Genomic DNA, 56,331 nt, shown 5'->3' on the forward strand with positions numbered 1-56,331 from the left:
AGCGGTGGGATTCGAACCCACGGTGGAGTTCCCCCCACGCTGGTTTTCAAGACCAGAGCCTTAAACCACTCGGCCACACTTCCGTTCGGGCGGGCTTAGCGGGTTCGCGGCGATTCTGAAAGGGCGGGGCAATGGGGCTCACGAAGGGTTTTCCGCCGAGGCGCAGCCTTGCCCTTCCCTGCGGCGCGGGGCTTCTGTATCATGGCGCAAATCAATCGGGTCGCCTTGTTTCCGAAACCGGGCAGGCCTTCAGAAGCGCGCCAGCAGAACGCGCGATATAGGACGTTGAGCATGGCAGGCACGGCACTCGCGCGGGTTCTACTTGTGGTATCGGCAACCGCCCTTCTGGCGGGATGTCAGGGCGAAGGCAGCCCCTTCGGCAAGACGGCGGGTCCGGGCGATGCGGCGCCAGAGGCTGCGGCAGCGCTGGATGCGCCGGCCGGTGCCGAAGGCGAAGTGGCCCCGGATGCCGCGGCCAGGCCGGTGAAAGGGGCCGCGAAATCGGTCAAGCTTGTCGACCGCGATGTCGAGGCGCCCGAGGTGTTTTCCGTCACCGACATGGCCCTTTGGGATGGCCGGCCCTCGCTGGGGGGGGTCTGGGTTGCCTCGCCCGATGCCGTGGACCCCGAGCGGGTGATCCTGCGCAACGCCGAGAATGGCAAGTTCGTCATCGGCGCGCTGTTCCGGCGCGAGCGCGACAACCCCGGCCCGGCCTTGCAGATCTCGTCCGACGCCGCCGCGGCCCTTGGCCTGCTGGCGGGCCAGCCCGGCAAGATCGGCGTCACGGCCCTGCGCCGCGAAGAGGCGCCGGTGACGGCGCCCGACGCCTCCAAACCGCTGCTGGATGCGGCCGAGACCGTCGAGACCGAAGCGACTGATCCGACAGCGCCGGGGGTTGAGGCCGCCCTGCCCGCCGCCGGGGAGGCCGCTGCGGCGCCGACGCCCCCCAAGTCCAAGGGGTTCAGCCTGTTCAAGAAAAAGCCCAAGGTGACGGGCGGTCCGGTGGCCCCGGTGGTGACGTCGCAGCCGCTTGACGCGGGCGCGGCCACGACGGCCCCCACGGCAACCGCTCCGGCATCACCGGCCCCTGCCGCCGCGGCGCCGGCGGCGAAAGCGCCGGCTGCAGCCGGGCTGATCCAGATCGGCATCTTCTCGGTCGAGGCCAATGCCAAGCGCGCGGTTGACACGCTGGCCAAGGCGGGCGTTGCCGCCACGGTCCGCGCCGAGACATCGCAGGGCAAGGCCTTCTGGTCGGTCACCGCCGCCGGCGGGTCGGAGGCGCTGGCCAAGGTGAAGGCGGCCGGGTTTGCCGATGCCTACATGCTGAAACGTGGCTGACCCGACAGGAGGCTCCATGCTGTATTCTTCCCTCCGCTCCTCGCTTTGCGGCGCGCTTGCGGCCAGCCTTCTGGCCCTGCCGGCCTTTGGCTTTGACACCGCGGCCCGCTCGGCCTGGGTCTATGACATGACGACCCACACGGTCCTGATGGACAAGGATGGCAATGTGCCGGTGCCGCCGGCCTCGATGTCGAAGCTGATGACCATCAACATGCTGTTCGAGGCGCTGCGCGATGGGCGGGTGACGCTGGACACCACCTTTTCGGTCTCGTCGCGGGCCACTGAAATGACCGCGCGCGGCGGCTCGACGATGTATCTGCAAGAGGGCGACCGGCCAACCGTGGAAGACCTGTTGCACGGTATGATCGTGAATTCCGGCAATGACGCCTGCATCGTGGTGGCCGAGGGCCTCGCCGGCAGCGAAGAGGCCTTTGCCGCCCAGATGACCGAACGCGCCCGCATTCTGGGGATGGAGCAGTCCAATTTCGCCAATTCCAGCGGCTGGCCCGATCCGACCCACAAGATGAGCATGAAGGATCTGGGCATCCTGGCCCGGCGCCTGATCGAGGAATTTCCGGAGTATTATCCGCTCTTTGCCCAGACCTCGTACAACTACAAGGACCGCGCGCCGGCGAATGCCAACAACCGCAACCCGCTTCTGAAGCTGGGCATCGGCGCGGACGGGCTGAAGACCGGTCACACCGCCGAGGCGGGTTATGGGCTGGTGGGCAGCGTCAAGCAAGGCGAGCGGCGGATCATCTTTGCCTTTGCCGGCACCGAAAGCGACAAGGCGCGCGCCGAGGAGGCAGAGCGCATCACCTCCTGGGCATTCCGGCAATTCGCCCTGAAGACCACGACCAAGGCCGGCACCCGGCTGGCCGAGGCGCCGGTACATCTGGGCGAGGCCGAAACGGTCGGGCTGGTGCCGGCCGAAGACATCCGGCTGCTGGTGCCCGCCGTCGCCCATGGCACGCTCAAGGGCGAGGTGGTCTATCAAGGCCCGGTGGAAGCGCCGATTGCCAAGGGCACGGTGCTGGCGGAGCTGGTGATCGACGTGCCGGAACTTGGCCCGCAGCGCGTGCCGCTGGTGGCGGAAGCCGATGTGGCCAAGGGCGGCTTCATGGTGCGGATGAAGGCGGCGGCGCAGGTGTTGCAAGCCCGCTATTTCGGCAGCGAAGCACCCGCAAGCTGATGGGAAACGGCGCGTTCCTGTCCTTTGAAGGCATTGACGGATCGGGGAAATCTACCCAAGCCCGGCTCTTGGCCGCCGCGCTGCGGGCAACGGGCCGCGCAGTGACGCTGACGCGCGAGCCGGGCGGCAGTCCGGGCGCCGAGGAGATCCGCCGTCTGGTGCTGGAGGGCGACCCCGACCGCTGGTCGCCCGAGACCGAGCTTTTGCTGTTCACCGCCGCGCGCCGCGACCATCTGGAAAAGACCATCCGGCCCGCCGTGGCGCGCGGTGAAGTCGTCATCACCGACCGGTTTGCCGATTCAACTCGGATGTATCAGGGTCTGACGCGCGGCAATCTTGCCGCCGCGGTCGACCAGTTGCACACGCTGATGATCGGGGTGGAACCCGACCTGACCTTCCTGATCGACATCCCGCCCGAGGCCGGGCTGGCGCGGGCCACTGCGCGGGCCGGCAAGGAAATGCGGTTCGAGGATATGGGTCTGGAGGTGCAGCGCCGCGTCCGGGACGGGTTTCTGGCACTGGCCGCGCAGGCCCCTGCCCGTTTCCGGGTGATCGACGGCAATCGCCCCGAGGCCGAGGTCGCGGCCGAAGTGCAGGCCGTGGCGACGGGCTGGCTTGCCGGACGATGAGCGCGCCCGACATCCCCGAACCCGATGTCATCGAGGGCGCGCCGCATCCGCGCGCCACGCAGACCCTGCTGGGGCAATCCGGGGCCGAGGCGACCTTCCTGCAGGCTTTCAACGCGGGCCGGCTGCACCATGGCTGGCTGATCTCGGGTCCGCGCGGCGTCGGCAAGGCGACGCTGGCCTGGCGGCTGGCGCGGTTCCTGCTGGCCGCGCCCGAGGATGACGGCGGCATGTTCGCCCCGCCGCCGCCCGAGACGCTGGGGATTGCCGCCGACCATCCGGTCGCCCGCCGCATCGCCGCCCTGTCGGAACCGCGGCTGTTCCTGCTGCGCCGGGCCTGGGATGAAAAGAAGGCCAAGCTGCAGGACGTGATCTCGGTCGACGAGGTGCGGAAGATGAAAAGCTTCTTCACCCTCTCGGCGGCCGATGGCGGGCGGCGGGTGGCGATCATCGACGCGGTGGACGAGATGAACCCGGCGGCGGCCAATGCGCTGCTGAAGCTGCTGGAAGAGCCGCCGAAAGCGGTGACGATGTTTCTGGTCAGCCACCAGCCGGCGCGGCTCTTGCCGACCATCCGCTCGCGCTGCCGCGAGCTGCGGCTGGGGCCGTTATCGGCGGAAACCCTGTCGGACGCGCTGACCATGGCCGGAGGCGAGGTGGAGCCCGAAAACCGCGCGGCGCTTGCCGAACTCGCGGGCGGCTCGGTGGGCGAGGCGTTTCGCATGACCAACCTCGAAGGGCTGTCCCTCTATGCCCGGATCGTGAAGCTGATGGCCAGCCTGCCCCGGCTGGACCGGGTGCAGGCGCTGGCGCTGGCAGAGGCAGGCGCCGGGCGCGGGGCCGAGGCGCAGTTCGACCTCATCGTCTCGCTGCTTGATCTGTTCCTCGCCCGGCTGGCCCGCGCCGGTACTGTCGGGCACTGCCCGCCCGAGGCCGCCCCGGGCGAGGCGGCGCTGATCACACGCCTCTCCCCCCACCCCATCGCCGCGCGCGGCTGGGCCGATCTGGCGCAAAGCCTTGGCATCCGGGCGCGGCGGGCAAGGGCGGTGAACCTTGACCCTGCCGCGCTTCTCATGGATATGCTTCTGAAGATCGACGAGACGGCGGCGGCCCTGTCTCGATCGTCCTGAAGCTGTTCTCTTGCGGCCCCCGCCCGGGGGTTTCACACCCCCGGACCCCCGTGGGATATTTGGGAACAGATGAAGCGGAAAGGCCCCGGAGTTTGAACGTGACGCCGCCAGAGCTTGTCGACAGCCACTGCCATCTGGATTTCGCCGATTTCGACGGCGAGGTGGACGCCATCATCGCCCGGGCCGCCGCGGCGGGTGTGCGGCGGATGGTGACGATCTGCACCAGGTTGCCGAACGAACCGAAGGTGCGGGCGATTGCCGAAGCGCATCCGGGCGTGTTCTATGCCGTCGGCCTGCATCCGATGAGCGTTGCCGAGGCCGCGCCGGTCACGGTTGCGGAGCTGGTGGCGTTCGCCCGGCATCCGAAGATGGTGGGGATTGGCGAGACCGGGCTGGATTACCACTACACGCCCGACAGCGCCGAGGTGCAAAAGCAGTCCTTGCGGGTGCATATCGAGGCGGCGCAGGAGACGCAGTTGCCGCTCATCATCCATGCCCGCGCGGCGGATGCCGACATGGAGCGCCTTCTGGCCGAGGGTATGGCGGCGAAGCCCTATCCTTGCGTGATGCATTGCTTTTCGTCAGGCGCGCGGCTGGCCGAGGCGGCGCTGGAGATGGGGTTCTACCTGTCGATGTCGGGCATTGCGACCTTTCCGAAATCGGGCGAATTGCGCGAGATCTTTGCCCGTGCGCCGCTGGCCCGCATTCTGGTGGAAACCGACAGCCCCTATCTGGCCCCCGTGCCGCATCGCGGGCGGCGCAACGAACCGGCCTACACCGCCTTCACCGCGCGCACCGGGGCGCAGGTCTTCGGCGTGAGCGAGGCCGAATTTGCCGCCGCCACCACCGCAAACTTCGATCGGCTGTTCCGCAAGGCCGCCCTTGCGGCCAAGGCGGCGTAAGATGGCGACGCTGCGCTTCACCATCCTGGGCTGCGGCTCGTCGGGGGGGGTGCCGCGGATTGGCGGCGACTGGGGGGATTGCGACCCCACGAACCCGAAGAACCGCCGCCGCCGCTGCTCGATGCTGGTGGAGCGGGTGCAGGGCGAAGCCGTGACGCGGGTGCTGATCGACACCTCGCCCGACATGCGCGACCAGCTTCTCGATGCCGGGGTCGGCGCGCTGGACGCGGTGGTCTACACCCATTCCCATGCCGACCATGTGCACGGGCTGGACGACCTGCGCCAGATCGTCTTCAACCTGCGCCATCGCCTGCCGGTCTGGGCCGACGGGCCAACGCAGGAGGCGCTATTGTCGCGCTTTGCCTATGCCTTCGTGCAGCCCGCGGGCAGCCCCTACCCGCCGATCCTGGACCTGCGCACCATCGGCAAGGCGTTCGAGGTAACGGGCGCAGGCGGGGCGATTGCGTTCCAGCCGTTCGAAGTCGATCACGGCTCCATGGCGGCGCTTGGGTTCCGCATCGGCGGGCTGGCCTATCTGCCCGATGTGGTGGCAATCCCCGAGCCGGCCTGGGCGCATCTGGCGGGTCTTGACTGCTGGATCGTCGACGCGCTGCGGCGCAAGCCGCATCCAACCCATGCCCATCTTGCGATGACGCTGGACTGGATCGGCCGGGCGCGGCCGGGCCGCGCAGTCATCACCAACATGCATCTCGACATGGATTACGCCACGCTCGAGGCCGAACTGCCGCCGCATATCCGCCCGGCCTATGACGGCATGGTCATCACCTTCGACAACCTGCCGTGAGCAAGCCCCGATGAGCGCGCTGATCGACGTGATCCTGCCGGTCTTCGTGGTGATCGGCTTTGGCTGGCTGGCCGCCTGGCGCAGGCTGTTTTCCGACAGCGCGGTCGACGGGGTGATGCGCTTTGCCCAGAGCTTCGCCCTGCCGGTCCTGTTGTTCAAAAACGTCGCGGCGCTGGATCTAAGCGCGGCCTTTGCGCCGGGGCTCTTGCTGTCGTTCTACATCGGCGCCTTCACCTGCTTTGGCCTTGGCTATTTTGGCGCGCGGGCCGTCTTTGGCCGCCCGATGACCGATGCCGTCTCCATCGCCTTTGCCTGCACTTTCTCGAACTCGCTGCTCCTTGGCGTGCCGATCACCGAGCGCGCCTATGGCCCCGAGGCGCTGGCGGGAAATTTCGCCATTATCGGCATCCATGCGCCGCTGATCTACACCTTCGGCATCGTGATGATGGAATGGGCGCGGTCGCGGGCCAATCCCGAGCGGACCCATGCCGACCTTGCCAAGCAGGTGCTGCGCGGCGTGTTCACCCAGCCGCTGGTGCTGGGGCTTGCGGCGGGCTTCGTGGTGAACCTGAGCGGCGTGCCGCAGCCGCGCGTGCTGGAGGCGGCGGTGGAGATGATGGCGCGGGCGGCACTGCCGGCGGCGCTGTTCGGGTTGGGCGGCGTCCTGTGGCGCTATCGGCCCGAGGGCGACAAGGGGCTGATCGCCATGGTGACGCTCTGCTCGCTGGTGCTGCACCCGGCCATTGCCTATGGGCTGGCGCGGTTCGGCTTTGGCCTTGGCGTGGACGGGCTGCGGTCAGTCACCATCACGGCGGCGATGGCGCCGGGGGTCAACGCCTATATGTTCGCGCATATGTACGGGGTGGGCAAACGGGTGAACGCCAGCGCGGTGCTGGTGGCGACGGGGCTGTCGATCCTGACGACTTGGGGCTGGCTGCACATCCTGCCGTGAGGATCGCCCGACGAGCGCCGCAGGCGACGAGGAGGCTCAGCGGAACCCCTTGGCGTGGAAGATGAAGCCGAGGAAGTTCAACAGAACCTGCGCCGCGAGGATCTGGGTCGACTGGCTCGGGTCGTAATCCGGCGCCACCTCGACAAGGTCCATCCCCACGACCTCATGGTTGCGGGCGACATGCTGCAAAAGCTCCAGCACTTCGTAATAGAGGAAGCCGCCATGGCTGGGCGTGCCGGTGCCCGGCGCGATCGAGGGGCAGAAGCCGTCAATGTCGAGCGTCAGGTAGACCCGCGCGCCCTTGGGGATGCGCGCGGCCACCGCCTCGGCGCCCAAGGCGCGGAACTGGCGGACCGAAAGGATATCGTCGCCCATCTTGCGGGCGGCGTCATAGCCGTCCTTGGCGGTGGAGGACACGTTGCGGATGCCGAGCGCCGTGATGCCCTTGACGTACTCCTTCTCCGCCGCCCGGCGCATGGGCGAGCCGTGGCCAACCCGCACGCCATGGCGTTCGTCGACGAAATCCAGGTGGGCGTCGATCTGCAGGATGTGAATATCGCCCTGGCCAGCGAAGGCCTCGATGCAGGGGATGTTCACCGAATGGTCGCCGCCGATCACCACCGGCAGGGCGCCGGCCTTCAGGATCGCCTCTACCCCCTTGCGGATATTGGCGTGGCTTTTCACGGTGTCGGTGTGGATGATGTCGGCGTCGCCGATATCGACGATGCGCACCGATTGCGGCAGGTAGGTGCAGTCGTCCTCGTGGTCATAGGCCCCGGCATGGCCGAAGCTGAACAGCGTCGAGGCCTCGCGCACCGAGCGGGGGCCAAAGCGGGCCCCGGCGCGGAACTGGGTGCCGAAATCGAACGGCGCCCCCAAGACCGCCACTTCGGCGTCGATCTTCGACCAGTCCTCGACATAGGGCCGCTTGCCGAAGGTCGAGATCCCGACGAAGGGCAGGTTCAGCCGCCCGCTTTCATAGCCGCCAGCCATATCCCTGCCCCTTCGATCAGCGCGGCGTCACGCCGCGCAGGCGTTCGGACCGGCGGCGCAAGAGTTCGACCGAGGTCAGGAGCAGGATCGAGATGATCACGAGGATCGTTGCGACGGCGAGGATCGCCGGCGAGATCGCCTCGCGGATGCCGTTGAACATCTGGCGCGGGATGGTCTGCTGGTCGGGGCCGGCGATGAACAGGACCGCCACCACTTCGTCAAACGAGGTGACGAAGGCGAAAAGCGCGCCCGAGATGATGCCCGGCAGAATGAGCGGCATGACCACCTTGAAGAAGGTCGTGCGCGGGTTGGCGCCCAGCGAATGCGCCGCGCGGATCAGCGACTGGTCAAAGCCCGACAGCGTCGCCGTCACGGTGATGATGACGAAGGGAATGCCCAAGACCGCGTGGGCGACGATGACGCCCAGATGCGAGTTCACCAGACAGCCCTTTTCCGACAGGAACACCCCGATCACCGCGCCGAAAACCGTCGTCGGATCGACACAGGCCTGAGCGTAGAAGAAACTCATGCCGACGGCGATGATGATGATCGGCACGATCATCGGGCTGATGAGCAGCGCCATGATCAGACGGCGATAGGGCATTTCCGGGCGGCTGAGACCAAGCGCCGCGATGGTGCCGAGGACGGTGGCCAGAATGGTCGCCCAAAGCCCGACCCAGAACGAGTTCTTCGCCGCCTGCACCCAGGTTGCCCGGTGCCAGACTTCGGACCACCAGGCGCTGTCACGCACGCCGTCGGGGGTCGAATGCCCCAGCGTCAGCAGCGTGTCATACCAGCGCAGGCTGAAGCCTTCCGGATCAAGCGTCAGCATCTTCTCGGTGAAGGTGAAGTAGGGCTCGACGTTGAACGACAGCGGAATGACCACCAGGATCGGGGCGATCAGGAAGATGAAGATCAGCGCGCAGATCACCAGATAGGTGTAATACCAGGTGCGCTCCAGCGGCGAGGCGTAGGTCGGAAGTGCCATGATATGTCTCCTCAGCCCAGTTTCAGCCGGTCGATGCCGATCAGACGGTCATAGAGCCAGTACAAGAGCAGGATGGCGGCCAGAAGCATCGCGGCCAGAGCGGCGGCCAGCGACCAGTTCGATTTCGTCATGTGGAAGCTGATGAGGTTCGAGATCAGCTGGCCATCGGCGCCGCCGACAAGGGCGGGGGTGATGTAGTAGCCGACCGCCAGAATGAACACCAGCAGCGAGCCGGCGGCGATCCCCGGCAGGGTTTGCGGCAGATAGACCCGGCGGAAGGTGGTCCACGAGGTTGCCCCGAGCGAGCGGGCGGCGCGGGCATAGCTGGGCGGAATGACCCGCATGACCGAATAAAGCGGCAGGATCATGAAGGGCAACAGCACATGGGTCATGGCGACGATGGTGCCGGTCATGTTGTACATGGCCGCGATCCGGTTGTCGTCGCCGACCACGCCAAGCCAGACCAGAAGATCGTTCAGGATGCCCTGCTCCTGCAAGAGCGCGATCCAGCTAGTCGTGCGCACCAGAAGCGAGGTCCAGAACGGCAGCAGGACAAGGATCATCAGCAACGAGGAGCGCGACATCGGCAGCACCGCCAGCAGATGCGCGACCGGGAAGGCCAGCAAGAGGCAGATCACGGTGATGATGCCGGAAACCAGGAAGGTCTTGAAGAACAGGTAGAGATAGATGCGGTCCTTGTCGCCGCCCCGCTCCCAGCCGTTGTCGCCAAGCTTGTTGTCGGTGCCGACCTTGTAGAATTCGGTGGTGAATTTCGACGAGGCCGCCTCCATGCCGCGCCACAGCGCCGGACGCGCCCATTCGGCATCGACGGCGAGCAGGGCTTCCTTGTAAGGGGCCTGAAGGTCCTTGGCGGCGCGGGCGCCAGCCTTGAACAGGCTGATCGTGCCCGGCACGGTATAGTTGATACGCGTGCCTGAAAGGCCGGTCAGCTTTTCGGTCTGCATGAAGGTCAGATCCTTCACCAGCGCCGCATAGGCCTCTTCGGGCGGGTTTGCGTAATCGAAACCGGGGTTTGCCTCGAACCACTCCACCAGGGCGGGGGCGGATCTGGCAAAGCCGTCATGTTCGACCGAACGCTTCAGCATGTAGCCGATCGGAATGAGGAAGGTCAGCAGCACGAACAGCAGAAGCGGCAGAACCAGCAGGAAGGCGCGGCGTTTGGCGCGCGATTGCGCAATGGCAAGCGCTTCTTTCAGCGGGCGGCCATCTGCGGTGGTCAACAATTCGGTGGAAGCTTCAGCCATGGCCGTTCCCTCATCACTTGGGGGTCGGGCGCGAAGTTGCCTCCGCGCCCGGTTTGTCTTGCCGTGGCAAGGGCCAGTCCGGCCCCTGCCGCTTTGTCCGGATTACTGGCTCAGCCAGGCCTGGAAGCGCTCGTTCAGTTCTGCGTCGTGGTCGACCCAGAAGTCGGACGAGGTCAGGAGCGAGTTGGCCATGTTCGCCGGGTTGGTCGGCGAGTGCGGAGCCATGTCGGTCTTGCCATCCTTGTAGATGATGGGCTCGATGTTCGACGACTTGCGCGGCGCACCGTAGGAGATGTTCGACGCCTGAGCGCGCAGACCTTCGGTCGAGGTGGCGTAGGAGATGAAGTCCATCGCCAGGTCCTTGTTCGGGGCGCCCTTCGGAACGACATAGAGTTCGCTCTCGTAGATCTGGCCATCCCAGACGATCTGGAAGGGCTTGCCCTCGCCGACCGCGGCACCGAAGATACGGCCGTTGTAGGCGGTGGTCATCGCCACTTCGCCGTCAGCCAGCAGCTGCGGAGCCTGAGCGCCGGCTTCCCACCAGACGACTTCCGACTTGATGGTGTCGAGCTTGGCAAAGGCGCGGTCCACGCCCTCGGGGGTGCCAAGGGTGGCATAGACGTCGGCCGGAGCCACGCCGTCACCCAGCAGCGCCAGTTCCAGAACGGCTTTCGCGCCCTTGCGCAGGCCGCGCTTGCCCGGGAACTTGGTCAGGTCGAAGAAGTCGGCGACGGTCTTCGGGCCTTCCGGGAACTTGGTGGTGTCATAGGCAAAGACGTTCGCCCAGATGTCGGTCGCAACGCCGCACTCGGTGATCGCGCCGGGGAAGAAGTCGTCCACAGCGGCGGTGCCATCGGCGCCGGGCTTGACGGTGGCCGGGTCGATCGGCTCCAGCACGCCTTCGTCGCACAGACGCACGGCGTCGGCATATTCGACGGAAGCCACGTCAACGGTGACGTTGCCGGCTTCGACCATGGCCTTGAGTGCCGGAGCGGGGTTGTCGCTGTCGACCATGACGGCGGCGTTGCCGGTGGCGGCAGCCCAGGGCTTCACATGGGCTTCGGTCTGGGCTTCGCCATAGGCGCCGCCCCAGGACATCACGGTGACGTCAGCGTTTGCCGCGAAGGCAAGGCTGGTCAGCGCGGTGGTCAAAACGAGAAGTTTCTTCATTCTTTGCTCCCAGTTGGTCTTCAGTTGAAATTTTCCGCCCCTCTGCAGAACGGGCGGCGGCCTTTTTTGGCCTTACATCGGATCAAGCGCGCGGGCGTCCTGCGGATGCCAGCCCACCTTGATCTTCTGTCCGGGGTCGAGGCGGGTCTGCCCCAGCGTGTTGCGCATCTTCATGACAAAGCCATCGGCCCCGGCCACGCGCAGGACCACGCGCAGGATGTCGCCCATGTAGATGATCTCGCGCACTTCGGCGTCGATCATATGGGCGCCCTCGGGCATCATCTCGGCCTTGAACTCCACCCGTTCCGGGCGGATCGACACCAGCGTCTTGCCGCCCTTTTCCTTGGCGTTGACGGCAGTTGCGTCAATCAGCTCGCCGGTGGCCAGACGCACCAGCGCCTTGTCGCCGGTCAGCTCCTCGATCACGCCGGGCAGCTTGTTGTTCTCGCCGATGAACTGGGCGACGAAGCTGTTTTCCGGACGCTCGTAAAGATCGGCGGGCGGGGCAAGCTGCTGGATGCGGCCGTCGTTGAACACCGCAACCCGGTCCGACATGGTCAGCGCTTCGCCCTGGTCATGGGTCACATAGACCACGGTGATGCCAAGCGTTTCATGCAGGTGCTTGATCTCGAACTGCATGTGTTCACGCAGCTGCTTGTCAAGCGCGCCAAGCGGTTCATCCATGAGAACCAGCTTGGGATCGAACACCAGCGCGCGGGCCAGGGCGATACGCTGCTGCTGGCCACCCGAAAGCTGGGCCGGGCGGCGATTGATGAAATTGCCCATCTGCACCATGTCGAGGGCGCGCTTGACCTTGGTCTCGCGCTCGTCCTTGCCCATGCCGCGGACTTCCAGCGGGAAGGCAAGGTTCTCGCCCACCGTCATATGCGGAAACAGCGCATAGTTCTGGAACACCATGCCGATGCCGCGCTTGTGCGGCGGCACCTGGTTGATCGGCTTGCCGTCAAGGCGGATCTCGCCATGCGTGGCGGTTTCAAACCCCGCCAGCATCATGAGGCAGGTTGTCTTCCCCGAGCCGGACGGACCAAGCATCGTAAGGAACTCGCCCTTGCCGATCGAAAGGTTCAGGTCCTTTACGACGAGGCTGACCCCGTCATAGCTTTTCTGAACATGCTCAAATGCGACGAAAGCGTCGTTCTGGCTGGTCATCCCAGTCAATCTCCCCGTCTGTCCGGCAGCTGCCCTGCGCTTGTCTTGCTTCGACTTAAGCCAATGCAGGTGTCGTTTGCAATCAACTATTCGTCGCCTTTCAGCATGCACGTCGATTGCGGGATGATCGGGCATTTTACGCCCCATTTGTCGCGCAGAACGGCATATGAAAAACCCAAGCGCAGGAGAATCGACTGTAGCCTTGTCATTTTCAGCCACCGGAAACTCTGCTTCCTGACGGGAATTGACCGGTCGGAAAAAAACGATTCCCTGACGCAAACGGCATGCGCCGCGGTCAGACCGGCCAAGCCCGTGGTGAAGCGAAGGGCAGAAGTCGCTGCACGCAGGGGCCGCATGGACCGTCTGATCGCCGGACAGGGGGGCGGTGCCGATCCCGCCTTGCCGCTTCCGCAGGCGGCGGCGGGCCGGCACGGGTTGGCGCAATGCAGACAGGCCGCGGCAAGCGCGGCAACTTTACGTCGAATTTTCAGGAGTTTGGCTGACCCGAAGGCGAAGGATCAAACCCGAGGCCGATTGGTGCGGATGAAAAGACTCGAACTTTCACTCCGGTTAAGGAACAGCGACCTCAACGCTGCGCGTCTACCAATTCCGCCACATCCGCACTGATCTGGCCTCGGGTGAAGCGGTGTTTAGCTGCAAGGGTCGGGGATGAAAAGGGGGATTCTGCAACTTCTTGCCGCGCCCGCGTTGCATTCCGCTGTCGCGCGCGGCATCTCTGGCGGGCGCAGGCCGGGAGGGTGGCATGGATCAGGTGGAATGGACGACACTGCCGGGCCTGTCGGATTATGCCGAGACCCTTGCAGCCATGGAGGCGCGCGTCGCCGCCATCCAGCACGGCCAGGCGCCCGAGGCGGTCTGGCTGCTGGAACACCCGCCGCTCTACACCGCTGGCACCTCGGCCAAGCCCGCCGACCTGGTGCAGCCGGACCGGTTCCCGGTGCATCCGGTCGGCCGCGGCGGGCAATACACCTATCACGGGCCGGGCCAGCGGGTCGTCTATGTCATGCTGGATGTCAGCCGCCGCGAAAAGGATGTGCGCTGTTTCGTGCGACATCTGGAGAACTGGGTGATCGCGGCTCTGGCCGAGTTCAACGTGCGCGGCGAGATTCGGCCCGGCCGCGTCGGCGTCTGGGTCACCCGCCCGGAGAAGCCCCGCCTGCCCGACGGCACGCCGGCCGAGGACAAGATCGCCGCCATCGGCATCAAGCTGCGCCGCTGGATCAGCTTTCACGGCATCTCGATCAATGTCGAACCCGACCTGTCGCACTTCTCGGGCATCGTGCCCTGCGGCATCCGCGACCACGGCGTGACCAGCCTTGTCGATCTTGGCCTGCCGGTGACGATGGCCGATCTGGACATCGCGCTGCGCAAGACCTTCGAGCAAGCGATGACCGCAAGCTGCCCGGTCTGAGACCCGCGCGCCCCCTTGGAACACCGGATCGCGGTTAGGTAGCGGCGGCGGCAGTTCAAGAACGTTTTCCCGGATTCCGGCTCAAGACTTCGTGTTTTTCGATCACTTATTTGCGTTTACGCACGCATGAACCTCACATGTGCATTTTCGCGCATCAATGCACATTGAAGCGCCCGGTTCCGACTGCCACATCAGCCTCATGATCGAACGCAGATCAGCATCGGATGCCGCAACAGACAGCGGCCCTACAGACAAAAGGAAGAAAGACATGAAATCGTTTCTGACCGCCACCGCCCTGTCGCTTCTGGCCGTGACCGCCGCCCAAGCCTCGGGCAATGCCGCGCCGACCGGCGTCGAGTTGCGCCCGGTCGAACTGACCAACGCCCGCGACATCGCCGACAACGGGTCCTCCAGCATCACCGTCACCATTGGCGCCCCGAAGGAAGTTTCGGCCACCCTGCTGCCGCCGCGGGACCGCGTCGAGGCGGGCTACAAGGCCGACAGCACCGTGACCCTCTCGGCCTTCCCCGGCGCCCCGACCGCCGTCCACAGCCGCCACTGACCGGCCCTGCCGTAAAAGCTGCGACGCCCGCCCCTCCGGCGGGCGTCCTGCATTTCCGGGGTTGCCACGCGCGCCCGTCCTGCGACACAGCTTGCTATTGCATAACATGCGGCCAAAATCCATGTTCGGCGACAGGGACGCGACCTGATACCCAACCCTTACGAGGACATCATGACCAAGTTCACGCTTCTGACGGCCATCAGTGCCCTGATGCTGGCAAGCCCGGTGCTGGCAGCCGACCCTGCTGCCGGAGAAGCCGAGTTCAAGAAATGCAAGGCCTGCCATTCGCTTGTGGCCTCTGACGGCACCGAAGTGGTGAAGGGCGGCAAGACCGGCCCGAACCTTGGCGGTGTGATCGGCCGCCCGGTGGCCTCGATTGCCGACTTCAAATACGGCGATTCGATTCTGGCCGTGGGTGCCACCGGCGCCGTCTGGGACGAGGCCGCGCTGGCCGCCTATGTCACCGATCCTTCCGCCTGGTTGCAGGAAAAGACCGGCGATGCCGCGGCCAAGTCGAAGATGTCCTTCAAACTTTCGGCCGGCGCCGAGGACATGGCCGCCTATCTCGCGACCATCAAGTAAGCCCCTGCCCCTCCGGACCTCGCCGCGCCCTGCCGACGCGAAACCGAAGGTACCCGAGGAGGATGGCACAGACCCTGGAAGGCGGCCTCGCGGGCCGCCTTTTTCCATGCGCGGCGCCCGCCCGGCTGCGACATGATTTCTTGATCTGCATCAAACTCTTTGATTGCCGTTCCCCGGCCGCCGTTCTAAAGACTGCTTATAATGTGGCGGAAAGGCTTGGCCTTTGCGCTCCGACGGGAACACGAAATCGAACGCAAAATCGGGAGACGCCAATGGCAGACGCAGCCATGCATGGCCACGACCATGAACACCGCGGGTTCTTCACCCGCTGGTTCATGTCTACGAACCACAAGGACATCGGGATTCTCTATCTCTTCACCGGCGGTCTCGTCGGCCTGATCTCGGTCATCTTCACGCTCTACATGCGCATGGAGCTGATGAACCCCGGCGTGCAGTACATGTGCCAGGAAGGCGCGCGTTTCATCGCCTCGGCCGAGACCTGCACCCCGAACGGGCACCTGTGGAACGTGATGGTCACCTATCACGGCGTCCTGATGATGTTCTTCGTCGTGATCCCGGCGCTGTTCGGCGGCTTTGGCAACTATCTGATGCCGCTGCAGATCGGCGCGCCGGACATGGCCTTCCCGCGGATGAACAACCTGTCCTACTGGATGTATGTCGCCGGTGTCTCGCTGGGCGTGGCCTCGATGCTGTCGCCCGGTGGCAACGGCGATCTGACCTCGGGCATGGGGCCGGGCGCAGGCGTGGGCTGGGTGCTTTACCCGCCGCTGACCACTACGGCCGAAGGCGGCTATGCGATGGACTTGGCGATCTTCGCCGTCCACCTGTCGGGCGCTTCGTCGATCCTTGGCGCGATCAACATGATCACCACCTTCCTGAACATGCGCACCCCCGGCATGACCCTGCACAAGGTGCCGCTGTTCGGCTGGTCGATCTTCGTCACCTCGTGGCTGATCCTCTTGTCGCTGCCGGTTCTGGCGGGCGCGATCACCATGCTGCTGACCGACCGCAACTTCGGCACCACCTTCTTCACGCCCTCGGGCGGCGGCGACCCGGTGCTGTACCAGCATATCCTGTGGTTCTTCGGCCACCCGGAAGTCTACATCATCGTCATCCCGGCCTTCGGCATCATCAGCCAGGTCATCTCGACCTTCTCGCGCAAGCCGATCTTCGGCTACCTGCCGATGGTCTACGCGATGGTTGCCATCGGGGTTCTGGGCTTCGTCGTCTGGGCGCACCACATGTACACCGCCGGCATGTCGCTGACCCAGCAGTCCTATTTCATGCTGGCCACCATGGTCATCGCGGTGCCGACCGGCATCAAGGTGTTCTCGTGGATCGCGACCATGTGGGGCGGTTCGATCAGCTTTGAAACCCCGATGCTCTGGGCGTTCGGCTTCCTGTTCCTGTTCACCGTCGGTGGCGTGACCGGGATCGTGCTGTCGCAGGCTCCGGTCGACCGCGCTTACCATGACACCTATTACGTCGTGGCGCACTTCCACTATGTGATGTCGCTTGGCGCCGTGTTCGGCATCTTCGCCGGCATCTACTTCTGGATCGGCAAGTTCTCGGGCAAGCAATATCCGGAATGGGCGGGCAAGCTGCACTTCTGGGCCATGTTCATCGGCTCGAACCTGACCTTCTTCCCGCAGCACTTCCTGGGCCGTCAGGGCATGCCGCGCCGCTACATCGACTATCCCGAGGCCTTTGCCTACTGGAACTGGTTCTCGTCGATCGGCGCGATGATCTCTTTCGCCTCGTTCATCTTCTTCATCGGCATCGTGTTCTACACCCTGCTCTGGGGCCGCAAAGTGACCCAGAACAACTACTGGAACGAACACGCCGACACGCTGGAATGGACCCTGCCCTGCCCGCCGCCCGAACACACGTTCGAGCAGCTGCCGAAGCGCGAGGACTGGGACAAGGCCCACGCCCACTAAGGCGATGGCGGGGCAGGCCCCCGCGCCCCGAAGAAACCGCAAAGGCCCCGAGGGAAACCTCGGGGCCTTTTGCCTTGCCAAGGCTCACTCCGGCGGGAAGTCCCAAAGCGCCGCCTCGCCGACCTCCACCGAATTGCCAGCCGGATCGCGCACATAGACCGATTGCGCGCCGTTGGGCCAGGTATGGTAGCGCTCGACCGCCAGCCCCAGCGCGGCAAAATGGTTTCCCCAGGCCGCGACTTCAGTGCGGTCCCTGACGCGAAAGCAGAAATGCCCGGCGCCCTCGGTGCCATGGCGGGGAATCACCGTGCCTGGCCCGGCCTCGCGGGATTTCTCGGGGTTGAACACCAGCAACATCTGCCGGCCGCAGCGGAAGAAGGCCCAACGCTCGGGCACCTTGCTGACCAGATCCAGCCCGAACACATCGCGATAAAAGGCCTCTGCCGCGTCCACGTCCCGCGCGTAGATCACGGTTTCCAGAATGCCCTGCGTGGCCTTCATGCGCCCGCCCCCATGGATGCCGTCGCGTCCCGAGCCTGTCGTCGCCCCTCAGCCTGCGCCTGCCCTTGCGAAATGTAAATCCGCACGCCCCGCGCCTTTGCCTTTTGCCACCGCCGCGATAGGTTTGCGCCATGCCCTATGAATGGCTTCCCCCCGACGGCGACACCTGCCGCCTGCAACTCTGGCCCTACCGCAGCCTGCCCCGCCGCGGCATGGTGTGGTTTCTTGGCGGAACCGCACTGTGCATCGGCGTGCCGCTGCTGGGGCTGCTCGGCTCGCCCGTGCTGTGGGGGCTCTTGCCCTTTCTCGTGGCGACCATCGCCGCGATCTGGTGGGCGCTGGAGCGCAGCTTCAGCGATGCCGAGATCGTCGAGGACCTGACGCTGCGGCCCGGGCTTGTGACGCTGACCCGGCATGGACCAAAGGGCAGACGTCAGGACTGGCAGGCCAATCCGCATTGGGTGCGGCTAACCCTCTACGCCACCGACGGCCCGGTGCCGCAATACCTGACCCTGACGGGCGAAGGCCGCGAAGTCGAACTGGGCGCCTTCCTGAGCGAAGCTGAACGCACCAGCCTGCGCGGCGAGCTTGCCGCCGCGCTTGCCGATCTGCGCCGGGCCGGGCCGGACCCGGCCTGAGCCCCCTATTGCACCGGAACCATCAGGTGAGCATAGGGCGTTCCCGGCCACATCACATAGGGACGCGCGGTATCCGGATCCTCTGTGTCGGGATAGCCCGCCATCAGCCCTGTCGCGTTCACGATCATCACATGCGGGCCGGTCGTCACCCAGTGATTGCCATCGGCCGGGCCGGTGGCATAGGGATCGGTGTTGCTGCTGTCGCTGCCGCCGGCCAGCATGTACATGAACCCGACCTTGCCCTGCGGCGGATCGGTCTTGCCCATCCAGGCCCCGGCCCATTCCATTGCGTTCGCGTCGCCGCACATCGGATCGTTGCCGGGCGAGCCGGGATTGTCGGCCATGCACCACCAGCCGTTCTTGCCCTCGCGCAGGGTAATCATCGCGCCGGCTTCGTCAAAACCGTAGACGGTGGCCTCCGCCGAAACAGCGGCCGGGGCGGCGGTAACAGCGTTGTTGATCGCATCTTCGGCGCTCTGCCCATAGGCCGGGTGGGCCAAGCCCCCCGCGACGCAAAGCGCAACACACGTCACTCGAAGTGTCATGATCAGCCTCCCATTTGACATGACAGGCTCCGTCGTGACCGCCCGCAGGCGTCGGCGTTTCGGAAAGGGTTGGTCGGGCTGTCCTGACACGGGCAAGTCCGCCACCCGCAGCGAAGGTGGCCGATACTGGCACAAAGACGACGGAGACCCCAAATGCGCCCCCGACTGAAAACCTCAGGGACACCGCCGGATCATAGCACAAAGGCCGGCCGCTCGCCACAGATTTGGCTGCGGCGCGGGGTCAGGCGCCCCCCGTGCCGGCACCTGGCATCAGCCCAGCCGGTCCTTGATACGCGGCCCGACCGCGCCGAAATCCATCTGGCCGGTGTATTTCGCCTTCAGCACGCCCATCACCTTGCCCATGTCGCGGATCGAGCTTGCCCCGACCTCGGCTACGGCGGCGGCAATCGCGGCCTCCACTTCGGCCGCATCCAGCTGGCGCGGCAGGAACTCTTCGATGACCTTGATTTCGGCCTGTTCCTTTTCTGCCAGTTCCAGCCGCCCGCCCTCTTCATAGGCGCGCGCCGATTCCTGGCGCTGCTTCACCATGCGGCCAAGCACCGCGAGAATATCGGCCTCGGCGATCTCTTCCGGCCCGCCGTCGCCGCGGCTGGCGATGTCGCGGTCCTTGATGGCGGCATTGACAAGCCGCAGCGTCGACAGACGGTCGGCCGCCTTGGCCTTCATCGCCTCTTTCAGGGCGGTTTGCAGCTGGTCGCGCAGAGACATCGGTGTTCCATCCCCATGGAATTCAAAGTCCGCGCACCATATCGTGAAGGCGGGCGCAGCGCAACCAGCCTGAATTTCCACAACGCATTGATATTCATGCAAAATTCCTTTTCCCGCAAAGCCTTGACCCCGGCCCGCTTGGCCCTTAGGTTCCGGCAAATTTGCCTGAAGGGAGTCGCCGCCATGCCCACCCCGTCCAACAGCCCCCAGAAACCCACGGCCTGCATCGCATTGGCCGATGGCTCGGTATTCTATGGCCGCGGCTTTGGCGCGACCGGCGAGACGGTGGCGGAACTGGTGTTCAACACCGCGATGACCGGCTATCAGGAGATCATGACCGACCCCAGCTATGCAGGCCAGGTCGTGACCTTCACCTTCCCCCATATCGGCAACACCGGCACCACCGACGAGGATGACGAAACCGCCGATCCCGTCGCCGCCGGCATGGTGGTGAAATGGGATCCGACAGAGCCGTCCAACTGGCGCGCAACGCAGGATCTGGAGGGCTGGCTGGCCCGGAAAGGCCGCATCGGCGTCGGCGGCGTCGACACCCGCCGGCTGACCCGCGCCATTCGCCAGCAGGGTGCGCCGCATGTGGCGCTGGCCCACAGCCCCGACGGCAAGTTCGACCTTGAGGCGCTGGTCGCCAAGGCCCGCGCCTGGAAAGGCCTTGTCGGGCTTGATCTGGCCAAGGAAGTCTCCTGCAGCCAGTCCTATGTCTGGGACGAGATGCGCTGGGCCTGGCCCGAGGGGTACTCCCGGCGCAGCGGCCCCGGCTTCAAGGTGGTGGCCGTCGATTATGGCGCCAAGCGCAACATCCTGCGCTGCCTTGCGTCGGTCGGCTGCGACGTGGTGGTGTTGCCCGCCACCGCCACCGCCGAAGAGGTGTTGGCGCACAAGCCCGAGGGCGTGTTCCTGTCGAACGGCCCGGGCGACCCGGCCGCGACCGGCGAATATGCCGTGCCGATGATCCAGGGCGTGCTGCAGGCCGATCTGCCCTTGTTCGGCATCTGTCTTGGCCATCAGATGCTGGCGCTGGCGCTTGGCGCCCAGACCCGCAAGATGAGCCACGGCCACCATGGAGCAAACCATCCGGTCAAGGACGTGACCACGGGCAAGGTGGAAATCACCTCGATGAACCATGGCTTTACAGTCGACACCGCCACGCTGCCGGCGGGTGTGATCGAAACCCATGTCTCGCTGTTCGATGGTACGAATTGCGGGATCGCGGTCGAAGGCAAGCCGATCTATTCGGTGCAGCACCACCCCGAGGCGTCGCCCGGCCCGCAGGACAGCTTCTATCTGTTCGAACGCTTTGCCGAGGCGATGCGCGCGCGCCGCGCGGCCTGAGCGGCCGATCCTGCGCTGATCGGCATTAACCTGCCATTAACCCTTCTTGCCCAGAGTGATCTGGCGTGAAGGAGGGTTCATGGCCAGCGTCATCGCCTTGCGGCCTGCGGTCACTGACCCCGCCCAACCACCCTCGCGGGCGGATGCCTTGGCGCAGGCTCTTCTGGCCGACGCGCAGGTTGCGCCCCATGCCATGATCGAGGCGCTGCGCCTGCATCGCGCGCGCGGCGGGCGCTTTGCCGATCTTCTTCTGGCGCGCGGGCTGGTGGCAGAGGACGCGCTGTTCCGGGCCATGGCGCAGGTGTGGCAGGTCGCGCTGCTCGACACTGCCTCGCTGCGCCCTGATGCCCGGCTGATCGACGCCTTCGGTGCAGTCGATTGCATGGCGTTGCACGTCCTGCCCTGCCGCGTGGTGGGGGGCGGCACGCTGGTCGCCACTGCGTACCCGGAAGATTTCCACCGCCACCGCCCGCGGCTGGAGGCGCTTTTCGGCCCGGTCCTGATGGTCCTTGCCCCGCGCGCCGTGATCGAGGCGGCCCTTCTCGGGGCCCGCGGCGCCGGTCTTGCCCGGCTTGCCGAAACCCGTGTGGCGCTGCCCGACAGTTGCCGCAGCTATCGCGCCGATGCCTACCGGCTGCCGGCGGCGTTGCTTGCGCTGCTCCTGACGCTGGCCGCCGTTTCATGGCCCGCCCAGGCGTCGCTGGCGGTCACACTTCTTGCGCTGCTGTCCGGCATGGCCTTTACCGGGCTGAAGATGGCAGCCCTTGTCGGCGCGCTGCGCCACCGTGCCGAGCCGCCGGCCCCGCTGATTGCGCGCCTGCCCATCGTTTCGGTCATGGTGGCGCTTTACCGCGAGGCGAACATTGCCCCCCGGCTGGTCAAGCGTCTGGGAAAACTGGACTATCCGCAAGAGCTGCTGGATGTGCTGCTGGTGGTCGAGGCCGATGACCAGCTGACCCGCGCCGCGCTCGACCGGGCCGAGTTGCCGGGCTGGATGCGGGTTGTGGTGGTGCCGGATGGCACGGTGAAAACCAAGCCGCGGGCGCTGAACTTTGCGCTCGACCATTGCCGGGGCAGCATTGTCGGGGTCTACGACGCCGAAGATGCGCCCGAGCCCGACCAGATCCGCAGGGTCGTTGACCGGTTCCACTCCCGCGGGCCGGATCTGGCCTGCCTGCAAGGCCGGCTTGATTTCTACAATCCGCGCGTCAACTGGTTCTCGCGCTGTTTCACCATCGAATATGCCGCGTGGTTCCGGCTTTTGTTGCCGGGGATCGAGCGGCTGGGGCTGGCGGTGCCTTTGGGCGGCACCACGCTGTTCTTTCGCCGGGCGGTGCTGGAAAGCCTTGGCCGCTGGGACGCGCACAATGTCACCGAGGATGCCGATCTTGGCATGCGGATCGCCCGGCGCGGCTATCGGACGGAACTTCTCGACACCACCACCTATGAAGAGGCCAATTGCCGGCCGCGCTCCTGGGTCAAGCAACGCTCACGCTGGATCAAGGGCTTCATGATGACATGGCTGACCCATATGCGAGATCCGCGGCTGCTGTGGCGCGAGCTGGGGCCGCGCAAGTTTCTGGGTTTTCAGCTTCTGCTCGCCGGATCGGTGCTGCACGCGCTGCTGGCGCCCGTGCTGTGGAGCTTCTGGCTCTTGCCCTTTGGCCTGCCCCACCCGGTGGTGGCGATCCTGCCCGACGCGGCCTTCACCGCGCTGTTGTCGGGTTTCCTGCTGATCGAGGCCAGCCTGATCGCCTTTGGCATCGCAGGGCTGGCGCGCACTGGGCACCGGTTGTCGCCGCTCTGGGTGCCGACGATGGTGTTTTACTACCCGCTCGCCACCCTTGCCGCCTACAAGGCCGCCTGGGAAATGCTGGTCCAGCCGTTCTACTGGGACAAGACCGCGCATGGCGAGTTCGACCAGATGGGTTAGCGGGTCCTCAACTCGCCCGCGTCCACCCGCAGGCGGGTCTCGAAAGCCTTGGAAATATGGGATTTCAGCGCCTGATAGGCCGCCTCGCCGTCATGGGCTTCGATGGCGCTGACGATCTGGTCATGCTCGCCCAAGGCCACCTCGTCGCGGCCTTCGGCGGCAAAGGAGGTGTTGGCCATCAGCGCCATAGACCGATGCACAAGGTCCAGTTGCTGCACGAGAAAGCGGTTGTGGCTGGCCAGATGGATCAGCCGGTGGAACCGCTTGTTGGCACGCGAAAGCGCACGGGGGTCGCCGCCGATCAGGGCACGATCATCTTCGACCATGCCGCGCAGCACCCGGATTTCCTCATCCGTGGCATGACGGGCCGCCAGCCGCGCCGCCAACCCCTCCAGCTCGGTCCGCACGGTGTAAAGCTCGGCCAGTTGATTATGGTCCAGCGAGGCCACGATCAGGCTGCGGCCGTCGCGCGTCAGCATGCCTTGGGTTTCCAGCCGCTGCAGCGCCTCGCGCACCGGCGTGCGACTGACCCCCAGGCGTTCGGCCAGTTCCGATTCGACCAGCCGGTCGCCGGGTTTGAAATCCCCGCGCTCGATGGCCTCAAGGATCAGCGTGTAGGCGTCTTTCTGCACAGGCAGCCCTCCAGTTCCGGGGGGCGACACTAGCGGCTTTCGCGCGGCAATCAACCCGGCCAATTGCCGCCCCCAATTGCCGCCCCTTCCGGCCCGCGCTAGGATGCAGCCATGGCCAGGCAACAATTCCACCACGTCACCACCTGGGTCTTCGACCTGGACAACACGCTTTACCCGCCGCGCTACCGGCTTTTCGACCAGATCGAGGTGCGGATGACCAACTGGGTCATGGCCGCGCTGAAGGTCAGCCGGGACGAGGCCAACCGCCTGCGCCAACATTATTGGCAAAGCTACGGCACCACCCTTGCCGGGCTGATGCGCGAACATGGCATCGACCCCGGCCCCTATCTGGCCGATGTGCATGACATCGACTTCGGCCTTCTGCCGCGCGACCCCGACCTTGCCGCCCGCCTCAAGGATCTGCCCGGCCGCCGCATCGTCTATACCAATGCTTGCGAGCCCTATGCCGTGAAGGTGCTGGAGGCGCGCGGGCTGTCGGGCCTGTTTGACGCGATCTATGGTGTCGAGCATGCGGGCTTTCACCCCAAGCCGGACCGCGCCGCCTTTGACACCGTCTTTGCGCTGGACGGGCTTGACCCCGCCCGCGCCGCGATGTTCGAGGATGACGCGCGCAACCTGATGGTGCCGCACATTCTGGGGATGCGCACCGTGCATGTCGCCCCTGCCCCCGCGCCGGACGATCACATCCATCACCACACCGACGATCTGGCCGCCTTCCTTGCCACCCTGACAACATGACGCAGGCCAAAGCCCCGCCTGCGGCAATCTGCGCGCTGTAAGCTGGATCTGAAAAGCACCATTTGACGGACACCATAACCGGAGTCCCAGATGTCTGTTTCCTCGACCCATCCCCGCCCGCTGCCGCTGATCGGCTGGATCGCCCGCGACATCGGCCGCGACGTGAACATCGTCTTCTACCTGCTGGCCATTGCGCTGACCGTGCTGGTGCTGGCGGTCAAGACCTGGGGGCTGGTCGCCCTGACGATGGCCGCCCTGCCGATGGTGCCGGTGATGTTCACCTTCTTCGTCTGGATTTCACTGCCCTGAGCAAGCTGCGGGCGGGATCGCGCCGTCATAGCTTGATGTCGTAGGTCGCCCATCTGGTCTTTTCCGCCACCCGGTCATACAGCGCGCGGGCGCGATAATTGTCCTCGGCGGTGATCCAGCGGATGACGGTCCAGCCCAGTTTGCGCCCCTCATCCGCGATGGCGGCGATCAGGGCGTCGGCGGCACCGGAGCCGCGCGCCGCGGGATCGACGAAAAGATCATCCAGAAACCCGCCGGTCGAGGCCGACAGCGGGCGCGCGAAGGGACGGAAATGGGCAAGGCCGATGAGGCGGCCCTGATGCTCGGCTACAAGGCCCCGGGTCTGGTGCGAGGGGTCGAACAGCCAGGTCCAGACGGTTGCGCGCATTTCGGGGGTCTGGGCCACCTTGTAGAAGGCGGCATAGCCGGCATAAAGCCGTTCCCAGTCCGGGCGGTCGGCGGCAACGGGGGGGCGGATCAGCATGGGTAAAGTCCCTTTTCCCCGCACTCTGTCCTTGCGCTTGCAGGCGGGCCAGTGCCAGTTTCGCGAGGCCGATAGGGCCATCGGGGGCGTTCCATGCGGCTTTTGTCCTTCAACATCCAATACGGTTTCGGCGCGGACGGGGTCTATGACCTGACCCGCGCGGCGCAGGTCATCGCGGCGGCCGACATCGCCTGCTTGCAAGAGGTGGACCGTCACTGGTCGCGCAGCGGGTTTGACGATCAGCCTGCGCGACTGGAGGCGTTGTTGCCCGACCGTTACACCGTCTTCGGGCCGGGGTTTGACATGGACGCCTCGCGGATCGAGGGCGGCCGCGTGGTCAACCGCCGCCGCCAGTTCGGCCCGATGATCGTCTCGCGCTGGAAGATCCTGTGGAGCCGCCTGCACCTCTTGCCGCTGGCGGCGATGATCGAGCCGATCAACACGCAGACCTGCGCGCTGGAGGCCTGCATTGCCGCGCCCTGCGGTCCCTTGCGTGTGGTTTCGGTGCATCTGGCGCATGTCGGAGTGGCCGAACGTCTGGCGCAGATCGCGGCGCTGCGGGCCGCGTTGCCGACGGTTGGCCCCTGGTCGGGCACCGATGACGAGCCGGCGCGAAACTGGACCGAGGGACAGGACGAGCCGCCCTGCCCGGCACCAATGCTCTGGATGGGGGATTTCAACTGCGAACCCGGCAGCGCCGAATACCGCGCCATTGTCGGCGAGACCCCCTACCACCCCGGCGCGCGCTATCGCGGGGCGATGGTGGATGCCGCGGCGGGTCTGGGTCTGCACAGTCATGAAAAGATCATCGCCGGCGCGCTGCGGCGCCGGCAGCTTGACCATATCTTCCTCGACGCCGCGCTGGCGCCGCGCCTGACGCGGGTCTGGACCGAGACGGACTGCCCGGCCTCGGACCACTTTCCACTCTGGGCCGTGATCGACCTTTAGGCGCCGCGCGCCGGTCTGGCGGCGGGAGCCTCCGGCGGGGATATTTATGTCCAGCATGAAAGGCCTTGCGGGGCGGGGTTGACTTCCCCGCGCGGCACGGGGTTGATGCGGCAGTATTCCCTGGCGGCCCGATGAGCAGTTCCGGCGATCCTCTGTCCACACTCCCTCCCGATCTCGGCGATGCCGAGGTATCGGCGCTGCTGGCGCGGCATTACGGTCTTGCCGGGCCGTTGCGGCGGCTGACCTCGGAGCGCGACCTGAACCTGCGGCTGGAAGCCGGGGGGCGGCGCTATGTGGTGAAATTCGCCAACCGGGCCGAGCCACGGGCGGTGACGGACTTCCAGACTGCAGCGCTGATGCATCTGGAGGGCAAGGGGTTGCCTGTGCCGCAGGTGATCCGTTCGACAGCTGGCGCAAGCGAGATCGAGACGCCGGATGGCCTGCTGCGGGTGCTGACCTATCTTGAGGGCATGCCGTTGCACATGGCGCCGAGGACAGCAGCCCAGCGCGGCGCGGCGGGGGCCATGGCGGCGCGGATTTCGTTGGGTCTGCAAGGGTTTGACCATCCGGGCGCCGATCATGCGCTGCAATGGGACATCCGGCGGGCAAGCGCGCTGCGGCCGTTGCTGCCCCATGTGCCGGACGATCTGCGCGGGCTTTGCAGCGCGACGCTGGACCGTTTCGACGCCGAGGTCTTTCCCCGGCTGGCCGATTGCCGCTGGCAGGTGGTGCATAACGACCTGAACCCGCACAACGTGCTGGTGGACGCGACCGACCCCGACCGCATTACGGGGGTGCTGGATTTCGGCGACATGGTGCGCACGCCTTTGGTCTGCGATCTGGGGGTGGCGGCGTCATATCAGATTGACCCGCGGGCCCCGTTGGACAGCCTTGTGGCGTTCACCGCCGCCTATCACCGCCTCCTGCCGCTGACCGCGCCGGAGCTGGGTCTGGTCGCCGATCTCACCGCCGTGCGGATGCTGACGACGCTGTGCATCACCTCGTGGCGCGCGGCGAAATACCCCGAGAATGCCGCCTATATCCTGCGGAATTTCCCCTCAGCCCGCGCGGGGCTGCTGGCGCTTGCCGCCCTGCCCCGCGACGATGTGACAAGGGCGCTGTCGCGCGCCTGCCCGATGGAGTGACCAATGTCCGACGCTGCCCAGATGCCCGGCACCATGCCCAACGCCTATGTCGCGGGCAAAGGCAATCTTTCTGAAGCCGATCAGGCGCTTGTGGCGCGGCGGGCGCAGGCCCTGGGCCCGGCCTACCGGCTGTTCTATGAAACTCCGGTGCATCTGGTGCGGGGCGAGGGCGTCTGGCTTTATGACACGGCAGGCAAGGCCTATCTCGACACCTACAACAATGTCGCCTCGGTCGGGCATTGCCACCCGCATGTGGTGGCGGCGATGGCGCGGCAGGCGGGGGTGTTTGCCAGCCATACCCGCTATCTGCACGAGGGGGTGCTGAGCTATGCCGAGCGGCTTCTGGCGCATTTTCCGGCCGCGCTTGCCCATGTGATGTTCACCTGCACCGGGTCGGAGGCCAATGATCTGGCGTTCCGCATCGCCCGCGCCCATACTGGCGGGACGGGATTCATCGTGACGGAAAACGCTTATCACGGTGTGACTTATGCGATTGCGGGCATGTCGCCGTCGCTGGGATCTGGGGTGGATCTGGGCGCGGATGTGCGGGTGGTTCCGGCGCCGGACACCGGGCCGGAGGCGGGCGCGCGGTTTGCCGCCGGAGTGCAGGCGGCGATTGCCGATCTGCAGCGTCACGGGATCAGGCCGGCGGCGTTGATCGTGGATACGGTGTTTTCGTCAGACGGGGTCTACACCGATCCGGCGGGGTTCCTTGCCCCGGCGGTGGCGGCGATCCGCGCAGCCGGGGGCCTGTTCATCGCCGACGAGGTGCAGCCCGGTTTCGGCCGCACCGGCGCGGCGATGTGGGGGTTCCAGCGCCACGGACTGCTGCCGGACATGGTGTCGCTGGGCAAGCCGATGGGCAACGGCTATCCGGTCGCCGGGCTGGTGATGCAGCCGCGGGTGATCGAGGCTTTCGGGTCGAAGGCGCGGTATTTCAACACCTTCGGCGGCAATGCCGTGGCGGCAGCGACGGCGATGGCGGTGCTGGAAGTCATTGAAACCGAAGGGCTTATGGACAACTGCGCCAAGGTCGGGGCGGTCTTTGCCGAGGGGCTGCGCGGGCTGGCCAAGACCCATGCCGCCTTGGGCGAGTTGCGGGCGGCGGGGCTGTTTCTGGGGCAGGACATCGTCGATGCCGAGGGCCGTCCGGATGCTGCAAGGGCCGGACAGATCGTCAACCGGCTGCGCGAGGCCGGGGTGCTGATCTCGGCCACCGGGCCGAAGGGCCATGTGCTGAAGATCCGCCCGCCGATGGTGTTCAGCGCGGAAAACGTGGCCTGTTTCCTCGACAGGCTGGAAGGCGTGCTGAAACAGGGGTAATCGCCCGCGTTTCGCGGAAGCTCGGCGTCTGGCGGGCGCAGGATTGGCTGCCCACGGGTCGCCGGACCACCAAAGCCCCGGTTGAGCGCGCGGGCCGGGCCGGGTAGACTGGCGGCACAAGCGCCCGGCCTTTGCCGGGCCTGCTGCGAGGACGCCGCCATGCGAGAGCTTGTCCTGACAGAAGATCACGTCGCGCGGGCGACACGGGTCATTCCCGAAACTCCGGCCAGCACGATCTACACCCGCGCCGGTGACGCGGATTTTGCCCGGCGCACGGCGCGGGTGCTGGCCAGCCGGCCGAAAGGCCCGTTTCTGGTCTTCGCCTATGGCTCGCTCTTGTGGAACCCGACCTTCGAGTCGGTGGCCCGCCATGCCGCTGTCGCCCCGGGCTGGCACCGGCAGTTCTGCATCGAGATCTTCGGCTTTCGCGGCACGCCGGACGTGCCCGGCCTGATGATGGCACTGATGGCCGGAGGAAGCTGCAGCGGTGTGGCGCTGGAGGTGGCCGAGGCCGACGTGGGCGAGGTCGTGGACGGGCTCGTGCGCCGCGAGACGCCGATGGTCGACCATGAAGATGACTGGCGCTGGATCACAGTGGATACGCTGCGCGGCAAGGCCAATGCGCTGGTGTTCTGGGCCGGACCGACCGGGCCGGCCATTCGCCCGCGTCTGCCGCTGGAGACGGTGGCGCGGCAACTGGCGCTGGCCTGCGGCTATCGCGGCTCGGGCGCGGAATATCTGCGCAACACGGTCTTGTCGCTGGAGCAACACGGCATTCGCGACCGCAATCTGTGGTGCTTGCAGCGGCTGGTCGCGGCCGAGATCGACCGGCATTATCCGGCCGGCGCCGAAACGGGTTCGGGCCGGGCCGCCGGGGCTTAACTGTCCTGCCCGCCCTCGCCGGCGCGCTGGAACCACAGAATGATGGCCTCGCGCTCCTCGGATTCCATGAAACTCAGGTTTGCGGGCGGCATGGCGTGGGTGATGCCGGCCTGCAGGTAGATGCGGCGGGCCTCATGGGCGATCTGGGCGGGGGTTTCGAGGACGATGCCCTTCGGCGGCCAGGCAAGCCCGTCCCAGGACGGTTCGGCAGCGTGGCACATCGAACAGCGTCCCTGCACGATGCCGACCACATCATCAAAGCCCTGCGCCGAGGCATAGCGCAGGGCGGCCCCGTCCAGCGCGGCCTCCTGCGGCTGGGTGCGCAGGGCGGCGGTGGAAAGCCACGCGGTGAGAAGGAACAGCACGACCGTCAGGCCAAGCGTCCAATGCGGGTTGCCCTTGCGGGCGTGGCGGGAGTTGAACCAGTGCCGGATGGTGACGCCCATCAGGAACACGAGGCTGGCGATGACCCAGTTGTACTTGGTCGCAAACACCAGCGGGTAGTGGTTCGACAGCATCAGGAACACGACGGGCAAGGTCAGATAGTTGTTGTGGGTGGAGCGCTGCTTGGCGATCTTGCCGTATTTCGGATCAGGCGCCCGGCCGGCGATCAGGTCGGCCACCACCACGCGCTGATTGGGCATGATGATGAAGAACACATTGGCCGTCATGATGCTGGCGGTAAACGCCCCCAGATGCAGCATGGCGGCGCGGCCCGAAAAGACCTGCGTGTAAAACCACGCCATGCCGACAAGGACGACAAACAGCGCCGCCATCAGCGCCGTCTGGTTGGCGTTCACGAAACCCTTGCATAGCGTGTTGTAGGCCACCCAGCCGAAGGCGAGCGAGGCCATGGACAGCGCGATGGCCTGAACCTGCGACAGCTCCAGCACCGCCGGGTCGATCAGGTAGAACTCGGCCCCGAGGTAATAGACCAGCGCCAGCATGGCGAAACCGGAAAGCCAGGTCATGTAGCTTTCCCATTTGAACCAGACCAGGTGGTCGGGCATCTGGGCAGGCGCGACCAGATATTTCTGGATGTGGTAAAACCCGCCGCCATGGACCTGCCATTCCTCGCCATCGGCCCCGGACGCCAGATTGCGGTCACGATGCAACCCAAGGTCCAGCGCAATGAAATAGAAGGACGACCCGATCCAGGCGATGGCGGTGACGACATGCAGCCAGCGCACGGCCAGTTCCAGCCATTCGCCCAAGACCATCCAGTCATACATCGCCCTGCCCTCCCTGATGATGCGAAAGGCTATACCGGCAGACACCTTTCTGTTAATCCGGCAAATGGCAGATCACTTTCAAACAGTCCGCGAAAATCGGAGCCGGTGGCAATGTCCTATGTGAACAACATCCGCATGTTCGTGCGGGTTTTCGAGCTTGGCAGCATGTCGGCTGCGGCGCGCGACCAGCGCACCTCGCCCGCCGTCGCCTCGGCGCGGATTTCGGAACTGGAAAAGCATCTGGGGGTGCGGCTGTTCTCGCGCACCACGCGGTCCTTGCAACCCACGGAAAACGGCCGGATTTTCTATGAGGGCGCCCGCAAGGTGCTGGAGGCGATCGACGATGCCGAAGCCGCCGTGATGGATGTCACGCAAAACCCGCGCGGCACGATCTTTGTCTCGGCGCCCCTAGGGGTCGGTCGCCGCTTCATCGCGCCGCATGTGCCGGCCTTCAAGGATCTTTACCCGCAGATCGACGTGCGGCTGCGGCTGTCGGACCGGCTGATCGACGTCACGGCCGAGGGGCTGGACGTGGCCTTCCATCTGGGGGTGCTGGAGGATTCGACGCTGAAGGTGCGGCTGATCGCCGATTGCCCGCGCGTGCTGTGTGCCGCACCCGCCTATATTGCCCGGCGCGGCATGCCGGCCGACGGGGCGGCGCTGATCGGCGACAAGCATGACTGCCTGAACCTGCGCTTTCCCGGCGCCAAGGAATTCCAGTGGACCTTGCAGACCGCCGACGGGCCGCGGCGGTTCGAAATCTCGGGCCCGTTCGAAAGCGACGATGGCGATGTGCTGACCGGCTGGGCGCTGGACGGGCGCGGCATCGTGATGAAGCCGATCTTCGAGGTGGCGGGGCATTTGCGCTCGGGCGCGCTGGTGCCGGTGGCCACCGCAACGCCGCCCCTGCCGACGCAGCTTTCCAGCCTGTCGCAACATCGGCGGCTGAAAGACCCCAAGGTCAAGCTGTTCACCGATTTCATCGCCGGCCATATCCGCGAGGCCATCCGGCGGGAAAGCGATGGCGAGGCCGCCGCGCCAGCCTGAGCGCGGCAGCTCCCGGGTTCAGGCAAAGACGAAGTCCGAGGCGTCGATCGCCGTATGGGCCATGTTCCTGACCAGAATGACCACGTTGGCAAAGCTGACGCGGACATCGGCGCCGACATCCGCCACGCTGATATCGGCAAAGCTCGCCGCGCCCGAAGCGATCTCGAAGCGGTCGATGCCATCCTGGAAGTCACGCAGCGTGTCGCTGCCATCGCCGCGCGAGAAGAGGAACCGGTCGGCGCCGGTGCCGCCGAACAGATGGTCATTGCCGGTGCCGCCATCCAGCCGGTCCGCCCCGCCGTTGCCGATCAGCCGGTCGGCGCCGCCATTCGTGCTGATGCGGTTGTTGCCCGCGCTGCCGATCACGCGGTCGGCCCCGGCGCCGGTGGTGACATGCTCGATCGAACCCAGCGTGTCGGTGCCCATGCCGATTGCCGTGCCAAGGCGCAGGTTCACCTCCATGTCCTGCGCGGCGGAGGACAGGAACTCGGCCCGGTCCAGACCGTCACCGCCGGCCAACAGATCATTGCCCGCCCCGCCGTTCAGCAGGTCATCCCCGATGCCGCCAAACAGCCGGTCGGCCCCGAAGTCGCCATAGAGCCTGTCATTGCCGGACTGGCCCAGCAGGCTGTCATTGCCGGCATTGCCATAAAGCACATCGCCCGTGCCCATCCCCTGAGCCGTGTCATTGCCCGCCAGACCGAACCAGATGTCGCGCCGGGTGGTTCCGACAAAGCTGTCAGCGGCGGTGGTGCCAAAGCCCGAGGGCGTGCCGTCCTGCAGGAAGAATTGCCAGACCCCGGTGACGCCCAGATTGCCATCCTGACTGTCAAGGTTGAGCATCGCAGCCTGGCTGCCCGAGGACGGCAGCTCGAAATAGGTGCCGCCGAGCGTGAACCCGGCCCGTGCAACATTGCCCCCTAGCCCCCCCGTTCCCCCCGAGGAGTCGCCGGTCGTCCAGCTGACCGCGCTGTAGCGGAAGATGATCTCGACAGCCCCCGCGCCACGGTCGATCAGCTCCAGCTGGAACGTGTTCAGCAAGTCGGTATGCCCGTTGAAATATCCGACCTGATTCCAGGTAAAGGCGATGCTGTCGCGGCCGGGCTTGAAATCCCAGAACACCCCGTCGTTCACGCCGGGCACATCGACGCTGGTGTCCACATCGGCCCAATAGGGCGCGATGATGTTCAGCCCGGTGTTGCCGCCGATCACGCCCGGCGTGAAGGTCGACAGCGGAATGCCGAAACTGATGTTGCCGTTGTTGTTGAGATACAGCGAGGTGAAGGTCTGCCCGCCGATCACGATGCCGTCCTCGAAGATCGCCGCGATGTTGATGGCCGTCGACGAGCCGTCGTCACTGCGCGTCAGCATGTTGTCGCCAAAGGCGAGAGGATCGCTGCTGGAGACAGGGGTATAACCGGGTATCGCCATGAGTGCCGTTCCTCAAATGCCCGGCAGGCGGAGCAGGCAACCCGCAGCGCGCCCCTTGCGCGGTCGGGCCGCCCTGACCTTGACCGGGGTCAAAGGGACCAAATGAAAATTCAACGTCCAGCAGGCCGGGCCTCAGGTGCCACGCGGTTTGGCGCGCAGCGTCGGCTCGGCCTCAAGCGGGTCTTCGGGCCAGGGGTGGCGCGGATACTGGCCGCGCATGTCTTTCCTGACATCTGCATAGGATGTGCGCCAAAAGCCCGGAATGTCCAGTGTCACCTGAATCGGCTTCTGCCCCGGCGACAGCAGCGTGACACGCAGCGGCTTGCGGGCTTGCCCGACGGTCGGATGGGTGGCAACGCCGAACATTTCCTGCAGGCGGATCTCGATGGACGGATGATCGCCATCATAGTCGATCGGCACCTTGCGGCCGAGGGGCGTGGTGAAATGCGCCGGCACCAGACGGTCAAGCTCGGCCTGCTGGCCCCAGTCGAGGCGCGACAGGAGCGCATCGTGCAGATCGAGACTGCGGAGATCGGCCTCGGTGCGGGCTTTGCCGAGATAGGGCAGCAGCCAGTCCTCGGCCGTCGCCAGCAGTGCGTCGTCCCGGCAGTCGGGCCAGGCGTCGCCGCCGGCGCGGGCCAGTTCGATACGGGCGCGCAGGCGGCGGGCGGCGGGTGAGAAGGTCAGGCCGATCTGGCGCAGACCTTCCAGCGCGGCGCGCGCCAGCGCCTCGGGCGGGGCGTCGGGCCAGGGCTGGTCGGCCAGCACGAGCGCGCCAAAGCGTTCCTGCCGCCGTGCCAGCACCCGCCCCTCGCGACGCGACCATTCGCAGAGATCCTGCCAGCCGATCTGGTCGCCATGCACCGCCCGCAACTCGGGCTCGGAGATCGCAATGGCCTGCCGAACGGCCGCCTCGCGCGCGTCGCCGTCCAGATCGGTCGCCACGATCAGCCGCGCCCCGGCAAGGGGCGTGCCCGGCTCCATCGCCGCGCCCTTGCCGCCGGACAGCAGCCAGCGCGGCGCCTCGCCCTTGCGGCGCAAGCCGATGCGGTCGGGATAGGCAAGCGCGGCCATCTGCGCGGGTGACAGCGCCGCGGCGCCTTCGCGCGGCACTGCGCGGGCCAGCCGCCGTGCCTCCTCGCGGATGCGCTCCAATGCCGGGCGGGCGATCTGCCAGGGGGTTTCGGCTTCGAACTTCCGCAGATCGGCCAGCGCCCGCAGCCGCAGCGTCAGGTCCGGCGGCGCGGCCTTCAGCGGGTCGCGATCGGCCATCAGCGCGGCAAGGGGGGCGGCCTCGGGTCCGGCCAGCGCCAGCATGTGGCCAAGCCGGGGATGCAGCGGCAGCGCGGCAAGGCGGCGGCCGTGGGCGGTGATGCGGCCCTGTTCCAGCGCGCCCAGGCTGGCCAGCAGCGCCCGCGCCTCGGCCAGGGTGCCGGGATGCGGCGGGGTAAGGAACGGCAGATCCCCGCCCCCCCAAAGCGCCAGTTCCAGCGCGAGCGCCGTCAGATCGGCGGCTTCGATTTCGGCCGGGGGGAAGGCCTGCAAGCCGCCCTCCTCGCCCTTCGTCCAAAGCCGATAGCAGGTGCCGGTGGCCACCCGCCCGGCCCGGCCCCGGCGCTGTTCGGCCTCGGCCCTGGTCACGCGCTCGGTGACAAGGCGCGACATGCCGGAATTCGGGTCGAACCGGGCGCGGCGGGCGCGGCCGCCATCCACCACCACGCGAATGTCGGGAATGGTCAGCGAGGTTTCGGCGATCGAGGTCGCCAGCACCACCTTGCGCCGCCCTGCGGCGGCCGGGGCCAATGCCGCGCGCTGGGCCGCGAACTCCATGGCGCCGAACAGCGGGCGGATGTCGAACTGGTCCGGCAAACGGCCGCGCAGCGCAGATTCAACCCGGCGGATTTCGCCTTCGCCGGGCAGAAAGACCAGAAGCCCGCCCTCGGCGGTGTCCTCGGCCGCCTGCACCACCAGCCCGGCCACCGCCGCCTCATAGCGCATCGAGGCGTCGGGCGGGCGCGGCAGCCAGCGGGTTTCCACCGGAAAGGCGCGGCCTTCGGAGGTGATCATCGGCGCGCTGCCCATAAGGGCGGCCACCGGGGCCGCGTCGAGCGTGGCCGACATCACCAGAATTTGCAGGTCGTCGCGCAGCGCGGCGCGGATTTCGAGCGCCAGCGCAAGGCCAAGATCGGCGTTCAGGCTGCGCTCGTGGAATTCGTCGAAGATCAGGCAGCCGATGCCCGGCAATTCGGCGTCGGACTGGATCATCCGGGTCAGGATGCCTTCGGTCACCACTTCGATCCGGGTGGCGGCCGACACCTTGGCCTCGCCCCGGATGCGGTAGCCAACCGTCTGGCCCACGGTCTCGCCCAGCGTCTCGGCCATGCGTTCGGCGGCGGCACGGGCAGCTAGGCGGCGGGGCTCCAGCATGACGATGCGGCCCTGAACCTGCGCCATCAGCGCCAGCGGAACCCGTGTCGTCTTGCCCGCTCCGGGCGGGGCCTGCAACACCGCCATGCCCCGCGCCGCCATGGCGGCGGTCAGGTCGGGCAACGCGTCATCAATGGGCAGGCGGAGGGTCATCCGCGCCTTATCCCCGATCGCGGTGCACTTGTCACCGGGGGGAGCGTCCGGGGACGCCGCCCGCGTCTCGCCTCTGGCGCCCCGCTTTGGCATCGGGCAAAAGGGGGAAAACGCGGGGAGGGCGGGCATGATTTCGGCAGAGGCCATTCGGGCGGGCGACAGGCGGGCCTTGGCGCGGGCGATCACGCTTGTCGAAAGCGCACGCGCCGATCACCGGACGCAGGCGCTGGCGCTGCTGTCCGCGCTTGGCCACGACCGGCAGGCGCTGCGCATCGGGCTCTCCGGCACGCCGGGGGTCGGGAAATCCACCTTCATCGAGGCCTTCGGCAAGATGCTGACCGCCGCGGGCAAGCGGGTGGCGGTTCTGGCGGTGGACCCGTCCTCGGCGCGTTCCGGCGGCTCGATCCTTGGCGACAAGACCCGGATGGAGCTGTTGTCGCGCGATCCCCTGGCCTTCATCCGGCCCTCGCCCAGCCAGGCGCAGATGGGCGGCGTGGCGCGGCGCACGCGCGAGGCGGTGGCGCTGTGCGAGGCGGCGGGCTTCGACGTGGTGCTGATCGAGACGGTCGGCGTCGGCCAGTCCGAAACCATGGTGGCGGAGATGTGCGACCTGTTCCTGCTGCTGCTCGCCCCCGCCGGCGGCGACGAGTTGCAAGGCGTGAAGCGTGGCATCATGGAGATGGCCGACCTGATCCTTGTGAACAAGGCCGATGGCGATCTGAAGCCGGCCGCCATCCGGACCTGCGGCGATTACGCGGGCGCGCTGCGGCTGTTGCGCCGCCGCCCGCAAGACCCCGACGGCTTTCCCAAGGCGATGATGGTGTCGGCGGTGGAACAGTCCGGCATGGCCGAGTCCTGGGACGAGATGCAGGCCTTGGCCGAATGGCGGCGCGACAGCGGCCACTGGAGCGCGCGGCGCGCGGCGCAGGCGCGGCACTGGTTTCAGGAGGAGGTGCGGCAGGGGCTTCTGGCGGCCTTGTCGCGCGAGCCTGCCAAGGGGATCATGGAGCGGCTGGGCGACAGCGTCGCTGCGGGCCGGGCTACGCCCGAGGCGGCGGCGGCCGAAATGCTGGGGTTGATCGGACGCTGAGGCCTATTGCGCGGCAATCTCGCGGCTGGACGCCAGCAGGTTCTCGCTGACCACCGACAGCGCCAGCGCCGCCGCGCCATGCGCCCACAAAAGGTCGCCCCAGGCGTGAATCTCGATCGGCGGGCGCGGGCGGTTGGTGTTGATCGCCAGATTGTCCATCTCGGCGAGGGTTTCGGCGGCATAAAGATAGTCGTAGCGCATCCGCTCGCCCGACAGGATGATGAGTTCGGGGTCGAACAGATTGACCACATTCGAAAGCCCCACCGCCAGATAACGTCCCGCGCGGCGAAAGATCGAGCGGGCCGTGGCGTTGCCGGCCTTGGCGTGATCGTACAGGCTTTCCAGCAGGGTGTTGATCGACAGCGTGTCGGTCGCGGGCCGGTTCAGCGCCGTCGTCGCCTCGCGCGCCAGCGCATAGTCGGCGATATAGGCCTCAAGACAGCCTCTTTGACCACAGCGGCAGAGGGCCCCGTCAAGCTGCACCTTGGTATGGCCAAGCTCCATCCCCAGCCGGCCCGAGCCGCGGAAGATGCGGTGGTTCATCACAAAGCCCATGCCGACCCCGTGTTCGATGGTCACGACGGCGAAGTCCGACAGCCCCCGCCCGGCGCCGAACCAGAGTTCGGCCAGCGCCACAAGGTTGGCGTCATTGTCGATGGTCACGGGCACGCCGATGCGGGCGGTGGCAGCGGCGGCCAGCGGCACCGCCCGGTCATGCAGCACCGAGGACCAGTGCACGATGCCTTCGGCCACATCGACAAAGCCCGGCACGCCGATGCCGATGGCCGTCAGATTCTGCGGGCCGATGCCGGCCTTGGTGCAGACCTTGGCCAGCAGGGTTTCGACGGCCTCCAGCAACCCGTCCAGCGTCATGGCGCCGGGTTGGCGCGGCACGGCTTCATCGGCAACAAGGTTGCCCGCGAAATCGACGATGACCGCGGTGTGTTCGCGGTCGGAAAGTTTCATTCCCGCCACCAGATGCGCCTCGGGCCGCACGCCCAGCGCCACGGCGGGACGGCCGCGCGCGTTGTCGGGGTCGCGCGGGGCGGCAAGTTCCTCGATCAGCCCGGCCTCGATCAGCTCGGCGCAGATGGTGGTGACGGAGGCGGGCGAGACATCCAGCTCACGCGCGAGCGTCACTCGGGGAATATGGCCCGCCGCGCGGATTCGCTCGAAGATCTGCTGGCGCAGCGGGCGCTGGGTTTCGGTCAGCGGCGGAATCAGCGGGCCGACGCCCTTACGGCCCGCCCCGCCCTCTGCCATGCCCCTGCCCTGCGTCATTTATTTGATCCTCGAACAAAAGGCCCCGTATTTTCTTTACTTTTCGCCAGAACATTGCTGCATTGCGGCGAAAATGGCTGAAATTCGGAGCATCTTCAGATTGCCCTGCGAAATATATTTTGACAACTGAAATTATTAAGCGCAGCCTGTTGCCGTATCGGCGAATCCGCCGGACCGGCTTTTGCGGGCCGACATCCATGGGAGGATACATATGCAAAAGGTTCTTATCGCCGCGGTGATCGCGGCGGTCGGCTTCTCGTCGGCGGCGCTGGCTGAGGGCAAGAAGATCGGCGTCAGCTGGGCACAGTTCCAGGAAGAGCGCTGGAAGATCGACGAAGCGGCCATGAAGGCAGCCATCGAGGCCGCTGGCAACGAATACATCTCGGCCGACGCGCAGTCCTCGGCGGAAAAGCAGCTGTCGGATGTCGACGCGCTGATCTCGCAGGGCGTCGACGCGCTGATCATCAACGCCTGGGACAAGGACGCCATCGGGCCGGCCATCGAAAAGGCCGCAGCCGAAGGCATTCCGGTGGTCGGCTATGACCGCCTGATCGAGGACAACCGCACCTTCTATCTGACCTTCGACAACGTCGGCGTCGGCCGCATCATCGCGGAATCGGTGTTCGCGCTGGCCCCGAAGGGCAACTATGCCATCATCAAGGGCGACCCCGGTGACCCGAACGTCGGCTTCCTGCGTCAGGGCATGGAAGAGGTAATCGGCGCGGCAGTGACGGCAGGCGACATCGTGATCGTCGGCGAGGCCAACTCGGACGGCTGGAAGCCGGAAAATGCCCAGAAGAACATGGAGCAGATCCTGACGGCGAACAACAACGCCGTCGACGCGGTGCTGAGCCAGAACGACGGCATGGCGGGCGGCGCGGCTGCGGCGCTGGCAGCGCAGGGCCTGAACGTGCCCTTGGGCGGTCAGGACGGCGACCTTGCCGCCATCAACCGCGTGGCGCGCGGCACCCAGACGGTTTCGGTCTGGAAGGACGCCCGCCAGCTTGGCAAGGCCGCCGGCGAGATCGCCTCGGCGCTGGCCGACGGGGCGGCGCTGGATTCGGTTGCCGGCGCGACCAAGTTCTCGGGCGGTGAGAAGGGCGTCGAGATGAACGCCATCCTGCTGGCCCCGACGCCGCTGACCAAGGACAACCTGAACGTCGCCATCGACGCGGGCCACATCACCAAGGAACAGGCCTGCGAAGGCGCCATGGCCGGTGTGGTGGGCTGCGAATAAGCGGCTGACATTCGGGGCGCCTGCCAAAGGCGGGCGCCCCTCCCTCTGCCCGAGGGCGCCCTGCCGGCGCGCCCCCACGTCCTTAACGGACCGCCTCCGGCGCGACGGGCCCCTGCCCCGCCGGACGTCCCCTTGCCCCATGATGGACGAGACATGACCGACACACCCCATTCCCCGCAAACCACAGCAAACACCGAAGGCGGTTTTGCGCGGTTCCTGCGTGCCACCGAGATCGACCCGCGCCTGCTGGGCATGGTCGGCGGCCTGCTCCTGATCTGGCTGGCCTTCGAGGCCTATTCCGTGCTGGCGCTTGGCCGGCCCTCCATGCTGCTGGGCGCGGCGCAATCCGAGGCGAACGGCTTTCTCACGCCGCGCAACCTTTGGAACCTGAGCGTGCAGACCGCCTATATCGGGATCATGGCGACGGGGATGGTGCTGGTCATCATCACCCGCAACATCGACCTGTCGGTCGGCTCGATCATGGGCATGGTCGGGATGTACATGGGCCTGTTGCAGGTCGAATGGCTGACCCCGGCGCTCGGGCTGGGCCATCCGTCGATCTGGATCGTCACGGTGCTGTTCGGCATCACCATGGGGGCGCTGATCGGCGCCTTTCAGGGCCTGCTGATCGCCTTTCTGGGCATTCCCTCTTTCATCGTCACGCTCGGCGGGCTGCTGGTCTGGCGCGGCGCGGCGTTTCTGGTCGCCGGCGGCAAGACCATCGCGCCGATGGATGACACCTTCGCGCTGCTGGGCGGCGGCTCGTTCGGGGCGCTGGGGCGCACCGGAAGCTGGATCTTCGGCCTGATCGCCTGTGCCTTCGTGGTCTGGGCCTTCCTCAGCGGCCGCAAGTCGCGCAAGAAGCACGGCTTCCCGCTGCGCCCGGTCTGGGCCGAGACCTTCGTGATCGGCCTGATCTGCGCCGTCATCGTCGGCGCCACGGCCATCGTCAATTCCTATGTCTGGCCGCGCGGCAACATCGAGAAATACTACACCGCGATCGGTCAGGAGCTGCCGGCATGCGCCGCAAGCAACGACACGATCTATACCGATGTCTGCGCCCAGTTCGGCCATGGCTTTGCCTATCCGGTGCTGATCATGATCGTGGTGGCCATCGTCATGACCATCCTGATGACCCGCACCCGCTTTGGCCGCTATGTCTTTGCCATCGGCGGCAACCCCGAGGCGGCCGCCCTGTCGGGCATCAACACCCGCGCCATGACGGTCAAGATCTTTGCGCTGATGGGCGGGCTGGCCGGCATTGCCGCCGTCATCGGCGCCGCGCGCCAGAACAGCGCGACCAACGCCATGGGCAACCTGGACGAGCTTTACGTCATCGCCGCCGCCGTCGTCGGGGGCACTTCGCTGGCCGGGGGGGTGGGCACGATCTATGGCGCCATCATCGGCGCGCTGATCCTCACTTCGCTGCAGACCGGCATGGTGCTGATCGGCTATGGCGACGGGTCCTATCAGCGGATCGTGATCGGCGTCGCGCTCGTCCTCGCCGTGTTCCTCGACATCATCTACCGCAAGCGCATCAAGTAAGGGGGCCATCATGAGCAATCCGAACACCGGCACCCCTCTGGTCGAGCTGCGCGACATCTCGATCGCCTTCGGGGGCATCAAGGCGGTCGACCACGTCTCGGTCGACCTGCATCCGGGCGAGGTCGTGGGGCTTCTCGGCCACAACGGCGCGGGGAAATCCACCCTCATCAAGTGCCTCTCCGGCGCCTATCGCAAGGATGCAGGGCAGATCTTCATCAATGGCGAGGAGGTCGAGATCAGTGACCCCCGCGACGCCCGCTCGCACAACATCGAGACGATCTACCAGACGCTGGCGCTGGCCGACAATCTGGATGCCGCCTCGAACCTGTTTCTGGGCCGCGAGCTGGTCAACAACTTCGGCTTTGTCGACGAAACCCGGATGGAGGCCGAAACCCGCAAGATCATGGGGCGGCTGAACCCGAACTTCAAGAAATTCAACGTGCCGGTGTCGGCCCTGTCGGGCGGTCAGCGCCAGTCGGTTGCCATTGCCCGCGCGGTGTATTTCAACGCCAAGATCCTGATCATGGACGAACCCACCGCCGCGCTTGGTCCGCACGAGACGCAGATGGTGGCCGAGCTGGTGCAGGAGCTGAAGGCGCAGGGTCTGGGCATCTTCCTGATCGAGCATGACATCCACTCGGTGATGAAGCTGTGCGACCGCGCCGTGGTGATGAAGAACGGCCAGCGTGTCGGCACGGTCAACGTCAAGGACGTCACCGATGACGACATTCTGGGCATGATCATCATGGGCAAGAAGCCGCCGCAGGCTTACTGACATGTTCATCGGACTGGACCTTGGCACTTCGGGGCTGAAGGGCATTGTCATCAATGACCGGCAGGAGGTGGTGGCCGAGGCCACCGCCCCCTTGACGGTCTCGCGGCCGCATGAGGGCTGGTCGGAACAGGAGCCGTCGCACTGGATCGCCGCCGCCGAGGCGGTGCTGGACAAGCTGGCGGCCAAGGGGCTGGGGGCGGTTCGGGGTATCGGCCTGTCGGGCCACATGCACGGCGCGACGCTCTTGGACAGCGCCGACAACGTGCTGCGGCCCTGCATCCTGTGGAACGACACCCGCAGCCATGCCGAGGCCGCGCGGCTGGATGGCGACCCGCGGTTCCGGGCGGTGACAGGGAACATCGTGTTTCCGGGCTTCACCGCGCCGAAGCTCGACTGGGTGCGCGCTCATGAGCCGGCGATCTGGGCAAAGGTCGCCAAGGTGCTGCTGCCGAAGGATTATCTGCGGCTCTGGCTGATCGGCGATCATGTCGCCGAAATGTCGGATGCCGCCGGGACAAGCTGGCTTGACACCGGGGCGCGCGACTGGTCGGACGATCTTCTGGCGGCCACAGGGCTTTCCCGCGCGCAGATGCCGCGGCTGGTCGAAGGCTCGGCGGTGTCGGGCGTGCTGCGCGAGGGGCTGGCGGCGCGCTGGGGCCTGCCGAAGGGCGTCGTGGTGGCGGGCGGCGGCGGAGACAATGCCGCCTCGGGCGTCGGCGTCGGCGTGGTGCGGGCGGGCGAGGCCTTTGTCTCGCTTGGCACTTCGGGCGTCCTCTTTGCCGCCAATGACGGCTATCAGCCCGATCCGGCGACGGCGGTGCATACCTTCTGCCATGCCCTGCCGGGGGCCTGGCACCAGATGGGCGTGATCCTCGCCGCCACCGATGCGCTGAACTGGTATGGCCAGTTCGTCGGGCAGGATGCGGCGCGGCTGACCGGCGCGCTCGGGCCCTTGGAGGCGCCGAGCAAGGCGCTGTTCCTGCCCTATCTCGGCGGCGAGCGCACCCCGCTCAACGATGCGGCCATCCGCGGCAGTTTCATGGGGCTGGAACATGCCACCGGCACTGCCGCCGGCACCCGCGCGGTGCTGGAGGGCGTGACCTTTGCCATCCGCGATTGCCGCGACGCGCTGGCCGCCACCGGCACGCGGATTGACCGGGTGCTGGCGGTGGGCGGCGGCTCGCGCTCCGACTACTGGCTGGCGGCGATTGCCACCGCGCTGAATGTGCCGGTCGACCTGCCGGTGGCGGGCGATTTCGGCGGGGCCTTCGGGGCCGCCCGGCTGGCGATCATGGCCGCGACCGGCGCGGGGGCCGAAGTGGCCACCCGCCCAAAAATCGCCCGCACGGTCGAACCTGACCGTGCCCTGACATCCGCTTTCGACGCGGGCCATGCCCGGTTCCGCGCCGCTCAAACCGCCCTTCGGGGCTTGAAGATCTGAGGAAATCCCATGTCCGGCTATTTCGGCGGCATTCCCGCCATTCGCTACGAAGGCCCTGCGTCCACCAACGAGTTTGCCTTCCGCCACTACAACCCCGACGAGGTGGTGCTGGGCAAGCGCATGGAGGATCACATGCGCTTTGCGGTCGCCTACTGGCATTCGTTTGCCTATCAGGGCGGCGATCCCTTTGGCGGCCAGACCCTTGACCGCCCATGGTTCGCCGACGGCATGGCGGCGGCCAAGGCCAAGGCCGATGCGGCCTTCGAGCTGTTCGATATTCTCGGTGTGCCGTTCTATGCGTTCCACGACGCCGACGTGCGCCCCGAAGGCGCGAGCTTTGCCGAGAGCAAGCGCAACCTTGACGAGATCGTCGAATATTTCGCGGAGAAGCAGGGCAAGCACAAGGCCAAGCTCCTCTGGGGCACTGCCAACATGTTCAGCCACCGCCGCTGGATGTCGGGGGCGGCCACCAACCCTGACCCGGATGTCTATGCCTATGCCGCGGCTTCGGTGAAGGCCAACCTTGATGCCACCCATCGCCTTGGCGGCGCCAACTATGTGCTGTGGGGCGGGCGCGAGGGCTATGAGACGCTGCTGAACACCGATCTGGCCGCCGAGCGCGCCCATGCCGGGCGCTTCCTGCAACAGGTGGTGGATTACAAGCACAGGATCGGCTTCAAGGGCGCGATCCTGATCGAGCCGAAGCCGCAGGAACCCTCGAAGCATCAGTATGATTTCGACGTGGCCACGGTTTATGGCTTCCTCAAGGATTTCGGCCTTGAGCATGAGGTGAAGGTCAACATCGAGCAGGGCCACGCCATTCTGGCCGGGCATTCCTTCGAGCATGAAATCGCGCTGGCCTCGGCCTTGGGGATTTTCGGCTCGATCGACATGAACCGGAATGACTATCAGTCGGGCTGGGACACCGACCAGTTCCCCAACAACCATGCCGAAAAGGCGCTGGCCTTCTACGAGATTCTGAAGGCCGGCGGCTATACCACCGGCGGCACCAATTTCGACGCCAAGATCCGCCGGCAATCGCTGGACGCCGAGGATCTGGTGCTGGCCCATGTCGGCGGCATGGACACCTGCGCGCGGGCGTTGAAGGCGGCGGCCGCGCTGATCGAAAGCGGCGAGCTGGAGGCGGCGCGCAAGGCGCGCTATGCCGGATGGGAAACCGCGCCGGCCAAGGCGATGCTGGCCGGAAGCCTTGAGGCCGCCGCCGCCCGCGTTACCGCCGAAGGTCTTGAACCCGAACCGAAATCCGGCCGGCAAGAGCGGCTGGAAAACCTCTGGAACAGGTATATCTGATGGCCCGCACCCCCGCCTTCCCCTCGCGTCGCAGCTTTCTGCAAGGGGGGCTGGCGGGAGTTGCGCTGACAGCCCTGCCGCTGCCCGCCTCCGCCACCGCGCGACGGGCCGAGCAGGTGCTGGGCCAGTGGTATCAGCTCTTGCTGGAACTGATCCGCCACACCGCCACCTATTCCCCGCCGGTCGCCGCCCGCTCCTTCGCCTATCTCGGCGTGACGGCGTTTGAAGCCTTGGCCACCGGCAACCCGGCCCTGCGGAGCCTGTCAGGTCAGGTCCGCGATCTGGCCCCTCTGCCCGCCCGCGAGGCCGCCCCGCATGACGAGGCTTGTGTGCTGCAAGGCGCGCTGACCCATGCCATGGCGGCCTATTTCGGCAACACCGGCCCGACCGGGCAACGGGCGATGCAGGCCATGGAGAAACGGCTTTCGACTGTGGCGATGGAAGGCGTGGGGCAGGATGTCGCCGCGCGCTCGGTTGCGCATGGGCTGGCCGTTTCCCAAGCCATCCTCGACTGGTCGGCAGGCGACGGTGGCGCGGTCATTGAAAACATGGGCTTTCCGATGAGCTACGCGCTGACCGAAGGCCCGGCGCATTGGGTGCCGACCTCGACCGTCGCAGTGCAGCAGGCCCCGCTGTTGCCGACATGGGGCCAGAACCGGACCTTCGCCATTCCCGAAACCGGCCCCTGCGGCCTGCCGCCGCCGCTTGCCTATAGCGAGGACCCGGCCTCGGATTTCTACGCTCAGGCAAAAGAGGTCTATGACACCTCGAAAGCCCTGACCGACGAGCAAAAGCTGATCGCCCGGTTCTGGTCGGATGACCCGATGCTGTCGCCCACGCCACCCGGCCATTGGGTGTCGATCCTGCTGCAGATCTTCGATCGCGACGGAACGCCGGTGGACCGGCAGGCAGAGCTTCTCGCCCTGCTGGGCATGACGATCTCGGACGCTTTCGTGCAGTGCTGGCGCTCGAAGTTCGAACATGACCTGCTGCGCCCGGTCACCTATATCCGCCGGGTGATCGACCCGAAATGGGAGCCCCTGCTCAACACGCCGCCCTTCCCGGAATATCCCTCGGGCCATTCCACGCAAAGCGCTGCCGCCGCGACCGTGCTGGAGGGGCTTCTGGGGCAGGATTTTGCCTTCGACGATGCCACCCATGCCGATGAAGGCTTGCCGACACGGCATTTCGACGGCTTCTGGCAGGCGGCGGAGGAGGCGGCCCTGTCGCGGATGTACGGCGGCATCCACTTCCGCGCCGCCAATGAGAACGGCCTTGCGCAGGGCAAATGCGTCGCGGCCCATGTTCTGGAGTTGAAGACCCGTGCGTAAGTCATTGCTCCCGCTACTGGCGCTGGCCAGCCCGGTCTGGGCCGACGACCCCGCCCTGCCGCAGTATGTCGAGGAAACCGGCCATGGCCTTGCCACGCCTTATCAGGGCGAGTGGCAGTATATGGTCGGCGGCGGCGCGGCGGTGTTCGACTGCGACGCCGACGCCCGCCCCGATGTCTTCATCGCCGGCGGCGAAGGGCCTGCGGGGCTTTACCGCAATGTTTCGGAACCGGCCGGGCCGTTGCGCTTTGCCCCGGTGGAGGGTCTGTCAGAAACCGCCGTGACCGGTGCCTATCCCCTGGACATCGACAGCGACGGCCTCACCGATCTGGCGGTGCTGCGGGTGGGCGAGAACCACCTGATGCGGGGTCTCGGCGATTGCCGGTTCGAAAATGCCAATGCCGCCTGGGGCTTTGACGGCGGCGACGCCTGGTCCACCGCCTTTGCCGCCACATGGGAGGCCGGGCAGGACTGGCCGACGCTGGCCGTCGGCAATTACATCGACCGCAAGGAAGAGGCGTTTCCCTGGGGCTCTTGCACCGACAACTGGCTGCACCGGCCCGAAGGCCGGGGCTTCGCCCCGCCCCTGCCCCTGACCCCCAGCTTCTGCGCCCTGTCGATGGTCTTTTCCGACTGGTCAAACAGCGGCAGCCGCGATCTGCGGGTGTCGAACGACCGCGAATATTACAAGGGCGGGCAAGAGCAGCTGTGGCACATGGAGGCGGCGCCGCGGCTGTGGTCGGACAAGGAAGGCTGGAAGCGCCTGCGCATCTGGGGCATGGGGATTGCCGCGCGCGATCTGGATGCCGACGGCTTCAACGAGTTCTTCCTGACCTCGATGGCCGACAACAAGTTGCAGGTGCTGAACCCGCCTGCCGGCAAGACCCTGCCGCAATATGCCGATCAGGCCTTCAAGCGCGGCGCCACCGCGCACCGGCCCTTTACCGGCGGCGACCTGCGCCCCTCGACCGCCTGGCATGCGCAGTTCGAAGACGTGAACAACGACGGGCGCGCGGATCTTTTCGTGGTGAAGGGCAATGTCCATGCCATGCCGGATTTCGCCCAGAAAGACCCCAACAACCTGATGCTGCAACGCGCCGATGGCACGTTTGTGGAAGCCGCCGAAGTGTCGGGCGCCTTGAGTTTTGCCAATGGGCGTGGCGGGGCGGTCGCCGATTTCAATGCCGACGGCAAGCTTGACCTGCTGGTGGTGAACCGCTGGGAGCCGCCGCAAGTCTGGCGCAACAGCACGCAAGATCCGGGCGGGTTCGTCACCGTCACCCTGCGGCAGGCGGGCACGAACCGCGATGCGATCGGCGCCTGGGTGGAAGTCAGGACCGAAGGCGGATTGCAGCGGCGCGAGATCACCGTGGGCGGCGGGCACATGTCGGGGCAACTGCTGCCCTGGCATTTCGGCATCGGCGCGGCCGAGATGGCCGAAGTGCGGGTGATCTGGCCGGATGGCAGCGCGTCGGACTGGGTGCAGGCCCAGCCGGGCACGGCGGTGCTTCTGGAACGCTAGGGCGATTTCCGGCGCGGAAATCGCTGGCGGAAGATGCGCGCATCTTCCGAACCGGAGTTTGCGCCAAACTCCGCCTTGCCTTGCGGCAAGGGAAAGGCGCGGGGAGAGGCGCCCCGCGCCGTGAAGCTCAGAGGTCGGTGCGGCCGAGGTTCATCACCTTGGCCCAGGCCGCCACGAAATCGGCCACGAACTTGCCCTGGTTGTCGGCCTGGGCATAGACCTCGGCCAGCGCCCGCAGTTGCGAGTTGGAGCCGAACACCAGATCGACGCGCGAGCCGGTGGCCTTGACTGCGCCAGTCCGGGCATCGCGGCCTTCGTAAAGCTCGCAGGCCTCCGAGGTCGGCCGCCATTGGGTCTGCATGTCAAGGACGCCGGCGAAGAAATCGGTGGTCAGATCGCCGATCCGGTCGCCGAGAAGCCCCGCCTTGCTGCCGCCGGCATTGGCGCCCAGCGCGCGCATCCCGCCGACCAGCACCGTCATTTCCGGCGCCGACAGCGTCAGCAGCTGCGCGCGGTCGACCAGCATTTCCTCGGCAGTGACGCGGTAGCTTTGCTTCTGCCAGTTGCGGAAGCCGTCGGCGACGGGCTCCATCACCTCGAAGCTGGCCGCGTCGGTCTGGTCCGGGCTCGCGTCCATCCGGCCAGGGCTGAAGGGCACCGAGACGGCATGACCCGCCGCATGGGCCGCCTCTTCGATCGCCGCACCGCCGCCCAGAACGATCAGGTCGGCCAGCGACACCTGCTTGCCGCCGGTGGCCCTGGCGTTGAACTCGGCCTGAATGCCCTCCAGCGCCTTCAGCACGCGGTGCAGGTTGGCCGGGTCATTGACCGCCCAGTCCTTCTGCGGCGCCAGACGCACACGGGCGCCGTTGGTGCCGCCGCGCTTGTCCGAACCGCGATAGGTCGAGGCCGAGGCCCATGCCGCCAGCACCAGATCCTGCGTCGACAGGTCGGTCGCAAGGATCTGCGCCTTCAGCGCGGCGATGTCGGCCGCGTCGATCAGCCCATGGTCGCGGGCCGGGATCGGGTCTTGCCAGATCAGGTCCTCGGCCGGCACCTCGGGGCCAAGATACAGCGCCTTCGGCCCCATGTCGCGGTGGGTCAGCTTGAACCAGGCGCGGGCATAGGCATCGGCAAAGGCAGCCGGATCGTTCAGGAAGCGGCGCGAGATCGGCTCGTAGATCGGGTCGAAACGCAGCGAGAGGTCGGCGGTGGTCATCATCGGCCGGTGCAGGATCTTCGGATCATGCGCGTCGGGGATCATGTCCTGCGGCTCGACATCCTTGGCCAGCCAGACGATCGCGCCGGCGGGCGTCGTGGCCTGCTCCCACTCATACTTGAACAGCATGGTGAAATAGCCGTGGTCCCAGGTCGTCGGGTTCGGCTTCCACGCGCCTTCAAAGCCCGAGGTCGTGGTGTGGATGCCCTTGCCGGTGCCAAGCTTGTTGAACCAGCCAAGGCCCATCGCCTCCAAGGGCGCGGCTTCGGGTTCGGGGCCGACCAGCGCCGGATCGCCCGCGCCATGGGCCTTGCCGAAGGTGTGGCCGCCGGCGACCAGCGCCACGGTTTCCTCGTCGTTCATCGCCATGCGGCCAAAGGTTTCGCGCACATCGCGGCCCGAGGCGACCGGGTCGGGTTTGCCATCGGGACCCTGCGGGTTCACATAGATCAGGCCCATCTGCACCGCAGCGAGCGGGTTGTCCAACTCACGCTCGCCGGAATAGCGGCTGTTGGCCTTGTCCGAGGTCGCCAGCCATTCGGCTTCGGCGCCCCAGTAGATGTCTTCCTCCGGCGCCCAGAGGTCTTCGCGGCCGGCGCCAAAGCCAAAGGTCTTGAAGCCCATGCTTTCCATGGCGACATTGCCGGCCAGGATCATCAGGTCGGCCCAGGAAATGCCGTTGCCGTATTTCTGCTTGATCGGCCACAACAGGCGCCGCGCCTTGTCGAGGTTGCCGTTGTCGGGCCAGGAATTCAGCGGCGCGAAACGCTGGGTGCCGGTCGAGGCGCCGCCGCGACCGTCCGCCGTGCGGTAGGTGCCGGCCGAGTGCCAGGCCATGCGGATCATCAACCCGCCGTAATGGCCCCAGTCTGCCGGCCACCAGTCCTGGCTGTCGGTCATCAGCGCCACCAGATCGGCCTTCAGCGCGGCAAAGTCGATCTTTTCAAAGGCGGTCTTGTAGCAGAAGTCCGCGCCCATCGGGTTCGAGGCCGGGCTGTGCTGGTGCAGGATCGACAGGTTCAACTGGTTCGGCCACCAGTCCTTGTTGCCGCGCACGCCATGGGTTGCGGCCTTGGCCCCGTGCATCACCGGGCATTTGCCTGCGCTTTTGTCGTCCATCTGGACCTCCCTTTCAAAGCGAAAAACCAAAAGACGCACCCTTGGGTGAGTCTCAATCTCTGGAATCGTTCTAACAGGGTTTTTCCATTGGATGAACTTGCATTTCCTGATTGTCTCGATAAGTTTCCCTTATGGCCAATCTCACCCTGAAACAGCTGCGTTATTTCGAGGCGCTGGCCCGGCTTGGCCATTTCGGCCGCGCGGCGGAGGCCTCGGCGATTTCCCAGCCGGCGCTGTCGATGCAGATCCGGGAGCTGGAAGAGGGTCTGGGAACCGCGCTTTTCGACCGGGGGGCGCGGGCAATCCGGCTTACCGGCTTCGGCGAGGAATTCGCCACCCGCGCGCGCGAAATCCTGCGGTTGGCGGAAGAGCTGGAGGATGCCTCGCGCATTGCGCGCGACCAGATGGCGGGACGGCTCAGGCTGGGCGTGATCCCGACTGTCGCGCCCTATCTGTTGCCGCAGGTGATTGCCGACCTGACGCAGGTCTACCCCGCGCTGGACTTGCAACTGCGCGAGACGATCACGCCCAAACTGCTGGCCGAACTTGGCGAGGGCCGGCTGGATTGCGCCATCGTCGCCCTGCCGGTGTCAGAGCCTTCGCTGGTGGAAGTGCCGCTTTTCACCGAGGATTTCGTGCTGGTCCGGCCGCTCGCCGACGCGGCCAAGCCGGTGCCGGGTGCCACGGACCTGCGGGAAATGCGGCTTTTGCTGCTGGAGGAAGGCCATTGCTTCCGCGATCAGGCGCTGTCGTTCTGCAAACTTCAGGCGGCCGCCCCGCGCGAGCTGATGGACGGCTCGTCGCTGACGACCCTTGTGCAGATGGTCGGCGCCGGCATCGGCGTGACCTTGATCCCGGAAATGGCGGTGGCGGTGGAAACCCGCCTTGCCCCGGTCTCGGTCGCCGCCTTCGGCGCCCCCCGGCCCAGCCGGCAGATCGGCATGGTCTGGCGGCGCTCAAGCCCGCTTGCCCGGCAATTCTCGGCAATTGCCGAAGTGGTGAAGGGCGTCCGGCGCTGATCAGGCGTTGAACAGGAAATGCAGGACGTCGCCGTCCTTGACCTCATAGGTCTTGCCTTCCACCCGGAACTTGCCGGCTTCTTTCGCGCCCGCCTCGCCGTTGCCCGCGACATAGTCGTCAAAGGCCACGGTTTCGGCGCGGATGAAGCCCTTTTCGAAATCGCCATGGATGACGCCAGCGGCCTGCGGCGCCAACGTGCCCTTGGAGATCGTCCAGGCGCGGGCCTCTTTCGGGCCGACGGTGAAATAGGTCTGCAGGCCCAGAAGCGCATGGCCGGCGCGGATCAGCCGGTCAAGTCCGGCCTCGTGCAGGCCCATTTCCTCAAGGAACATCACCGCCTCGTCCTCGGGCAACTGGCTGATTTCTTCCTCGATCTTCGCCGAGATCACCACCGTCGCCGCGCCCTGCGCCCTGGCCATGTCAGCCACGCGGTCGGACTGGCTGTTGCCGCTCGCGGCCTTGGCCTCCTCGACGTTGCAGACGTAAAGCACAGGCTTGGCGGTGAGCAGTTGCAGCATCCGCCACTGTTTCTGGTCATCGGCGGCAATGGCAAGGGTGCGGGCCGGTTTGCCGTCGTTCAGCGCGACAAGGGCGGCGCGCAACAGCCGGTCCTGATCCAGCGTCTCCTGATCGCCGCCGCGCAGCTTCTTGGCCAGCGCGGCAAGGCGGCGCTCGATCGATTCCATATCGGCCAGCATCAGCTCGGTCTCGATGGTCTCGGCATCGGCGACCGGGTCGATCCGGCCTTCGACATGGGTGATGTCGCCGTCTTCAAAGCAGCGCAGCACATGGGCGATGGCATCGCATTCGCGGATGTTGGCGAGGAACTGGTTGCCAAGCCCCTCGCCCTTTGAGGCGCCGCGCACCAGACCGGCGATGTCGACAAAGGTCATGCGGGTCGGGATGATCTGCTTCGAACCGGCGATGGCAGCCAGCTTGTCAAGCCGGGGGTCCGGCACTGCCACCTCGCCGACGTTCGGCTCGATGGTGCAGAAGGGAAAGTTCGCGGCCTGTGCGGCGGCGGTGCGGGTCAGCGCGTTGAACAGGGTCGACTTGCCGACATTCGGCAGACCCACGATGCCCATCTTGAAACCCATCTGCACGCTCCTTTGGCTGATGGCGCGCTTGATAGGGGGGAAGGGCGAAAGGATCAAGCGCGCCTTTGGCTCCTTGATTTTCCCGGTGCGGCCTGCGAAACCCGGTGCAACGATCCGAGGGACCAGCATGACCAGAATTGACGACACCTTCGCGCGGCTGAAATCGCAGGGCAAAAAGGCCTTCGTGTCCTATATCATGGCGGGCGATCCCGACGTGGCCACCGCGCTTGCGGTGATGAAGGGGCTGCCCGCCGCCGGGGTGGACATCATCGAGCTGGGCCTGCCCTTCACCGATCCGATGGCCGATGGCCCGACCATCCAGCTTGCCGGCCAGCGGGCGCTGGAAGGCGGCATGACGGTGGACGCCACCTTGCAGATGGTGCGCGACTTCCGCGCGGCCGACCAGAAAACCCCGATCGTGCTGATGGGCTATTACAACCCGATCTATTCGCGCGGCGTCGACCGGTTTCTGGCCGAGGCGAAAGAGGTGGGCATCGACGGGCTGATCGTGGTTGACCTGCCGCCCGAGGAGGATGCCGAATTGTGCATCCCGGCGCAGAAGGCCGGGCTGAACTTCATCCGGCTGGCGACGCCCACGACCGACGCGAAGCGCCTGCCGAAGGTGCTGCAGAACACCAGCGGTTTCGTCTATTACGTTTCGGTCACCGGGATCACCGGGTCGGCGGCGGCGCAGGCCGGCGAGGTCGGGCCGGAGGTGGCGCGGATCAAGCGCTCGACCGAGCTGCCGGTGATCGTCGGCTTCGGGATCAACACCCCCGAGGCGGCGCGGACGATTGCCGGTGTGGCCGATGGCTGCGTGGTCGGCTCGGCCATCGTCAAGGAGGTTGGCGCGGGCAAGCCGGCGGCGGATGTGCTGGCCTTTGTCGCCGATCTGGCCAAGGGCGCGCATTCGGCCTGAGCCATGGAAACGATCCCTGAACGGCCTGCGGTGCGGGACTGGTCGGCCCTTCTGGGACAAAGCTTTGCGGCGGCGACCGGCCGGCCGCTGATTGCCGGCCTTGCCCCGGCGGAGGCCGGCTTTGCCCGCGCGCTTTTCGATCTGCCGCAGCCCCTCGTCAGCCATGGCCCCGAGGCCGATCCGGTGTTCTGCTATGCCAACCGCGCCGCGCTGGCGCTCTGGGGCATGGGCTGGGAGGATTTTACCCGCCTGCCCTCGCGGCTCTCGGCCGAGGACGATCCGGCAATTCAGCGCGACCGCAGCCGCTTCCTGCGCGAGGCCGCCGCGAAGGGGTGGGTGGCCGATTACTCCGGCATCCGCAAAGCCGCCGATGGCCGCCGCTTCCGCATCAGCCGGACGGTGCTGTGGACGCTGCGCGACGCGGCGGGGCTGGTGCGCGGACAGGCAGCGCTGATTGGCGCGGTGACGGCACTCTGACGGCGGCCGCCGTCGGTTGACCAATCTTGCGACGGTCGCTTGCGTTTCACGCCCGAATTGGTAATATCACCTTACCAAAAATAAGGGTTTGTCATGGCTGTCATCACCTGCATCGACGATCTCAAGGCGATCTACGCCAAGAAAACGCCGAAAATGTTCTACGATTACGCGGAATCGGGCAGCTATACCGAGCAGACCTTTCGGGAAAACGTCTCGGATTTCGCCAAGATCCGCCTGCGCCAGCGCGTGGCGCGCGATCTGACCGGGCGGACGACGCAAAGCACGATGATTGGCGAGACGGTGACGATGCCGGTGGCGCTGGCCCCTGTCGGCTCTTGCGGCATGCAGGCACCCGATGGCGAGATCAAGGCGGCGCGCGCAGCGGCGGCTTTTGGTGTGCCCTTCACGCTCTCGACCATGTCGGTCTGTTCGATCGAGGATGTGGCCGAACATTCCCCGGCCCCGTTCTGGTTCCAGCTTTATGTGATGAAGGACGAGGACTTCGTCGATGCGCTGATCGAGCGGGCGCGGGCGGCGAAGTGCTCGGCGCTGGTGCTGACGCTGGATTTGCAGATCCTTGGCCAGCGCCACAAGGACCTGAAGAACGGGCTGACGACGCCGCCGAAACTGACGCTGCCGAACATTCTGGACATGATGCTGAAGCCGCAATGGTCGCTCGGGATGCTGGCCACGCCACGCCGGACCTTCCGCAACATCGTCGGCCACGCCAAGGGGGTGGGGGATCTCGCCTCGCTGACGTCCTGGACCAACGAGCAGTTCGACCCGCAGCTTGACTGGAAGAAGGTGGCGCGCATCCGCGACCAATGGGGCGGCAAGCTGATCCTGAAGGGAATTCTCGATGCCGAGGATGCCCGCATGGCCGCCGATGTCGGGGCGGACGGGATGATCGTGTCGAACCATGGCGGGCGGCAACTGGATGGCGCCCTGTCGTCGATCCGCATGTTGCCGCAGATCGTGCGGGCGGTCGGAGACCAGACCGAGGTGTTTCTCGACAGCGGCATCCGCTCGGGTCAGGACGTGCTGAAGGCGCTGGCGCTGGGGGCGAAGGGCACCTTCATCGGCCGCAGCTATCTTTATGGCCTTGGCGCAATGGGTCAGGCAGGCGTGGCCAAGGCGCTGGAGATCATCTGGAAGGAACTTGACGTGACCATGGCGCTTTGCGGGGTGCAGAAGGCGACCGATCTGTCGCGCGAACACCTGCTGGTGCCGGAAGACTTCGAGGGCCGCTGGGCCTAAGCCTGCCCGCGCGCGGTTCCGACCGCCACCGCCAGGGTGATTGCCATGGCGATGGTGGCCGAAAGCGACCGGAACGCGCCGAAATCCACTTCCTGCACAGTCAGGACTGCATCCGACAGCCGCGCCAGCGGACTGGAAAGGTGGTCAGTCAGCGCCACCACCGGCACCCCGCGGGCGCGGGCGTCACTGGCAATCGACAGGGTTTCTTCGGAATAGGGCGCAAAGGTGATCGCCAGCACCACATCACCGGGGCGCAGCGCGTGGCGGTGGTCCAGCCGGCCCGCCCCTTCGTGCAGCATGGCAGGAACAGACATCTTTTCAAAGACATAGGCAAGATAACTGGCCACCGGATAGGCCCGGCGCAGGCCGACGACATGGATCATGCCCGCCCGTGCCAGCACCTCGACCGCCTGCGACAGCGCCGCCTCGTCGACCGATTTCGCCAAACCCTCCAGAGACATCCGCCCGGCCTCGACAAACTCGGCCAGAAGCCGGCTTGCCCCCCCTGCCCCGCCCTTGAGATTGGCAAGCCGCGTGGCATAATCGGGAAAGCCCGGGGCATAGGCCTCGCGGAACAGGCGTTGCATCTCGGAATAGCCGGAAAATCCCATGATCTGGCAAAAGCGCATGAAGGCCGACGGCGGCACATCCGCCCCCGCCGCCATCTCGGCCACTGTCGACACCGCGATGCGGTCAAGATTGCCCGCCACATGGCTTGCACATTGCTGCAGGCGCTTGGGCAGCCCCTCTCCCAAGGCGGCCAGACGGGCGCGGAACTCGTCCACCGTTTGCGGTGCGGCAATTGAGGTAATTTCATCAACTGGCATAGGTGCCCCTCTTGACGGTTGGTCCCGGTCGCCGCATAGCATATGGAACAAATATTCCAAATTCAACCGCGCCATGGATGCCTGTTCCACGCGCCGCTTCGAAGGAAAAGCAAGATGACCGTTCGGTTCGGACTACTCGGCGCAGGGCGCATCGGCAAGGTGCATGCCAAGGCGGTGACGGGCGATGCCAATGCCAGACTGGTGGCCGTGGCCGACGCCTTCCCGGCCGCCGCACAGGCGATTGCCGACCAGTACGGCTGCGACGTGCGCACGATCGACGCGATCTGCGCCGCCAAGGACATTGACGCCGTGGTGATCTGCACCCCCACCGACACCCACGCCGACCTGATCGAGCAATTCGTCAAGGCCGGCAAGGCGGTGTTCTGCGAAAAGCCCATCGACCTGTCGCTGGCCCGCGTGAAGGCCTGCCTCGAGGTGGTGCGCGCCCACAAGGGCACGCTCATGGTCGGCTTCAACCGCCGCTTCGACCCGCATTTCAAGGCGGTGCGCGCCGAGATCGACAAGGGCTCGGTCGGCGCCGTCGAGATGGTGACGATCACCTCGCGCGACCCCGGCGCCCCGCCGGTGGACTATATCAAGCGCTCGGGCGGCATCTTCCGCGACATGACGATCCATGACTTCGACATGGCCCGCTTCCTCTTGGGCGAAGACATCACCGAGATCGTCGCCACCGCCGCCGTGCTGGTGGACAAGGCGATCGGCGAGGCCGGGGATTTCGACTCGGTGCAGGTGATGCTGAAAACCGCGACCGGCAAGCAGGCGATGATCTCCAACTCGCGCCGGGCGACCTATGGCTATGACCAGCGCATCGAGGTGCATGGCAGCCTTGGCATGGTCGCGGCGGAAAACCAGCGCCCGGTGTCGATCGAGGTGGCCAATGCCGCGGGCTACACCCGCCCGCCGCTGCATGACTTCTTCATGACCCGCTACACCGAGGCCTATGCCGCCGAAATCGCCACCTTCATCGCCGCGCTGGCCGGCAAGGGCCGCGCCGAACCCTCGGGCGAAGATGGGCTGATCGCGCTTGCCCTGGCCGATGCCGCCCTGCGGTCGGTGGCCGAGGGCCGCGTGGTGAAGATGACCGAGATCCTGTGACCCGGCCAACCCGGTGACGACCCGGCCAAGGGCATCCGCACCCCGGATGCCCTTTTCATTTGCCCCCGCAAGACAAGCCCGCCCGAAACCCCCGAAATCCCCCACCTTTCCCCTTGCCCCCGCCCCCCCTTGCCCTTAAACGGGTCGACGGAGTGGTGGCCGAGTGGTCGAAGGCACACCCCTGCTAAGGGTGCAGGCGGGGAACCGTCTCGAGGGTTCGAATCCCTTCCAC

General features: G+C 66.4%; 51 protein-coding genes and 1 tRNA gene. 34 read left to right on the plus strand and 18 right to left on the minus strand.

Annotation, left to right across the window (positions count from 1 at the left end; translation table 11 throughout):
- The first annotated feature begins 291 nt into the window (after window positions 1-291).
- The 7 genes from G4Z14_RS16680 (at window position 292) to G4Z14_RS16710 (ending at window position 6,945) form a co-directional block, all read left to right on the plus strand.
- Window positions 292-1,338 (plus strand): SPOR domain-containing protein, encoded by a 1,047-nt coding sequence (locus G4Z14_RS16680; RefSeq protein WP_164627771.1) that lies wholly within the window; start codon window positions 292-294, stop codon window positions 1,336-1,338.
- A gap of 16 nt (window positions 1,339-1,354) precedes the next feature.
- The gene (locus G4Z14_RS16685) at window positions 1,355-2,530 is read left to right on the plus strand and encodes a D-alanyl-D-alanine carboxypeptidase family protein (protein ID WP_164627773.1); all 1,176 of its coding nucleotides are present in this window, start codon (window positions 1,355-1,357) and stop codon (window positions 2,528-2,530) included.
- Window positions 2,530-3,159 carry a dTMP kinase gene (tmk, locus tag G4Z14_RS16690; RefSeq protein WP_164627774.1) on the plus strand — a complete coding sequence of 210 codons (630 nt, stop codon included), beginning with the start codon at window positions 2,530-2,532 and terminating at the stop codon, window positions 3,157-3,159. Before G4Z14_RS16685 ends, tmk begins: the two co-directional genes overlap by 1 nt.
- Window positions 3,156-4,286, plus strand: a complete 1,131-nt coding sequence (locus G4Z14_RS16695; RefSeq protein WP_164627776.1) for a DNA polymerase III subunit delta' — start codon at window positions 3,156-3,158, stop codon at window positions 4,284-4,286. Before tmk ends, G4Z14_RS16695 begins: the two co-directional genes overlap by 4 nt.
- Before the next feature lie 98 nt (window positions 4,287-4,384).
- The gene (locus G4Z14_RS16700) at window positions 4,385-5,188 is read left to right on the plus strand and encodes a TatD family hydrolase (protein WP_164627778.1); all 804 of its coding nucleotides are present in this window, start codon (window positions 4,385-4,387) and stop codon (window positions 5,186-5,188) included.
- Window position 5,189: 1 nt separating this feature from the next.
- Window positions 5,190-5,993, plus strand: a complete 804-nt coding sequence (locus tag G4Z14_RS16705; protein WP_164627779.1) for an MBL fold metallo-hydrolase — start codon at window positions 5,190-5,192, stop codon at window positions 5,991-5,993.
- Between the two features lie 10 nt (window positions 5,994-6,003).
- Window positions 6,004-6,945 carry an AEC family transporter gene (locus tag G4Z14_RS16710; RefSeq protein WP_164627781.1) on the plus strand — a complete coding sequence of 314 codons (942 nt, stop codon included), beginning with the start codon at window positions 6,004-6,006 and terminating at the stop codon, window positions 6,943-6,945.
- Window positions 6,946-6,981: 36 nt separating this feature from the next.
- On the opposite strand, the gene speB is transcribed toward G4Z14_RS16710, so the two are convergent.
- From speB to G4Z14_RS16740, 6 genes are all read right to left on the minus strand, one after another.
- The gene (gene speB, locus G4Z14_RS16715; protein WP_164627783.1) at window positions 6,982-7,938 is read right to left on the minus strand and encodes an agmatinase; all 957 of its coding nucleotides are present in this window, start codon (window positions 7,936-7,938) and stop codon (window positions 6,982-6,984) included.
- 16 nt (window positions 7,939-7,954) lie between these two features.
- Window positions 7,955-8,926: an ABC transporter permease gene (locus tag G4Z14_RS16720; protein WP_164627785.1), complete on the minus strand. Its 972-nt coding sequence runs from the start codon at window positions 8,924-8,926 to the stop codon at window positions 7,955-7,957.
- An 11-nt stretch (window positions 8,927-8,937) separates the two neighbouring features.
- Window positions 8,938-10,191 carry an ABC transporter permease gene (locus G4Z14_RS16725; protein ID WP_164627786.1) on the minus strand — a complete coding sequence of 418 codons (1,254 nt, stop codon included), beginning with the start codon at window positions 10,189-10,191 and terminating at the stop codon, window positions 8,938-8,940.
- A gap of 102 nt (window positions 10,192-10,293) precedes the next feature.
- Entirely contained in the window at window positions 10,294-11,361 is a 1,068-nt protein-coding gene (locus tag G4Z14_RS16730) for an ABC transporter substrate-binding protein (RefSeq protein WP_164627787.1), read from the minus strand.
- A gap of 72 nt (window positions 11,362-11,433) precedes the next feature.
- The gene (locus G4Z14_RS16735) at window positions 11,434-12,531 is read right to left on the minus strand and encodes an ABC transporter ATP-binding protein (protein WP_164627788.1); all 1,098 of its coding nucleotides are present in this window, start codon (window positions 12,529-12,531) and stop codon (window positions 11,434-11,436) included.
- A 535-nt stretch (window positions 12,532-13,066) separates the two neighbouring features.
- Window positions 13,067-13,153, minus strand: a tRNA-Leu gene (locus tag G4Z14_RS16740).
- A 141-nt stretch (window positions 13,154-13,294) separates the two neighbouring features.
- On the opposite strand from G4Z14_RS16740, the gene lipB reads away from it, so the two are divergent.
- From lipB to G4Z14_RS16760, 4 genes are all read left to right on the plus strand, one after another.
- The gene (gene lipB, locus G4Z14_RS16745; RefSeq protein ID WP_164627789.1) at window positions 13,295-13,963 is read left to right on the plus strand and encodes a lipoyl(octanoyl) transferase LipB; all 669 of its coding nucleotides are present in this window, start codon (window positions 13,295-13,297) and stop codon (window positions 13,961-13,963) included.
- 268 nt (window positions 13,964-14,231) lie between these two features.
- Window positions 14,232-14,525, plus strand: coding sequence for a hypothetical protein (locus G4Z14_RS16750; RefSeq protein WP_164627790.1), 294 nt, complete (start codon window positions 14,232-14,234; stop codon window positions 14,523-14,525).
- A 171-nt stretch (window positions 14,526-14,696) separates the two neighbouring features.
- A complete protein-coding gene (locus tag G4Z14_RS16755; protein ID WP_164627791.1) occupies window positions 14,697-15,107 on the plus strand; it encodes a c-type cytochrome in 411 nt (136 codons plus the stop codon).
- A gap of 272 nt (window positions 15,108-15,379) precedes the next feature.
- The gene (locus G4Z14_RS16760) at window positions 15,380-17,068 is read left to right on the plus strand and encodes a cytochrome c oxidase subunit I (RefSeq protein WP_164627792.1); all 1,689 of its coding nucleotides are present in this window, start codon (window positions 15,380-15,382) and stop codon (window positions 17,066-17,068) included.
- 84 nt (window positions 17,069-17,152) lie between these two features.
- Here G4Z14_RS16760 and G4Z14_RS16765 read toward each other — a convergent pair whose 3' ends face one another.
- The gene (locus tag G4Z14_RS16765) at window positions 17,153-17,569 is read right to left on the minus strand and encodes a VOC family protein (protein WP_164627794.1); all 417 of its coding nucleotides are present in this window, start codon (window positions 17,567-17,569) and stop codon (window positions 17,153-17,155) included.
- A 131-nt stretch (window positions 17,570-17,700) separates the two neighbouring features.
- Here G4Z14_RS16765 and G4Z14_RS16770 point away from each other — a divergent pair, with 131 nt between their 5' ends.
- Window positions 17,701-18,207, plus strand: a complete 507-nt coding sequence (locus tag G4Z14_RS16770) for a DUF2244 domain-containing protein (RefSeq protein ID WP_164627796.1) — start codon at window positions 17,701-17,703, stop codon at window positions 18,205-18,207.
- A gap of 5 nt (window positions 18,208-18,212) precedes the next feature.
- Here the strand turns inward: G4Z14_RS16770 and G4Z14_RS16775 are convergent, their stop codons facing one another.
- The gene (locus G4Z14_RS16775) at window positions 18,213-18,752 is read right to left on the minus strand and encodes a hypothetical protein (RefSeq protein ID WP_227751827.1); all 540 of its coding nucleotides are present in this window, start codon (window positions 18,750-18,752) and stop codon (window positions 18,213-18,215) included.
- 270 nt (window positions 18,753-19,022) lie between these two features.
- Window positions 19,023-19,481: a GatB/YqeY domain-containing protein gene (locus G4Z14_RS16780; RefSeq protein WP_164627797.1), complete on the minus strand. Its 459-nt coding sequence runs from the start codon at window positions 19,479-19,481 to the stop codon at window positions 19,023-19,025.
- A gap of 183 nt (window positions 19,482-19,664) precedes the next feature.
- Here G4Z14_RS16780 and carA point away from each other — a divergent pair, with 183 nt between their 5' ends.
- Complete coding sequence (carA, locus tag G4Z14_RS16785; protein ID WP_164627799.1) at window positions 19,665-20,831, plus strand: glutamine-hydrolyzing carbamoyl-phosphate synthase small subunit; 1,167 nt, start codon at window positions 19,665-19,667, stop codon at window positions 20,829-20,831.
- A gap of 79 nt (window positions 20,832-20,910) precedes the next feature.
- The gene (locus tag G4Z14_RS16790; protein ID WP_164627801.1) at window positions 20,911-22,764 is read left to right on the plus strand and encodes a glycosyltransferase family 2 protein; all 1,854 of its coding nucleotides are present in this window, start codon (window positions 20,911-20,913) and stop codon (window positions 22,762-22,764) included.
- Here the strand turns inward: G4Z14_RS16790 and G4Z14_RS16795 are convergent.
- On the minus strand, window positions 22,761-23,396 hold the full coding sequence (locus G4Z14_RS16795) for a GntR family transcriptional regulator (RefSeq protein WP_164627802.1): 636 nt from the start codon (window positions 23,394-23,396) through the stop codon (window positions 22,761-22,763). The two genes, G4Z14_RS16790 and G4Z14_RS16795, sit on opposite strands and share 4 nt — an antisense overlap.
- Before the next feature lie 111 nt (window positions 23,397-23,507).
- On the opposite strand from G4Z14_RS16795, the gene G4Z14_RS16800 reads away from it, so the two are divergent.
- The gene (locus G4Z14_RS16800) at window positions 23,508-24,155 is read left to right on the plus strand and encodes a pyrimidine 5'-nucleotidase (protein ID WP_164627804.1); all 648 of its coding nucleotides are present in this window, start codon (window positions 23,508-23,510) and stop codon (window positions 24,153-24,155) included.
- A 90-nt stretch (window positions 24,156-24,245) separates the two neighbouring features.
- Complete coding sequence (locus G4Z14_RS16805) at window positions 24,246-24,464, plus strand: hypothetical protein (protein ID WP_164627805.1); 219 nt, start codon at window positions 24,246-24,248, stop codon at window positions 24,462-24,464.
- 25 nt (window positions 24,465-24,489) lie between these two features.
- Here the strand turns inward: G4Z14_RS16805 and G4Z14_RS16810 are convergent, their stop codons facing one another.
- The gene (locus G4Z14_RS16810) at window positions 24,490-24,927 is read right to left on the minus strand and encodes a GNAT family N-acetyltransferase (RefSeq protein WP_164627807.1); all 438 of its coding nucleotides are present in this window, start codon (window positions 24,925-24,927) and stop codon (window positions 24,490-24,492) included.
- A gap of 93 nt (window positions 24,928-25,020) precedes the next feature.
- Here G4Z14_RS16810 and G4Z14_RS16815 point away from each other — a divergent pair, with 93 nt between their 5' ends.
- The 4 genes from G4Z14_RS16815 (at window position 25,021) to G4Z14_RS16830 (ending at window position 29,225) form a co-directional block, all read left to right on the plus strand.
- Complete coding sequence (locus G4Z14_RS16815; protein WP_164627809.1) at window positions 25,021-25,875, plus strand: endonuclease/exonuclease/phosphatase family protein; 855 nt, start codon at window positions 25,021-25,023, stop codon at window positions 25,873-25,875.
- 131 nt (window positions 25,876-26,006) lie between these two features.
- Window positions 26,007-27,020, plus strand: a complete 1,014-nt coding sequence (locus tag G4Z14_RS16820) for a phosphotransferase (RefSeq protein WP_164627811.1) — start codon at window positions 26,007-26,009, stop codon at window positions 27,018-27,020.
- 3 nt (window positions 27,021-27,023) lie between these two features.
- Window positions 27,024-28,343, plus strand: a complete 1,320-nt coding sequence (locus G4Z14_RS16825) for an aspartate aminotransferase family protein (protein WP_227751828.1) — start codon at window positions 27,024-27,026, stop codon at window positions 28,341-28,343.
- Between the two features lie 159 nt (window positions 28,344-28,502).
- Entirely contained in the window at window positions 28,503-29,225 is a 723-nt protein-coding gene (locus tag G4Z14_RS16830) for a gamma-glutamylcyclotransferase (protein WP_164627812.1), read from the plus strand.
- Here G4Z14_RS16830 and G4Z14_RS16835 read toward each other — a convergent pair.
- Complete coding sequence (locus G4Z14_RS16835; RefSeq protein ID WP_164627814.1) at window positions 29,222-30,457, minus strand: urate hydroxylase PuuD; 1,236 nt, start codon at window positions 30,455-30,457, stop codon at window positions 29,222-29,224. The genes G4Z14_RS16830 and G4Z14_RS16835 overlap by 4 nt on opposite strands.
- Window positions 30,458-30,568: 111 nt before the next feature.
- Between G4Z14_RS16835 and G4Z14_RS16840 the strand changes: the two genes are divergently transcribed.
- Entirely contained in the window at window positions 30,569-31,504 is a 936-nt protein-coding gene (locus tag G4Z14_RS16840; protein ID WP_164627816.1) for a LysR family transcriptional regulator, read from the plus strand.
- Between the two features lie 18 nt (window positions 31,505-31,522).
- On the opposite strand, the gene G4Z14_RS16845 is transcribed toward G4Z14_RS16840, so the two are convergent.
- Both G4Z14_RS16845 and hrpB read right to left on the minus strand, forming a co-directional pair.
- Window positions 31,523-32,935, minus strand: coding sequence for a calcium-binding protein (locus tag G4Z14_RS16845; protein ID WP_164627818.1), 1,413 nt, complete (start codon window positions 32,933-32,935; stop codon window positions 31,523-31,525).
- Window positions 32,936-33,067: 132 nt separating this feature from the next.
- On the minus strand, window positions 33,068-35,515 hold the full coding sequence (hrpB, locus tag G4Z14_RS16850) for an ATP-dependent helicase HrpB (protein ID WP_164627820.1): 2,448 nt from the start codon (window positions 35,513-35,515) through the stop codon (window positions 33,068-33,070).
- Between the two features lie 127 nt (window positions 35,516-35,642).
- On the opposite strand from hrpB, the gene meaB reads away from it, so the two are divergent.
- Window positions 35,643-36,605: a methylmalonyl Co-A mutase-associated GTPase MeaB gene (meaB, locus tag G4Z14_RS16855; RefSeq protein WP_164627822.1), complete on the plus strand. Its 963-nt coding sequence runs from the start codon at window positions 35,643-35,645 to the stop codon at window positions 36,603-36,605.
- Window positions 36,606-36,608: 3 nt separating this feature from the next.
- On the opposite strand, the gene G4Z14_RS16860 is transcribed toward meaB, so the two are convergent.
- Entirely contained in the window at window positions 36,609-37,886 is a 1,278-nt protein-coding gene (locus G4Z14_RS16860) for an ROK family transcriptional regulator (RefSeq protein ID WP_164627824.1), read from the minus strand.
- A 211-nt stretch (window positions 37,887-38,097) separates the two neighbouring features.
- Between G4Z14_RS16860 and G4Z14_RS16865 the strand changes: the two genes are divergently transcribed.
- From G4Z14_RS16865 to G4Z14_RS16895, 7 genes are all read left to right on the plus strand, one after another.
- Entirely contained in the window at window positions 38,098-39,123 is a 1,026-nt protein-coding gene (locus G4Z14_RS16865) for a substrate-binding domain-containing protein (RefSeq protein ID WP_164627826.1), read from the plus strand.
- A gap of 153 nt (window positions 39,124-39,276) precedes the next feature.
- The gene (locus tag G4Z14_RS16870) at window positions 39,277-40,668 is read left to right on the plus strand and encodes a sugar ABC transporter permease (RefSeq protein WP_164627828.1); all 1,392 of its coding nucleotides are present in this window, start codon (window positions 39,277-39,279) and stop codon (window positions 40,666-40,668) included.
- Between the two features lie 10 nt (window positions 40,669-40,678).
- Complete coding sequence (locus tag G4Z14_RS16875) at window positions 40,679-41,443, plus strand: ATP-binding cassette domain-containing protein (RefSeq protein WP_164627829.1); 765 nt, start codon at window positions 40,679-40,681, stop codon at window positions 41,441-41,443.
- Window position 41,444: 1 nt separating this feature from the next.
- Window positions 41,445-42,884 (plus strand): xylulokinase, encoded by a 1,440-nt coding sequence (xylB, locus tag G4Z14_RS16880; protein WP_164627831.1) that lies wholly within the window; start codon window positions 41,445-41,447, stop codon window positions 42,882-42,884.
- A gap of 9 nt (window positions 42,885-42,893) precedes the next feature.
- Window positions 42,894-44,195 (plus strand): xylose isomerase, encoded by a 1,302-nt coding sequence (gene xylA / locus G4Z14_RS16885; RefSeq protein WP_164627832.1) that lies wholly within the window; start codon window positions 42,894-42,896, stop codon window positions 44,193-44,195.
- Window positions 44,195-45,526, plus strand: a complete 1,332-nt coding sequence (locus G4Z14_RS16890; RefSeq protein WP_164627834.1) for a vanadium-dependent haloperoxidase — start codon at window positions 44,195-44,197, stop codon at window positions 45,524-45,526. The genes xylA and G4Z14_RS16890 overlap by 1 nt, the downstream gene beginning before the upstream one ends.
- Window positions 45,527-45,530: 4 nt before the next feature.
- Window positions 45,531-47,048, plus strand: coding sequence for a CRTAC1 family protein (locus G4Z14_RS16895; RefSeq protein ID WP_164627836.1), 1,518 nt, complete (start codon window positions 45,531-45,533; stop codon window positions 47,046-47,048).
- Between the two features lie 127 nt (window positions 47,049-47,175).
- Here G4Z14_RS16895 and katG read toward each other — a convergent pair whose 3' ends face one another.
- The gene (gene katG, locus G4Z14_RS16900; protein WP_164627838.1) at window positions 47,176-49,386 is read right to left on the minus strand and encodes a catalase/peroxidase HPI; all 2,211 of its coding nucleotides are present in this window, start codon (window positions 49,384-49,386) and stop codon (window positions 47,176-47,178) included.
- A gap of 131 nt (window positions 49,387-49,517) precedes the next feature.
- Between katG and G4Z14_RS16905 the strand changes: the two genes are divergently transcribed.
- Window positions 49,518-50,405, plus strand: a complete 888-nt coding sequence (locus G4Z14_RS16905; protein ID WP_164627840.1) for a hydrogen peroxide-inducible genes activator — start codon at window positions 49,518-49,520, stop codon at window positions 50,403-50,405.
- Here G4Z14_RS16905 and ychF read toward each other — a convergent pair whose 3' ends face one another.
- Window positions 50,406-51,503 (minus strand): redox-regulated ATPase YchF, encoded by a 1,098-nt coding sequence (ychF, locus tag G4Z14_RS16910; RefSeq protein ID WP_164627842.1) that lies wholly within the window; start codon window positions 51,501-51,503, stop codon window positions 50,406-50,408. It lies immediately after the preceding gene.
- A gap of 127 nt (window positions 51,504-51,630) precedes the next feature.
- Here ychF and trpA point away from each other — a divergent pair, with 127 nt between their 5' ends.
- The 3 genes from trpA to G4Z14_RS16925 all read left to right on the plus strand — a co-directional run bounded on the left by trpA (window position 51,631) and on the right by G4Z14_RS16925 (window position 54,156).
- A complete protein-coding gene (trpA, locus tag G4Z14_RS16915; protein ID WP_164627844.1) occupies window positions 51,631-52,422 on the plus strand; it encodes a tryptophan synthase subunit alpha in 792 nt (263 codons plus the stop codon).
- A 3-nt stretch (window positions 52,423-52,425) separates the two neighbouring features.
- Window positions 52,426-52,899, plus strand: a complete 474-nt coding sequence (locus G4Z14_RS16920) for an MEKHLA domain-containing protein (protein WP_164627846.1) — start codon at window positions 52,426-52,428, stop codon at window positions 52,897-52,899.
- A gap of 93 nt (window positions 52,900-52,992) precedes the next feature.
- The gene (locus G4Z14_RS16925; RefSeq protein WP_164627848.1) at window positions 52,993-54,156 is read left to right on the plus strand and encodes an alpha-hydroxy acid oxidase; all 1,164 of its coding nucleotides are present in this window, start codon (window positions 52,993-52,995) and stop codon (window positions 54,154-54,156) included.
- Here the strand turns inward: G4Z14_RS16925 and G4Z14_RS16930 are convergent.
- Complete coding sequence (locus tag G4Z14_RS16930) at window positions 54,153-54,983, minus strand: MurR/RpiR family transcriptional regulator (RefSeq protein ID WP_164627850.1); 831 nt, start codon at window positions 54,981-54,983, stop codon at window positions 54,153-54,155. The two genes, G4Z14_RS16925 and G4Z14_RS16930, sit on opposite strands and share 4 nt — an antisense overlap.
- A 114-nt stretch (window positions 54,984-55,097) precedes the next feature.
- Between G4Z14_RS16930 and iolG the strand changes: the two genes are divergently transcribed.
- A complete protein-coding gene (gene iolG / locus G4Z14_RS16935; protein ID WP_164627852.1) occupies window positions 55,098-56,099 on the plus strand; it encodes an inositol 2-dehydrogenase in 1,002 nt (333 codons plus the stop codon).
- Window positions 56,100-56,331 lie beyond the last annotated feature (232 nt).

This window comes from Tabrizicola oligotrophica (assembly GCF_011008935.1).
Taxonomy (GTDB): domain Bacteria; phylum Pseudomonadota; class Alphaproteobacteria; order Rhodobacterales; family Rhodobacteraceae; genus Tabrizicola_A; species Tabrizicola_A oligotrophica.

Coding starts and splice junctions, on each gene's coding strand:
- G4Z14_RS16760 (WP_164627792.1), top strand. CDS start 15,380: ATGGCAGACGCAGCCATGCATGGCCACGACCATGAACACCGCGGGTTC.
- G4Z14_RS16775 (WP_227751827.1), bottom strand. CDS start 18,752: ATGACACTTCGAGTGACGTGTGTTGCGCTTTGCGTCGCGGGGGGCTTG.
- G4Z14_RS16845 (WP_164627818.1), bottom strand. CDS start 32,935: ATGGCGATACCCGGTTATACCCCTGTCTCCAGCAGCGATCCTCTCGCC.
- G4Z14_RS16695 (WP_164627776.1), top strand. CDS start 3,156: ATGAGCGCGCCCGACATCCCCGAACCCGATGTCATCGAGGGCGCGCCG.
- speB (WP_164627783.1), bottom strand. CDS start 7,938: ATGGCTGGCGGCTATGAAAGCGGGCGGCTGAACCTGCCCTTCGTCGGG.
- meaB (WP_164627822.1), top strand. CDS start 35,643: ATGATTTCGGCAGAGGCCATTCGGGCGGGCGACAGGCGGGCCTTGGCG.
- tmk (WP_164627774.1), top strand. CDS start 2,530: ATGGGAAACGGCGCGTTCCTGTCCTTTGAAGGCATTGACGGATCGGGG.
- G4Z14_RS16765 (WP_164627794.1), bottom strand. CDS start 17,569: ATGAAGGCCACGCAGGGCATTCTGGAAACCGTGATCTACGCGCGGGAC.
- G4Z14_RS16825 (WP_227751828.1), top strand. CDS start 27,024: ATGTCCGACGCTGCCCAGATGCCCGGCACCATGCCCAACGCCTATGTC.
- G4Z14_RS16920 (WP_164627846.1), top strand. CDS start 52,426: ATGGAAACGATCCCTGAACGGCCTGCGGTGCGGGACTGGTCGGCCCTT.
- G4Z14_RS16780 (WP_164627797.1), bottom strand. CDS start 19,481: ATGTCTCTGCGCGACCAGCTGCAAACCGCCCTGAAAGAGGCGATGAAG.
- G4Z14_RS16890 (WP_164627834.1), top strand. CDS start 44,195: ATGGCCCGCACCCCCGCCTTCCCCTCGCGTCGCAGCTTTCTGCAAGGG.
- G4Z14_RS16930 (WP_164627850.1), bottom strand. CDS start 54,983: ATGCCAGTTGATGAAATTACCTCAATTGCCGCACCGCAAACGGTGGAC.
- trpA (WP_164627844.1), top strand. CDS start 51,631: ATGACCAGAATTGACGACACCTTCGCGCGGCTGAAATCGCAGGGCAAA.
- G4Z14_RS16750 (WP_164627790.1), top strand. CDS start 14,232: ATGAAATCGTTTCTGACCGCCACCGCCCTGTCGCTTCTGGCCGTGACC.
- G4Z14_RS16705 (WP_164627779.1), top strand. CDS start 5,190: ATGGCGACGCTGCGCTTCACCATCCTGGGCTGCGGCTCGTCGGGGGGG.
- G4Z14_RS16735 (WP_164627788.1), bottom strand. CDS start 12,531: ATGACCAGCCAGAACGACGCTTTCGTCGCATTTGAGCATGTTCAGAAA.
- iolG (WP_164627852.1), top strand. CDS start 55,098: ATGACCGTTCGGTTCGGACTACTCGGCGCAGGGCGCATCGGCAAGGTG.
- G4Z14_RS16810 (WP_164627807.1), bottom strand. CDS start 24,927: ATGCTGATCCGCCCCCCCGTTGCCGCCGACCGCCCGGACTGGGAACGG.
- carA (WP_164627799.1), top strand. CDS start 19,665: ATGCCCACCCCGTCCAACAGCCCCCAGAAACCCACGGCCTGCATCGCA.
- G4Z14_RS16685 (WP_164627773.1), top strand. CDS start 1,355: ATGCTGTATTCTTCCCTCCGCTCCTCGCTTTGCGGCGCGCTTGCGGCC.
- hrpB (WP_164627820.1), bottom strand. CDS start 35,515: ATGACCCTCCGCCTGCCCATTGATGACGCGTTGCCCGACCTGACCGCC.
- G4Z14_RS16800 (WP_164627804.1), top strand. CDS start 23,508: ATGGCCAGGCAACAATTCCACCACGTCACCACCTGGGTCTTCGACCTG.
- G4Z14_RS16770 (WP_164627796.1), top strand. CDS start 17,701: ATGCCCTATGAATGGCTTCCCCCCGACGGCGACACCTGCCGCCTGCAA.
- G4Z14_RS16725 (WP_164627786.1), bottom strand. CDS start 10,191: ATGGCTGAAGCTTCCACCGAATTGTTGACCACCGCAGATGGCCGCCCG.
- G4Z14_RS16790 (WP_164627801.1), top strand. CDS start 20,911: ATGGCCAGCGTCATCGCCTTGCGGCCTGCGGTCACTGACCCCGCCCAA.
- katG (WP_164627838.1), bottom strand. CDS start 49,386: ATGGACGACAAAAGCGCAGGCAAATGCCCGGTGATGCACGGGGCCAAG.
- G4Z14_RS16830 (WP_164627812.1), top strand. CDS start 28,503: ATGCGAGAGCTTGTCCTGACAGAAGATCACGTCGCGCGGGCGACACGG.
- G4Z14_RS16875 (WP_164627829.1), top strand. CDS start 40,679: ATGAGCAATCCGAACACCGGCACCCCTCTGGTCGAGCTGCGCGACATC.
- G4Z14_RS16925 (WP_164627848.1), top strand. CDS start 52,993: ATGGCTGTCATCACCTGCATCGACGATCTCAAGGCGATCTACGCCAAG.
- G4Z14_RS16840 (WP_164627816.1), top strand. CDS start 30,569: ATGTCCTATGTGAACAACATCCGCATGTTCGTGCGGGTTTTCGAGCTT.
- G4Z14_RS16805 (WP_164627805.1), top strand. CDS start 24,246: ATGTCTGTTTCCTCGACCCATCCCCGCCCGCTGCCGCTGATCGGCTGG.
- G4Z14_RS16815 (WP_164627809.1), top strand. CDS start 25,021: ATGCGGCTTTTGTCCTTCAACATCCAATACGGTTTCGGCGCGGACGGG.
- G4Z14_RS16680 (WP_164627771.1), top strand. CDS start 292: ATGGCAGGCACGGCACTCGCGCGGGTTCTACTTGTGGTATCGGCAACC.
- xylA (WP_164627832.1), top strand. CDS start 42,894: ATGTCCGGCTATTTCGGCGGCATTCCCGCCATTCGCTACGAAGGCCCT.
- G4Z14_RS16870 (WP_164627828.1), top strand. CDS start 39,277: ATGACCGACACACCCCATTCCCCGCAAACCACAGCAAACACCGAAGGC.
- G4Z14_RS16835 (WP_164627814.1), bottom strand. CDS start 30,457: ATGTATGACTGGATGGTCTTGGGCGAATGGCTGGAACTGGCCGTGCGC.
- xylB (WP_164627831.1), top strand. CDS start 41,445: ATGTTCATCGGACTGGACCTTGGCACTTCGGGGCTGAAGGGCATTGTC.
- lipB (WP_164627789.1), top strand. CDS start 13,295: ATGGATCAGGTGGAATGGACGACACTGCCGGGCCTGTCGGATTATGCC.
- G4Z14_RS16820 (WP_164627811.1), top strand. CDS start 26,007: ATGAGCAGTTCCGGCGATCCTCTGTCCACACTCCCTCCCGATCTCGGC.
- G4Z14_RS16720 (WP_164627785.1), bottom strand. CDS start 8,926: ATGGCACTTCCGACCTACGCCTCGCCGCTGGAGCGCACCTGGTATTAC.
- ychF (WP_164627842.1), bottom strand. CDS start 51,503: ATGGGTTTCAAGATGGGCATCGTGGGTCTGCCGAATGTCGGCAAGTCG.
- G4Z14_RS16730 (WP_164627787.1), bottom strand. CDS start 11,361: ATGAAGAAACTTCTCGTTTTGACCACCGCGCTGACCAGCCTTGCCTTC.
- G4Z14_RS16710 (WP_164627781.1), top strand. CDS start 6,004: ATGAGCGCGCTGATCGACGTGATCCTGCCGGTCTTCGTGGTGATCGGC.
- G4Z14_RS16905 (WP_164627840.1), top strand. CDS start 49,518: ATGGCCAATCTCACCCTGAAACAGCTGCGTTATTTCGAGGCGCTGGCC.
- G4Z14_RS16865 (WP_164627826.1), top strand. CDS start 38,098: ATGCAAAAGGTTCTTATCGCCGCGGTGATCGCGGCGGTCGGCTTCTCG.
- G4Z14_RS16755 (WP_164627791.1), top strand. CDS start 14,697: ATGACCAAGTTCACGCTTCTGACGGCCATCAGTGCCCTGATGCTGGCA.
- G4Z14_RS16860 (WP_164627824.1), bottom strand. CDS start 37,886: ATGACGCAGGGCAGGGGCATGGCAGAGGGCGGGGCGGGCCGTAAGGGC.